Genomic DNA, 54,617 nt, shown 5'->3' on the forward strand with positions numbered 1-54,617 from the left:
CGCATCGGTCGAGGCGACGGCGGCGCCGAGCAGGAAGGATTCCAGCCAGGTGAGGTCGAGCAGGTAATAGGCGGCGGCGCCGAACAGGCCGGTGGTCAGGATGACGCCGACGGTCGCCAGCGACAGCGCCGGCCCGGCTGCCTGGCGCAGCGCATTGAGCGGCGTGCCGAAACCGGAATCGAACAGGATGACGGCCAGCGCCAGTGAGCCGGCAAAATAGGCCAGCCTTGCGTTGTCGAATTCGATGCCGAGGCCGTCGGTTCCGGTCGCCAGACCGATGCAGAGGAAGAGAAGCAGGAGGGGAGCGCCGAAGCGAAAGGCGATCAGGCTCGAAAACGCGGCGGCAACGACAAGGGCGGTGCCGACCAGCGTTACAAGATAGATCGCATGCTCCATCCGGAATTGCCCCTCAAATCCGCCTCCCTCCCCGCTTTACGGCAGAGTGGGGCGAAGACATGACCAGTGCAAGGCGGCAGCGTGGTTTTTTGCTCCTATGGGGCTGATTTCCGGAGCTTTTGCCGCTTGGGGCGCCAGCCCGGCCCGCAAACGAAAAACGCCCGGCCGAAGCCGGGCGTCTGGTCTGGAAAGATCGAAGTCCGCCGCGATCAGGCGATGGTCTTGCCGAAGGCGACCGCGGTGTCGCCCATGCGGTTGGAGAAGCCCCATTCATTGTCGTACCAGGAGAGCACCGACACGAAGTTGCCGTCCATGACCTTGGTCTGGTCGAGGGCGACGATCGAGGAATGCGGATCGTGGTTGAAGTCGATCGAGACATTCGGGTGATGGGTAACGGCGAGCACGCCCTTCAGCTTGCCCTTGGAGGCGGCGCTCACCGCTTCGTTGATCTCCTGCGCGGTGGTCGAGCGCTTGGCGATGAACTTGAAGTCGACGACCGAGACGTTCGGGGTCGGCACGCGGATCGAGATGCCGTCGAGCTTGCCCTTGAGGTCGGGCAGCACCAGGCCGATCGCCTTGGCTGCACCGGTCGAGGTCGGGATCTGCGACAGCGCCGCCGCGCGGGCGCGGTAGAGGTCCTTGTGCATGGTGTCCAGCGTCGGCTGGTCGCCGGTGTAGGAGTGGATCGTCGTCATCATGCCCTTCTCGATGCCGACGGTCTCGTGCAGCACGGCGGCGAGCGGCGCCAGGCAGTTGGTGGTGCAGGACGCGTTCGAGATGACGATGTGGTCCTTGGTCAGCTTGTCGTGGTTGATGCCGTAGACGACGGTGAGGTCGGCGCCTTCGGCCGGCGCCGAGACGATGACACGCTTGGCGCCGGCGGTGAGATGCGCCGCCGCCTTGTCGCGGGCGGTGAAGATGCCGGTGCACTCGAGCGCGATGTCGACGCCGAGTTCCTTCCACGGCAGCTGGGTCGGGTCCTTGATGGCGGTGACCTTGAACTTCTCCGAGCCGACCGAGATCTGATCGCCGTCGACCGTCACTTCATGCGGGAAGCGGCCATGCACGCTGTCGTAGCGCAAGAGATGCGCATTGGTCTCGACCGGGCCGAGGTCGTTGACGGCGACGACGTCGATGTCCTTGCGGCCGGATTCATGGATGGCTCGCAGGATGTTGCGGCCGATACGGCCGAATCCGTTGATGGCAACTCTGACGGTCATGTTTCTCTCCCTGGGAGCTGGAAGGCGATTGGGTCCGCAGCTTCATAGCGGCGGACGGGCGAAGAATCCAGCCTTGGAAGGCTTGGATTTAAATCGATTAGGTTGGGCCAGCCCGCCAAGGCGGCCATGCTTGGTTTTGACGGGCTCGCTTGGCTCAACCCTTACTTGCCGTGCAGGCGGGCTTCCGCCGCTTTCGCCGCCGCTTCGGCGGTGATGCCGAAATGCGGATAGAGCTGCTCGATGGTGCCCGAGGCACCGAAGCCGGTCATGCCGACAAAGATGCCATCGCTGCCGATAATATGGTCCCAGCCCTGGCGGATGCCGGCTTCGATTGCGACCTTCACCTTCGCATTGCCGATCGTCTTCCTGCGGTAGTCGTCGCTCTGCTGGTCGAACAGTTCGAAGCAGGGCACCGAGACGACGCGGGTCGGGTGGCCGTGCTGCTGCAGCAACTCACGCGCGCCGAGCGCGACCTCGACCTCGGAGCCGGTGGCGAAGATGGTCACCGCCGCCTCGCCGTTCGCCGCGGCGAGCTCATAGGCGCCGGACGCGCTGAGGTTCTTCTCGCTGTGCTCGGTGCGAACGGTCGGCAGGTTCTGGCGGGTCAGCGCCAGCGTCGACGGCGTCTTTTCGGATTCGAGCGCCAGCTGCCAGCACTCCGCCGTCTCGACCGCGTCGGCCGGGCGAAAGACGTTGTGGTTGGGGATGGCGCGAAGCGCTGCCACATGCTCGACCGGCTGGTGCGTCGGACCGTCCTCGCCGAGGCCGATCGAGTCATGGGTCATGACGAAGATCGAGCGGATGCCCATCAGCGAGGCGAGGCGCATCGAGGGACGGGCATAGTCGGAGAAGCACAGGAACGTGCCGCCATAGGCGATCAGGCCGCCATGCAGCGTCAGGCCGTTGATCGCCGCCGCCATGCCATGCTCGCGGATGCCGTAGTGGACATAGCGCTGGCCATAGTCGTCAGGGGTGATGTTCTTGGTCTGGCTGGTCTTGGTGTTGTTGGAGCCGGTCAGGTCGGCCGAGCCGCCGATGGTTTCCGGCACCGCGCCGTTGATGACTTCCAGCGCCATTTCCGAGGACTTGCGGGTGGCGACCTTGGGCTTGTCGGCCGAGAGCTTCTTCTTGTAGTCGGCAATGACGCTGTCGAAGTTCGACGGCAGCTTGCCGGAGATGCGGCGCTCGAACTCGCCCTTCAGCGTGGCGTCCGCCTTGGCGAGACGGCCCTCCCAATCGGCGCGGGCCTTGGCGCCGGCCTGGCCGGCGGCGCGCCAGGCGTCGAGGATGTCGGCGGGAACCTCGAAGGGCGGCGAATCCCAGCCGAAGAATTTGCGCGCGCCGGCGATTTCCTCGGCGCCGAGCGGCGAGCCGTGCGCCTTGTTGGTGCCGGCCTTGGTCGGAGCGCCGAAACCGATGGTGGTCTTGCAGGCAATCATCGTCGGCTTGTCGGAATGGCGCGCCGCCTCGATGGCGTAGGCGATGGCTTCCGGATCGAAGCCGTCGATGTGGGTGGCGTTCCAGCCGGAGGCCTGGAAGCGGGCGACCTGGTCGGTGTTGTCGGCGAGCGACACCGGGCCGTCGATCGAGATGTTGTTGTTGTCCCACAGCACGATCAGCTTGTTGAGCTTGAGATGCCCGGCGAGCGCGATGGCCTCCTGGGAGACGCCCTCCATCAGGCAGCCGTCGCCGGCCAGCACATAGGTATAATGGTCGACGAGGTCCTTGCCGAAGGCGGCGTTCATGATGCGCTCGCCGAGCGCGAAGCCGACCGAGTTGGCGAGGCCCTGGCCGAGCGGGCCGGTCGTCGTCTCGATGCCGGCGGCATGGCCATATTCGGGGTGACCGGCGGTCTTCGATCCGAGCTGGCGGAAATTCATGATCTGGTCGAGGGTCATGTCCTCGTAGCCGGTCAGATAGAGCAGCGAATAGAGCAGCATCGAGCCGTGGCCGGCCGACAGGATGAAACGGTCGCGGTCGGCCCAGTGCGGGGCCTTGGCGTCGAATTTCAGGAAGCGGGTGAACAGCACCGTGGCGATGTCGGCGCAGCCCATGGGCAGGCCCGGGTGGCCGGAATTCGCCTTCTCGACGGCGTCCATGGAAAGGAAACGGATCGCATTGGCCATCCGGTCATGTTGTTCACGCGAGGTCATGCTTCCTCCGGGGTGGGGGTTTGAGGCCCTGGGAAAGGCCTGGAAAGGGTGCGCGACACATAGCAGGCGCGGCCCTTGAGTCAACAAATCGGTGCGTTTTTGCCGGGCTTGTGATGGCCCCGGCAGACCTACATTAGCGTTAGCGGGGGACAGTCGCGAGAGCTTTATTGACGTTGCCTTCACACGGCGCCTAATGTTTCCTGGATAACGCGTTCTGAACGCGAACGATTCGGTGATGGGCAGGGTGCAGGACGAGCCATGACCGGGGAAACGACGCTCAAGGAAGTCATCGCCAGGCTGGGCAAAGCCATTGAAGGCCTGGAAAACGCCGTCGCGGCCAAGCTCGAGCACGAGCGCGACTATTCGGAGGCCGAGGCGGAGGTGCAGCGCATGAACGCCGACCGCTCAAGGCTGGCGCAGGAACTCGACAATTCCGAAGCGCGCGCCGAGCGGCTGGAAGACGCCAACAAGGAAGTATCGCGCCGGCTGGTGACCGCCATGGAAACCATCCGCGCGGTGTTGGACAGGTAGGCCAATGGCACAGGTCACGGTTTCCATCGACGGCAAGCAGTACCGCATGGCTTGCGACGAGGGCCAGGAAGAGCACCTGATCGACTTGGCCGAGCGCTTCGACCGCTATGTCGCGCATCTCAAGGACTCGTTCGGCGAGATCGGCGACCAGCGGCTGACGGTGATGGCCGGCATCATGGTCATGGACGAGCTTTCGGAGCTGCAGAAGCGCGTCAAGGGCATGGAAAGCGAAGTGCTGACGCTGCGCAAGACGCGCGACGACGCGCTGGCCAAGGCCGGCAAGAGCGACGGCGTGCTGACCGACGCGCTGGGCGCGCTGGCCCAGCGCATGGAAGACCTGGCGACGACGCTGGCGGTCAAGAAGGCCTGAGCCCCGAGGCGGCAGAAATTCCTGCCGGATTTGCCGAGAAAAGATGAAAATTTTTCATCGCCGACGCCATTCCCGGCGGCCTGCGCCGTATGAAGCCTGCCTTTGGAGTGGTAGAGATTGCGAGCGGTGCCGGCGCGGCATGCCGGCGGCAGTCAAAGGGTAGGGACATGTCATGAGTCTTCGGATCAACGATATCGCGCCGGATTTCACGGCCGAAACCACGCAAGGGACGATCAGCTTCCATCAATGGATCGGCGACGGCTGGGCGGTGCTGTTCAGCCACCCGAAGAACTTCACTCCGGTCTGCACGACCGAGCTCGGCACCATGGCCGGGCTGGAGGGTGAGTTCAAAAAGCGCAACGTCAAGATCATCGGCATTTCCGTCGACCCGGTCGCCAGCCACGACAAGTGGCAGGCCGACATCAAGACGGCGACCGGCCAGGAGGTGAAATACCCGCTGATCGGCGACAAGGACCTCGCGGTCGCCAAGCTCTACGAGATGCTGCCGGCCGGCGCCGGCGAGAGCTCGGAAGGCCGCACGCCGGCCGACAACGCCACGGTGCGTTCGGTCTATGTCATCGGGCCGGACAAGAAGATCAAGCTGGGGCTGACCTATCCGATGACCACGGGCCGCAACTTCGACGAGATCCTGCGCGTCATCGATTCCATCCAGCTGACGGCCAAGCACCAGGTGGCGACGCCGGCGAACTGGAAGCAGGGCGAGGATGTCATCATCACCGCCGCGGTTTCCAACGAGGACGCGATCAAGCGCTTCGGCGCCTTCGATACGATCCTGCCGTATCTGAGGAAGACCAAGCAGCCTTCGGCGTGAGCCCTTTTCCTTCTCCCCGTGAACGGGGAGAAGGTGCCCGAAGGGCGGATGAGGGGCGGCGCTGCGTTCGGCTGTGATTGCGCCGAAACCTTCGTAGGTCGTTCTGAAAGGAAAACCTCGCGGCGTGGGCGCTGCCCCTCATTGTCCTGCCGGACATTTCTCCCCGTATAGTGACGGGGAGAAAGGGCTGGACCGCCGCTTTGGCCAAACAAAAGGCGGCGCCGGAGCGCCGCCTTTTTTTATTTCTGCCTTGAGCCTATCACGCGGCCGGCTGCGCCTCGATGGTGCGCAGCGCCTGGGTCTGGCGCTTGGCCGCGGCCTTGACCGCGTCCTGCACCTTCTCGAAGGCGCGCACCTCGATCTGGCGCACGCGCTCGCGGCTGATGTCGAACTCGGCCGACAGCTCTTCCAGCGTCAGCGGCTCGTCGGCGAGGCGGCGCGCCTCGAAGATGCGCCGTTCGCGCTCGTTGAGCACGGAAAGGGCGCCCGACAGCATGGAGCGCCGGTTTTCCAGCTCGTCCTGCTCGATCAGCATCTCTTCCTGGCTTTCGTGGTCGTCGACCAGCCAGTCCTGCCATTCGCCGGACTCGCCCTCGCTGGCGCGGATCGGGGCATTGAGCGAAGCGTCGCCCGAGAGGCGGCGGTTCATCGACACCACTTCCGCCTCGGAGACGTTGAGGCGCGTGGCGATCTCGGCGATCTGCTCGGGCTTCAGGTCGCCATCGTCGAGCGCCTGGATCTTGCCCTTCACCTTGCGCAGATTGAAGAACAGGCGCTTCTGGTTGGCGGTGGTGCCCATCTTGACCAGGCTCCACGAGCGCAGGATGTACTCCTGGATCGAGGCCTTGATCCACCACATGGCATAGGTGGCGAGCCGGAAGCCGCGCTCCGGTTCGAATTTCTTGACGGCCTGCATCAGGCCGACATTGCCTTCCGAGATCACCTCGCCGATCGGCAGGCCGTAGCCGCGATAGCCCATGGCGATCTTGGCGACGAGCCGCAAATGGCTGGTGACGAGCTTGTGCGCGGCCGTGGTGTCCTCATGCTCGGCGTAACGCTTGGCGAGCATGTACTCTTCCTGCGGCTGAAGCATCGGAAAGCGACGGATTTCTTCCAGGTAGCGGCTGAGGCCGCCTTCGCCGGAAACGATACTGGGTAGTGACTGGGCCATGATAGCGCCCCCTCTCTATTGGAGTGATGCCCCCGAAACGCGGCGGGCATGTGACGCGAATGCCAATCGGCTCATCCGCGGCAACTGGTGTATATAGGAACAAAACCAGAAAAGACAGGCATTTGTTCAACACGAAACAGTGTGTCACGCTGAAGTGAACAACGCCAGTCAGGTTTTTTGATGGTTGGCTTGAAGCGTCTTGATGGCGGGCTCAGAGATTGCGAAAGCCGCCGACGAGTTCCTCCATGTCCCTCGGTATCGGTGCCTCGAACCTCATCGTTAGATGGGTAGCCGGGTGTCGGAATTCAAGCAGCCAGGCGTGCAGGGCTTGCCGCGGAAAGGCATTGACCGCGCCTTTCAGCGGTTCGGGCAACCGGTTTGCCTTGGTGCGGAAGGCCTGGCCGTAATCGGGATCGCCGACGACGGGATGCCCGATATGAGCCATGTGGACGCGGATCTGGTGGGTGCGGCCGGTCTCCAGCCGGCATTCTACCAGGCTTGCGGTGGCGAGGTCCTTCTGCCGCTCGCCGAAGCGCTCGATCACGCTAAAGTGCGTGACAGCGTGCCGGGCGTCGTCGCGGCCTAGCGGCACCACGGCGCGGCGCACGCGGTCGGCGGCGCGGCCGAGCGGCGCATCGACCGTGCCGGTCGGTCTCGACGGAATGCCCCAGACCAGCGCCAGATAGGCGCGTTCGAGGTCGCCGGTGCGGCCGTGATCGGCAAAGGCCTCCGACAGCGCCTTGTGGGCGCGGTCGGTCTTGGCGACGACCATGACGCCGCTGGTCTCCTTGTCGAGACGATGAACGATGCCGGGCCGCCTGACGCCGCCAATGCCGGACAGGCTGTCGCCGCAATGGTGGATGAGCGCATTGACCAGCGTTCCGGTCCAGTTGCCGGCGCCGGGGTGCACGACCAGTCCCGCCGGCTTGTTGATGACGATCAGCTCGTCGTCCTCATGGAGGATGTCGAGGGCGATCGCCTCGCCGCGGGGCTCGGCCGGCTCGGGCTCCGGCATCTCGACCGCTACCCGCTCGCCGGCGGACATCTTGCGCTTGGCCTCCTCGACGACCTTGCCGCCGATGCTGACCGCGCCCTGCCTGATCAGCATCTGCACGCGGCTGCGCGACATGTCAGGGCCGAGTTGGCCGACCAGCCATTGGTCGAGGCGCTGGCCGACGGCATCGGCCCCTGCCTGCAGCACGATCGGGGCTGCCTCTATGAATTGCTGGGTCTCTTCGCTATGAGCGCTCATCGAAAGAAGGTTCCGGAATTTTTGCCATGGTCAGGCCGATTGCCGACGAAGACGAAGAAAAGCCGCTCGATCCCGGGGTCGAAAGCGTGCGGAAGAAACTCTTGCGCTTCATGGCCATCAATCTCGGCCTTTTGTTGCTTGCCCTTATGGTGGTGATCGGAGCGCTTGTCTACAAAGCGCGCAACGCGCCGCCCGCCGGCGCCCCGGTTGCCAGCGATATCCAGGTGCCGGCCGGCGAACCGTTGAGCGCCGACATCGTGCTGCCCGTCGGCGCCAAGGTGGTCAGCCAGTCGCTGTCCGGCAACCGCATCTCGATCGATGCCGAGCTTGCCGACGGCAGCCGCGCCATCTTCGTCTACGACATTGCCGCGCGCCGCCTCGTTGGCCGTTTTGCCATTCGCAATAAATGACGGGCTTTGCCGACAACCGCCGGGTGGCCACGGTGGCGATCGTGGTCAGGGACTATGACGAGGCGATTGCCTGGTATGTCGAGCGGGCGGGCTTCGTGCTCACCGACGATGTCGACCTCGGCGGCGGCAAGCACTGGGTCACCGTTGCGCCGGCGAACGGAAACGGCGCGCGGCTGCTGCTGGCCGAAGCATCCGACGCCGAGCAGGCAAGCCGCATCGGCGACCCGACCGGCGGCCGGGTCTTCCTGTTCCTCGAAACCGACGACTTTGCCCGCGACCATCAGGCGATGCTCGCAAACGGCGTCGAGTTCCGCGAAGCGCCCCGCTTCGAGGCCTATGGCACGGTGGCGGTGTTCGCCGATCTCCACGGCAATCTCTGGGACCTGATCGAGCCGAAACGACAGGGCTGAGCTCGACAGTTTTGGAATGTCAGCGAACGCGCCGAAACCCCAGTTGCTTTTTCCCAGCCGCCAGCCTATGTAGCCGGTTCTTGAGCGCGCCCATCGTCTAGCGGTCAGGACACCGCCCTCTCACGGCGGGAACAGGGGTTCGATTCCCCTTGGGCGTACCAAGCTTTTCAACGGGATAGCCGCTCAGGTCCGTATATCGTCTAATAACGGTCGAATAAGCCATTCACGCGCTCGGCCCTTTAGGCCTACCAGATCACCAGCTTTACATTTTTGCAGGTGTTGCAGAGGTCTTTCTCGCGATGGAACCCGCTTAGGTGGTCGCCGGCCAGTTCACGCGTCTTATGGTTTGGGGCAAGAAGGCGATCAAGCATGGGACCCTATCGCGTGGCGATCTATCCGGGAGTCGCAGCGCCACTGAGCATCGTCATGAATCCGGCTATGATGGTCAAGATGAGGCCAAAGACAAAGATAAATCCTGCTATCACAATGACCTTCGACGCCCGCCGGCTCAAAGAAAGCGCGTTCGATTTTGTCGCGTCATTCGGTTTGCCCCACAGCATACGGCGCGCGGCGGTCCACGCCATCGCCATCGCTAGGCAGCACCCGATGATTGAGACCATGAAGCACAACCACGATGAGACCAGAATGTGCTTGTAGTAAACCGGGGCGCTCTCCGCCTTCACCAGCTTGTCAGAAAAGTTGACCGAGAATAACAATATGCCGCTGAGCAGCGCGATAAACTGCTCGCACATATCTTTGATTTCCTTGTATTGGTAGTGCAGGAACTCTTCGACCGGACTAGAGCCGGTGGTGCCACTCTCGCGCTCGGTCATACCGGGTCGCCTTTCATCGACACCTGAATTGCCAGCGGACGGCTAAGCACGGAAGCGTCGTTAGGCGAGCGCCAGAAATTTCTACACAGGAAACGCTCTTCTGCAGGCTCATGCCTTGAGAAGCCGCGAGGCGCCAAATCCCCGCGGCTCCGGCCGAAGTGTAGCCGACGAATTCGAACCCGCGCGATCATCAGCCGGACTGCGAGGCGAGGCCGAGGGACACGTCGTTACGATGCTCGCGCAGCCTGAAGCTCAGCACGAGCAGCGCGACGCCGAAGGCGATGGCGTAAGCGCCGATCCACCAGGTCAAGACCAACGCGCCGATCAGCGGCGCCACTACCAGCAATGCCCCGAAAATGACAGAGATGATCCCGCCTGCCACCAGCCACCAGCGGCCGTGATCCCGCCTAAGTTGGTAGGCGGCCGCCCACATCAGCCCGCCCGACACGACGGCCCAGGCGGCGATGACGAGCACGAAAGCAAGGAGCGTGATCGCCGGCCATAGGAACGCGATGACGCCCGCCGCGATGTCGGCGACGCCCTCCAGCAGGAGCAGGCCCCAACGTTCGTTTGCACGCGCCGCGCGCAGGGCGGCGGCGATTGCGAACGCGCCGTCCACCAGCATGTAGGCCGAGAAGAAGAGGACCAGCGAGAGCATAGTCGGCCCGGTGAGTAAAAGCGCGAAAAGGCCGAAGATGATGGCGACCACGCCGCGCAGCGCGATGAGCCACCAGTTGCGGGCGAGGACGGCGTTCATTGCTTCCTTCTGCGGGAGCGATGGCTCGCCCGGCGCGCGCGCCCTGACATCGGTATTGGTCACGATTTTCTCCTGTCTCCTGGCCCGGGGTGCCGCCGATCGTGACGGCCGTCCAGGCTGGCGGATCGCTCGCCGGTAAGGACTCGGTGGCTGCCTCCTCCAGGACGAGGAGCCAACCATCTGCGACTAGGCGGTCAGCTGTCGTAAGGCTCTGCTAAGCCGCCTTCCCGTGGCTCTGCTTACCGCGTTTGGACGTATTCTTCCGAGACTCGGCCGGCTTCACATCTCGCACAGCCTCAAACCTGACCTTCTGCTCGCCGCTATCCCAGCGGGCGAGCACGCGGTCGCCCTCGTGTACCTCGTCTGCGAGCATGGCCCGGGCAAGCTCAGTCTCCAGTTCCGAGCGGATTAGGCGCCGCAACTCCCGCGCCCCAAATTCTGGCCTGAACCCCGCGGCGGCGATCTGCTCCATCAGCGAATCGTCGAACTCAAGATCGACGCCCTGCCCGTGGGCGGTTCGCTTCACGCGCTCGAGCTGCAGATCGACGATGTTGCGGATCTGCTTCCGGTCGAGCGCATGGAAGACAATGATCTCATCAATGCGATTCAGGAATTCCGGCCGGAAGTGCATGCGCAGCACGTCCATCAGCTCGCGCCGCAGCTTGTCCGTCTCGTCGGAGGCCGCGCCTTGAACCCGCAAATGCCCCTGAATGATGTCGGCGCCGAGGTTACTGGTCGCAATGATGATGGTGTTGGTGAAGTCCACGACCCGGCCCTTCCCGTCCGTGAGACGGCCATCGTCGAATACTTGCAGCAGCACGTTGTAAACGTCGGAGTGCGCCTTCTCGATCTCGTCGAGCAGGACCACACTGTAGGGCCGCCGCCGCACGCGCTCTGTGAGCTGGCCGCCCTCCTCGTAGCCGACATAGCCAGGGGGAGCACCGATCAGCCGGGCGACGGTGTGACGCTCCATGTATTCTGACATGTCTAGGCGGACCAGGGCAGCCTCGTCTCCGTAAACGGCTTCCGCGAGCGCCTTGGCGAGCTCTGTCTTGCCAACGCCGGTCGGTCCGAGGAAAAGGAACGTGGCGGTCGGCCTCCGGCCCTCGCGGAGGCCCGCGCGGGCGAGCCGCACGGCATCGCTTACCGCCTTCACCGCTTCGTCCTGCCCGATGACGCGCTGGTGCAGGCGTTCCTCTAGCTTGATCAGGCGCTGGCGCTCTTCAGTCGTAAGCTCGGTAACGGGAATGCCGGTCAGCTTTGAGACGACTTCAGCGATATGTGCGCTCTGCACTTCCGCGCTGCCTGACCCAAGGTTCCGTCGCCACCGCTCTGTCGCCTGCCGCAACTCATTGTTCTTTGCGTCGTGCTGGGCTTGGAACTCGGAGGCGCGGTCGAATTGCTTGCGCGAGCTCGCATAATCCTGCTCGCGCTTTAGCTGCCGCGTCTCCGCTTCCAACTCCTGCACGTCGACGGGCCGGCCAGTCGCCGAAATTTTCACGCGCGCCGCCGCTTGGTCGATCAAGTCGATCGCCTTGTCGGGCAGGAACCGGCCGGTGATGTAGCGGTCGGAAAGCTCCGCCGCGGCGACCACCGCCTCGTCGGTGATCGTCACCTTGTGATGCGCCTCCAAGGTATCGCGCAGTCCTCGGAGAATCATGATCGTCTGCGCAACCGACGGCTCCGGCACGAACACCGGCTGGAAGCGCCGCTCAAGCGCCGCATCCTTTTCGATGTGTTTTTGGTATTCGTTCAGCGTCGTCGCGCCCACGAGGTTCAGTTCGCCGCGCGCCAGCGCCGGCTTGAAGACGTTTGCAATGTCCAATCCTCCTTCGCCGCCGCCCTGACCGGCGCCGACGATGGTGTGGATCTCGTCGATGAAGAGGATTTGCTTGTCCTTCTGGTTGGTGACTTCCTTCAGCACCTGCTGCACCCGCTCTTCGAACTCGCCACGATATTTGGAGCCGGCGACTAGCGAATTGATGCCAAGCTCGACGAGGCGTTTGTCGCGCAGGCTTTCAGGAACCTCCCCGGCTACGATGCGCTGTGCCAAGCCCTCGACGATCGCCGTCTTGCCGACGCCGGGCTCGCCAATTAATACCGGATTGTTCTTCTTGCGGCGGGCGAGCACCTCGATTGTCGTTTCGATCTCGCGTGCGCGTCCGATCACCGGATCAAGCTTGCCTTCGCGCGCTAGTTTGGTGAGATCACGCGAATATTTGTCGAGGTTCGGCGTGTTGGTCGGCGTTTCGACCTGTCCGGCCTCGGCGCCGCGGCCGACCACCTTTACCACCTGTTGGCGGATGGCCTGCGGGGTGAGCCCATAGCGCCGTAGAAGCTCGCCGGCGATGCCCTCCTCCTCCTCGGCCAGCCCGATCAGGAGATGCTCCGGGCCAACATAAGAATGGCCAAGCTCGTGTGAGGCAGTGAAGGCGTGGCCAAGGGCGCTCTTCATGCGCGGCGTGACGCCGATCTCGCCGCTCTCGTCCGGCTTTGTATCGCCGCGCGGGGCCGCTTCATCAAGCTCGCGGCGGAGGTCATCTAGGGAAACCTTGAACTGTCCGAGAATGGTGCGGACTACATCGCTTTCAGTCAACGCTAGGAGGAGGTGCTCCGTGTCAACCTCGCCGCGCCGATGCTCAGAGGCCTGGCGCGCCGCGGCCTGCAGAAGCTCCTTGGCGTGCTCGCTGAGCCGCTCCGCCGCTTCCCCGCTCCGCTGGGCCCGATCGAGCGATCGCGGTTGCCGTGCTCTCATTCAACCCGCGCTCACCAAAGGGTGACGCTCCAAGGAATTCATCGCCGAAGAATTCATCGAAGAGGCCGCCGCGTCTTCCGAACAGCGACTCCAAGGGCGAGCTTTGGCGCTGCTGCCGCGCCAAGCGACGATAATCCGTTTCACAAAGATCGAGCGTTCGCGTGTCGCCGTTCGCGGTCGTGATACGCGCCCGCACAGTTGCGGGGCGGGTCTTACAGATGTCGCAAAGCTTTGCCATATGAGCCTCCTAACGGTCGAGCTTCCCGTCCATCATGCGTGGCGGGTGGGACCGTGGACGCTCTGGCCAATGAACCGTCGGCCGGTGGAACGCAAAGGGTCGCAGTGAGCTCAACGCCGGGGTGGACAGTTGGTCGGGATTCTGGCGCTTAGTTAGGCAAACGCACGCGAGCAAGGTTGGTTGCGCGGTGCCTGAATATTCGCTTCCTGCATCTCGTGCGCACTGTGCGCCTTCGGTCCGCAAACTCCGCTTCAGGTCAAACTCGAACGGCTGGCTGGCCAACATCGGGCAAGCCCTTCAAAACGCGGTGGCCAGCGCGTCGCGGACCCTTCCCTTTGCCCTCGAAGCGAGAACCGATCGGTCTGTTGGCTTGTTTGACCTCGCGCCGGTGCCCAAAATCGCTGCTATCATTTCCAGAGGCAAAGGCTCAGAGGGTCAGGTGTATCGGCCACTGGCGGATCGCCCCTGTTAGGTGGCCGGGGCAATTTTCGCGATGCTGGGGAGGCAGCGGTGCAATGTCGAAAGTGAGCAGATGGTTTCGAGACAAAAAGATTTTCCTGGGCAGGCACCGATTGCCTGAACATGTCCGGGTCGGACGATACTCTCACAACCTAAGCAGCAATTCCTTCCTCTATTGCACGGAGAAATCGCCGGTGATTATTGGCGCTTTCTCCGCGATAGCGCCGGGCGTGCTGTTTGTTTGCCAGGCAGATCATCCGACCGAGACTGCATCCAATTTCGGTTTGCAGAATCAGGTCCTGATGACGAAAACGATAGACCAGTATCTTCAGACGAAGGGGCCGATAGTCGTTGGCAATGACGTCTGGATTGGAGCCCGCGCCATAATCCTGTCAGGGGTCACCATCGGGAACGGCGCCGTTGTTGCGGCGGGGAGTGTGGTAACCAAGGATGTTCCGCCCTATGCAATTGCAGCCGGCAACCCGGCCAGGCTGATTAGATACCGTTTCTCGGACGAAACCATCGACGCGATGCAACGAATTCGGTGGTGGGACTGGCCGCTGGAAAAGCTGAAGCAAGAAAAGGCAGCCTTCGATCTGCCGGCTGAGCGGTTTGTCGAGCGCTTTGGTTAGTTGGCAGTGTGGCCAAAGAACTGCCGGCGATACTTTTTCCACCTCCATTCAATGCGTTTCCACCAGAGAGGCCTCTGCTTGCCGCCCTCGATCGACGTCGTGAACCGGCCGTTGTGCGTGCCCTGTTCTACGATAGGGCGCTCGAACCACAGTATGTCCGTACCGGTGGCCTTGTCGCAGTCATTTACCGCAATATCGATTGGAAGATTAAGTTCGTTTCGGTCGAACCAGTTGCATCGCGCTTGCGCGGCGGAGCGAGTCAAGATGTAGGAATCCGTGCAGCGACTATGGTTCGCAGGATAGAGCGATCTGCCCTTTGTCAGCTTGGACCTTGGCGTGTAGTAGTTGCCGCCATTGCCCAGATAAACGACCGCCTGTCTGCCGGCCGCAAGCTCCTGAAGCGCGTCCTCGAGGCGTGCCACGAAGTTGCGAGCGAGAAACACGTCATCCTCAAACACCAGGCAATACGGCAAGTCGGTGTTGAGGAATTCTCTCCAGATGCCAATGTGCTTGCGCGCCAGGGACAGCTGCGCGGGTTTGAGAGCTGCCTGTCGATCCTCTGCGGAGAGATCGGCGATGTCGTGGTCCAGATACCAGTGAACCGGGACACCGCGACGAGCAAACTCGCTGCGAATGTGCAACTCCCGCTCCTCATATCCGGTTTTTACGTGACAGATGCGGCAAAAGATCTGGTTGGGAAACATCGATACCCCCGGGCATACGAAAACGGCGACTAACATTAGTGATTGCCCATCGACAAGTCACCGCGCTCGCACCCTTTCCAACGTGCACGATCGGCGTTTCTTATCTGGCGCGCGGAACCGCCTTCGCTTCTGGCGCGCAGGGCCCGATTGAATTAGCATCGTGTGATGGAACTTTGGCTATCGCTCGCCGCGGCGGTGCAAAAGGCCGGGCGTAGATCCGGCGGGTGCCGATGCCAGGGTTCCGGGGAGGGAGACCGATGCAGAAACTGCAGTCGCAGGGGTCCATCACATCACGCTGGTCGGCGCCGGGCGCCAGGTAACCAACGAGGAACGTAGTTTTCACGCGCCGGCGGCGTCAAAGGAAGCGGTGCGGTACCTGAAGATCAAGCGGCGTCGGCAACGCGCTACTCCCTACGACATGCATCCCGCCTTTTGCGGCAGCGTTCAGGATGAGGGAGGGGGAACCATGGACGAAACGGGCGTTCTGGATGCCGTGGTTGTGGGTGCCGGATGGGCCGGCCTCGGTGTCAGCTATATGCTTGCCCGATCCGATATGCGGCATTGCGTCCTTGAACGCAGGCAAATCGGGGAAACGTGGCGGACCCAGCGTTGGGACTCGTTCCACTTCAATCTTCCCAACATTTACAGCGTGATGCCCGGCGATCGTTACGGCGGCCTAGAGCCGGAAGGGTTTATGTCGCAGATGGAGTTCGTTGCGCTGCTCGAAGACTATGCGCAACGCAACAGACTTCCGGTTCGCACCGGCGTCTCGGTCACAAAACTGGAAGCAAGTAACGGGCTCTTTCGCGTCGTGACGCCCGAGCGGACGTGGCTGGCGAAAAACGTGGTTGTCGCCAGCGGCAGCTTGAACCGCCCGCGTCGGCCGCCTTCGGCGTCCGCGTTGACGGGCGGGCCAGTGCAGCTCGATGCCTCCGACTACCGTAAGGCCGGCGACCTACCCGTCGGAGCCGTCCTTGTCGTCGGCAGCGCACAGTCGGGCTGCCAGATCGCCGAAGATCTGATCCTGGCGGGCAGGGAGACTTATCTTGCGACGGGCCATATTGGCCGTCTGCCACGACGCTATCGCGGGCGCGACATTGTCGTGTGGATGGTGAAGAGCGGATTGTTTGACGTGCCCCGCAAGGATTTCGTCGATCCGTCCGGCCGCGTTGCCGCTCGGCCCATGCTTGGCGCGTTGCACACGATAAGCCTGCAGTCTCTCAGCGCGCAGGGCGTTGTGCTGCTGGGACGATTTGTCGGAGTGGATAACAGTCGCCTCATCTTCGCCAACGACGTTCTCGAAAACATTCGGTTTGGCGACGAGATTTCCGCGCAATTCAAAAACCGTATCGATGAATTTATCAAATGTAATGGTCTCAGCGCTCCTGCGCCCGTTGAGGATGAGGCGGAGGCGGTCGCTCCGCGTCTGCCCCAGCATCCCATTCTGTCGCTCGATCTCGTCGAGCGGAATATTTCAGCGATTGTCTGGTGTACGGGCTTTGACGGCGATTTCAGCTGGATCGATGTACCCGGTGTTCTCGACGAGCGACGCCAGCCGGTCCACGAAAATGGCATCGCCTCGGTTCCGGGCGTCTATTTTGCGGGGCTCGACTTCGCGTCCACGCGTAGGTCAGGCACCGTCATGGCGGTTGACGATGAGGCACGTCGGTTTGTCGCCCGGATACAGGCTCGGGCTGATCGAGCCGTGACTTGATACGGAATAGAGTAGGCATATTCCGTGATCGGTAAGCTCTGCGCTGTGCTGGCTGTGTCCGCACCGTAGTGGGATCGATCTCGGACTCTATGCCGCTTGGCGCCGTTGCGAGCTTCTGGCGCAGTGCTGCGGATTGAATTAGCATCGCGTCTTGGTTTTTGCGCCATAGGCGCAAGGCGCCGTCGCAGGAAGCATCAAGGCGCGGCGGATGCGGATCAGAACTCGCCCGATACAGAGGCGAAGGATCGCAGAGAGGGAGACCGATGCAGAAACTGCAGTCGCAGGGCGTCCATCACATCACGCTGGTCGGCGCCGGGCGCCAGACCTCGATCGATTTCTGGGAAGGCGTGCTCGGCATGCCCTTCGTCTTCGAGCAGCCCAATCTCGACAAGGCGAGCGAGAGCCATCTCTATTTCGATCCGGGCGACGGGCGGCTGATCACCGTCTTCACCGATGAGAGCCGCGCGGCGGTGGCCAGGCGCACGCCAACCGATACGGGCTGCGTCCACCACATCGCCTTTTCGGTGTCGCGCGTCACCTTCCTGCAGGCGGTCGCCCGGCTCGACGAGCGCGGCATCAAGCATAGCGGCGTCAAGGACCGCGGCTTCATGGATTCGATCTATTTCGAGGATCCGCTTGGCCTGCTGATCGAGCTCGCCTCGTATCGCTTCGAGCCGCCGACGGGCTTCACCCATGCCGACGTGCTGATGCAGGCGCACAAGATCCGTGTCGCGCGCGGCGATTACAACATCGCGGAAGTGCATCTCGCCGACGCGATCCAGACGCTGGTCGAATGGTCGCGCGCGACCTTGTCGGACGATCGGGGGCCGAAAAATCCATACGCACGAGACTGACAAGCCTGAGGGAGGAACAGATGGCGAAGGCAGCAACAAAGAGCACAGGCAAACCGGCAACCAAGCCGGCAACAAAGACCGCCAAGCCGGCGGCGAAAGCGGCTGCGAAGCCGGCAACAAAGGCAAAGGCAAAAGCAGCAGCCAAGCCAGCCGCGAGGGCGACGGCCAAGGCCGCGCCTAGGGCGAAACCGGCGAAGAAGCCGGGGCTGAAGCTCAGCATGCTGAAGCCGAGCGTCAACAACATGACCGTTCGGGTGTTCGCGCGCGCGGCCGGCTTCGACCATGCCGAGACCGACGCCTGGGGGCTTACGCGCTCGCCGGAATTCCTGGCGCGCAACCCGGCCCATCTGACGCCGATGATCGAGGACAAGGGCCTGCCGCGGGGCGTGCTGTGGGAAAGCTGCGCCATCATGCAGTATCTCGCCAACAAGCACGGGCTGGAGAAGTTCTACCCCAAGGCGCCGGCCAAGCGGGCCATGATCGACAGCGCCATGTTCTACCTGGTCGGCACGCTCTACCCTTACGTGGCACGCGCCACTTATCCGGCGCTCGGCTTCCCGCAATATGCCGGCGAGGTCGGCCACAGCGACGCCCATCCCGACAGGAAATCGGAGGCCCAGAAGGCTGCCGCCTCCGCAATCGCCGAGCCGCTGGAGGTCTTCCACAGCTTCTTCCGCAACGGCAAGCCGTTCATCGGCGGCAGCAACCCGTCGATCGCCGACATAAGGCTGGCAGCGACGCTCGAGTTCCTGGCGGTCATCGACTATGCGCTGCCGCAGTGGGCGAAGGACTATATGGCGGCGATGGAGAAGAAGCTCGGCAACGCCTATGCCGAGCCGGCCGGCGACGTGCGCGGCTACATTGCCTATGTGCGGTCGCAGGCCAAGGCGTGAGCGCCGCCAGGTAGCGTCGCTGAGCCTGGCGACCGGTCGGGGTTAGGGATTGGTTAACCAAAGACCTGTCTACTGGCCGCTGGTTCACCTCAGGCGCGCGACCACGGATGTACTGGCGCGGATGCCGAGGCGAAAGGAAAGGTCGGCCTTGCGCCGGCCTTTTGCTTTTCGCCGGCTGCCCGACCCTGGCGAAGGCGCCTGGCTATCCGTGCAAAACCTGTTGTCATCTTCGGCTTTGACCGTAGCATGAAGGTGGCGGCGGAGCGGGAGAGAGGAGGATCCCCGGCAATGAAAGGCACTGCACTCTCGGCATGCTTCGTCGCACTGCTGGCAGCCATGCCCTGTCAGTCGAATGCCGCCTCGCTCAACACCATGAACGATGTCGGAGCGGCGCTGCAGGCGTGCTGGACCCCGCCGGCCAATTCGGAGAACTCGTCGGTGACCTTGAGCTTCAGCTTCAGGCGGGACGGCACGCTGATCGGCCCACCCAAGCCGACGGCGATCAAGGTGAACGGCGACGCGAAGGCGAGGCAGGCCTATGTCGACGCCGCGACCGCGGCGCTGCAGCAGTGCCTGCCGCTGAGCTTCTCGCCGGCGCTGGCGCAGGGCATTGCCGGCAACATCTTCACGCTGCGGTTCAATTCGCCCAAGCAATAAAGACATATGGGCGCGGACGGCTGAAAGCTGGTCGGTCTGGGGATCAATGCCGCGCGCGCCTCGCATCGACATGGCGCTGCAATTCCGGTGCCTCGAAGACGTAGTCGCTCCAGGCCGACTCCGGAATCTGGCCCGCCAGATAGCATTCCAACAGCAGGTTCTGCTCTTGTGTCAGGGGTCTCGGCGCCCGCTCATGATCCAGTCCAAGTGAATGGATGAGGTTCCTGGTCAGGCCAGAGACGGTGAAGTGAATCGACATCCTCTGTCTCCTTTGCCCTAGAACGCCGATTGTGCGCCAAAGGTTTCACCGAGGCCATTCGACACTTTGAGCTAGGCCCCGCGTTGGCGGCTGAGGACGCCGTCGGATCGAGCCGCCGGCCTTCTTTCCGGCCAACTGACCTTGCCGCCGCTATTCGCAGACCACGCGGTAGCGCTTGCCGGGCTCGCTGACGTTCCGGCAGGCGAGCGGCTGCTTCGGCTCGGACGACAGCGAGGGAGGGCTCGCCACCTGCCCTGCCGGCGCTGGCGGGGGGCCGAGCCTGCGGCCAGCCAACCGCCTTGGCGCCTGCGGCGCCACCGGAAAGGGGCCTGCCTGCATTCGCGGCGGTCCGGCCTGCGGCTGCGGCGGGGGCCTGTCCCAGATACGCCTGACGTCGAGCGGCTTCGGGATCATCACGGTGCCATCGTCGCTGCGCGCGCAGCCGCCTGCCGCAAGCAGCGCCGGGCACAGGAAAAACAGCACGATCCGTCCGAACATTAGCAACACCCCAATATACGGTTTATAACGCGGCAGCGCCGCAGCCGACAACCTGCGCGATGCGGCCAGGCCGCGACAGTTCGCCCCCGGTCGCGGTTTGTTAAGGTTAGCGGATCGTTAATGCTTCTGAGGCACAGTCCGCCGACGAACCGCGACGGGGGTTCGGCTGGGGGTGGCATCAGCATGGCGGACGTGGACGGGACGGGGAACGGCGGCAAACGCGACCCCCTCGAAGCAGCGGTTGCGCGCGGCGACGATGCGCTCGCCGAAGACGGCGTACAGCATCTTGCCGATCTCGAGCGCACGATGGACGCCATGCATATGGGTGTCGTGCTCCTGGATGCCCAGCTCGACACGCTGATCATCAACAAGGCCTATCGCGACCTCTCCAGAATTCCCGACGGGGCAGTGAGCGTCGGCGCTCCGTTCAGCCGCCTGATGGAACTCAATCGCCGCAACGGCATCTATGGCGATATCGGCGAAAAGGAATGGCAGCGCTACCTCGCCAGCCGCTTCGCGGAGATTCGCGGCGGCTCAGTCGCGCCGCGCGAGTTTGTCGACGCCAACGGCAGGACAATGATGTTCTCGGTCACCGCGCTGTCCGGGGGCAAGCGGTTGTTGACCTACTACGAGGTCACCGACGTCAAGCGCCGCGATGCCGAGGTCGAGAGCGCCAACGCCAGGACCGCGGAGACCTTCGCCAATCTTCGCGCCATGGTCGACCAAATGCCGATCGGCGTCCTTGTCCTCGACGCGGACATGCGCGCGCAGGTGATCAACCGCGCCTTCCACGAGTTCTGGAAAATCGAGCCCAGCCGCGCCGGGATCGGCAGCGGCTTCCGCGAGCTGATGGAAGCGAGCCGCGGGATCGACCCCTACGGAGCCGACGACGAGGCATGGCAGCGCCTCATGGCCGAGCGCGAGGCCGAAATCAGGGCTGGCGTTGCCGGATCGCGGCAGCTGCCACTCAATGACGGCCGCACGCTGATTGCCTCGCTGGCGCCACTTGCCGGCGGCAAGCGGCTGATCTCCTATGTCGACGTCACCGACATGAAGGATCGCGAGGCGGAGGCCGAGGACGCGCGCAAGAACCTCGCCACCGTGCTGGAATCGCTGCCGGCCGGCGTCATCATCTACGATCGTGACGACAGGTTCGTCTTCGCCAACCGAAAACTGCAGGAGACGCTTCCGGCGCTGAAGCCGGTGTGGCAGCCCGGCCGAAGCTTCCGCGAGGCGCTGGCGCTCGGCCATTCGGTCGGCTATTTCCGCCAGAGCGGCGATCCTGAGATCGACAGCCTCTACGAGCGCGATCGCGACGGGTGGTTCGACGCGATGCTCGCCCACTACCGGCTGCCGAACTCATCCTATGAGCGGCGCAATCCGGACGGCCGCTGGTACCAGGTCTACGACATGCGGACCGAGGACGGCACCTTCATCGGCGTGCGCGTCGACATTTCCGACATCAAGAGCCGCGAGAAGGCGCTGCATGACTCTATGCGGCAGATCGATCTGTTCCGGCACGTCATGGACGAGCTGCCGGTGGCTGCCTTCATCAAGGCCGAGGATCTCCGCATCGAATTCGTCAACAAGGCCTGGTGCGCCATCACCGGCCTCGCCAAGGAGGACGTCATCGGCCGCAGCGACCGCCAGCTGTTCGGCGCCGAGGATGCCGAAAGCTACAGCCATGACGACACCGAAGTGGTCGTCGCCGGCAAGGTCCTGGAGGTCGAGGAGCCCGTCACCCATCGCGACGGCACCGTGCGGCAGCTGATGACGCGCAAGAGCCGCCTGGTTGCGACGGACGGGTCGGTACATCTGGTCGGCTCCAGCACCGACATCACCGACGTCAAGGCGCGCGAGCGGGCGCTGGAAGAGAGCATGCGCGAGAACGAGGTGTTCCGCAGCCTCATCGACAACGTGCCAGTGTCGATCTACGCCAAGCGTTCGGACCTCAGGCAGTTCTACGTCAACAAGGGCTGGTGCGACCTCACCGGCTTCGCCAAGGAAGATGCGATCGGCAGGACCGACGTCGAAATCTTCGGGCCGGACGGCGAGGCCTTCGTCGCTGGCGATCTCGCCGTGCTGCGCACCGGCGAGACGCAGGAGATCGAGGAGAGCGTGACGCTGCCCGACGGCAGCGTGCGGCACCAGTTCGCGCGCAAGGGGGCGATGATTGCCTCCGACGGCTCGCTCTATCTGATCGGATCGACCACCGACATCACCGAGCTCAAGCAGCGCGAGGCCGAGCTCAGCGAAGCGCGGCAGCGCGCCGTGCTCGCCGACCGCGCCAAATCGGAATTCCTGGCCAATATGAGCCATGAGATCCGCACGCCGATGAACGGCGTGCTCGGCATGGCCGAATTGCTCGCCAAGTCCGACCTCGACCCCAAGCAGAAGACGTTCACCGACATCATCGTGAAGTCGGGCAACGCGCTTTTGACCATCATCAACGACATCCTCGACTTCTCCAAGATCGATGCCGGCCAGCTGGTGCTCGATCCGGCGCCCTTCAACCTTGCCGAGGCCATCGAGGATGTGGCAACTCTGGTGTCGACTCGCGCCAAGGAGAAGGATCTCGAGCTCATCGTGCGCGTGCAGCCTGGCCTCGACAGCCAGTTCGTCGGCGATGTCGGGCGCATCAGGCAGATCGTCACCAACCTGCTCGGCAATGCGGTGAAGTTCACCGACGAAGGCCATGTGCTGGTCGACGTCACCGGCGAGCGCGTGCCGACGGGAACGAAGCTCACCATCTCGGTGACCGACACCGGCATTGGCATTCCGGAAGACAAGCTGAAGGCCGTGTTCGAGAAGTTCAACCAGGTCGATACGTCGTCGACGCGGCGGCACGAGGGCACTGGGCTCGGTCTTGCCATCACCTCGCGGCTGGTCGAGCTGATGAGCGGCGAGATCGGGGTCGAGAGCGATGAGGGCAAGGGCTCGACCTTCTGGTTCACGGTGACGCTGCCGCGGGCCATGCAACAGAGTGGGCAGCGGATCATGCCGGTCGACGTCACCGGAGCCCGGGTGCTGATCGTCGACGACAATGCCGTCAACCGCTCGATCCTGAGCGAGCAGATGGCGTCGTGGACGTTCGATTCCTGCGCGGCCGAGAGCGGCGCCGAGGGGTTGAAGGTGCTGATCGCCGCCGCCGCCTATGGCGTGCCGGTCGATTGTGTCGTGCTCGACTACCAGATGCCGGGCATGAGCGGCGCCGAGATGGCGCGTATCGTGCGCAACACCGACGGCCTTGCGCACACGCCGATCATCATGCTGACGTCCGTCGACCAGTCGCTCGCCAACACCAGCTACCGCGACCTCGGCATCGATGCGCAACTGATCAAGCCGGCGCGCTCCTCGGTGCTGCTGGAGACGCTGGTCGCCACCATACAGCGTCACCGCCACAGCACGGCGGTCAGCCATCCGCCGCAGGCGGCGAGCAGCAGTGCGGGGATAGCGCAGCCGGCGCCGGCCAGGGCCGCCTCGGCGGTGTCGGAACGGGCCCTGCTGCAGCCGCCGCCGGCGCGTGCGCGCGCCCGGCCGACCGGTGGCGAACGCGGGCTCGATATCCTCGTGGCCGAGGACAATGAAGTGAACCAGATGGTGTTCACCCAGATCCTCGGCGAGACCGGCTACGGCTTCGAGATCGTCGGCAACGGCCGCAAGGCGCTCGACGCCTACGGTCGGCTCAAACCGCGCATGATCCTGATGGACGTGTCGATGCCGGAGATGAACGGACTGGAGGCGACGGCCGCCATCCGCCGGCTGGAGGAGGAGAGCGGCATGCATGTGCCGATCGTCGGCGTCACCGCGCATGCGCTGAAGGGCGATCGCGAGCGCTGCCTGGAGGCCGGCATGGACGACTATCTGCCCAAGCCCATCAGCCCCAGGGCCCTGCTCGAAAAGCTGGAGCGCTGGATCGGCGCCGACGGCCAGGCGCAAAGAAACGCCGGTTAAACCTGTCGAGGCCGCTGCTTCGGAGCGAGTGCCATCGCAGCGCCCGGTTTGCGAAGCACGGCGGAAAACCGGGGCTGCCGTGGGGATATGGTGCGATCGCACCATATCGAACCGGGCATCGAGCCGAAACAATGGCGGCATCGGATTCGCTCCCCCGGTTACGGGCGGGAGCAGCGACCGCCGGCTAGAAACAGCGTCGACTCTACCCCAACGGACCTGTTTTCGGCGATGGCTCGGCCATGATACGCTCTGGCCAGGGGCAACGCGCTCTCGTCCGGCTTTTCTTTTCTCGGCGGCCGAGGCTCGTGCCGCCGAGGGCAGGGCGGGCCTCCAGAATCGCGCAAGTCCCTGATTCCCACGGCAAACCGCCGTTGCCTCGCCGAGGGCTGGCTGCCAGCCGTTTCCGGCGAGCCGGTCAGGCGTTACCGGGCTGACACGAAACTGTCATGCGACTGTAATAATCGGAAGCTATTGGCCTCACCGGGCGCCGATGGACAGCGGTGCCAAGAGTCCATCTTTCGAAGAGACCATCTTCCGAACAGGAGCAGGCCACATGAACAAATTTCTCCTCACGGCGTCGGCCGCCGCGCTTGCGCTGGCCGCGTCGTCCGGCTTCGCCGCCGCGCGCGACCAGATCCAGGTTGCCGGGTCGTCGACCGTGCTTCCCTATGCCAAGATCGTTGCCGAGCAGTTCGGCGAGACCTTCACCAAGTTCAAGACCCCGGTGGTCGAGTCCGGCGGCAGCGGCGCCGGCATCAAGGAATTCTGCAAGGGCGTCGGCGAAGACACCATCGACATCGCCAACTCCTCGCGCCCGATCAAGAAGGACGAGATCAAGTCCTGCGCCGACGCCGGCGTGAAGGATATCCAGGAAGTCCGCATCGGCTATGACGGCATCGTCTTCGCCACCGACATCAAGGGCCCGGACTGGGCGCTGGTTCCCGCCGACATCTACAAGGCGCTGGCCGCCAAGCTCGTCGTCGACGGCAAGCTGGTCGACAATCCGAACACCAAGTGGAGCCAGGTCAACCCGAAGCTGCCCGACTGGGACATCGCCGCCTACATCCCGGGTGAGAAGCACGGCACGCGCGAAGTGTTCGAGACCAAGCTTCTCGACGCCGGCTGCGACAAGGCTGCCATCAAGGCCACCGGCATCAGCGACGACAAGGAAATCGGCAAGACCTGCATCGCCATCCGCAAGGACGGCAAGGCTGTCGACATCGACGGCGACTACACCGAGACGCTCGCCCGCATCGACTCCAACAAGACCGGCGTCGGCGTGTTCGGCCTCGCCTTCTACGAGAACAATGCCGACAAGCTGAAGGTCGCCAGCGTGGAAGACGTCGTGCCTTCGACCGAGACCATCGCCAGCGGCAAGTATCCGGTTTCGCGCCCGCTGTTCTTCTACGTCAAGAAGGCGCATCTCGGCGTCGTTCCGGGCCTGAAGGAATATGTCGAATTCTTCCTCGACGACCAGATGATCGGCCCGGAAAGCCCGCTCGCCGAATACGGCCTGGTTTCGGCTCCCGACGCCGAGCGTCAGTCGCAGCGCGACGCCTTCGCCGCCGGAAAGACCATGTAATCAAGCTTAGCACCGGGGCGCGGGGTTACCCGCGCCCCGGCCTCTTCGCCCGCCGCAGTGGCGGTGGCGACCGGAGCATGATCCCGAAGTGGGACCGGACAAGATCATGCTCGAACGGGATTTCCCTGGGGTGGGTTCATGTCGTCCATGCTCGTACTTGCCATAGTCGCCGCCATCGGCGTGGTCGCATTCTTCATTGGCCGCCAACGGGCCGTGGCGCAGGACAATGGTTCGGTGAAGCCGCATTCGCGCGCCCATTATCACGGCTGGTGGGCCTTCCTGCTCGCCGTCCTGCCGGCCCTCCTGCTGCTTGCCGTCTGGAACATCGGTTCCTCCGTCTATCTCGAGCGCCACATCCACGCCGCCTTGCCCGAGCGCACCGCCGACAGCGCGGTCGCCAGCGAGGCGCTCGATGTCAGCCTGGTGAAGAGCCTCGCCAGGGGGCTGCGCCAGCTCGATGCAAACACCCAGCTTCCCGCCAGTTTCGCCGAATTGCAGCCGCTGCTCGCCGCCAAGGGCGTGGCGCTGGCGACGGACACCCAGGACTACATGATCCCGATCGCCGTCGAGGCGAATGCGGTGCAGGACCGGCTCGGCCTGATCGGCGCCGTCGTCACGCTCGTGCTGTCGATCGCCGGCGCCTTTTACGCGCTCCGGCAAGTCGCGCCGCGAGCGCGCGCCAGGAACAATGTCGAGCGGCTGATGCTGTGGGGGCTGCTGGCGGCCTCGACCATCGCCATCCTGACCACGGTCGGCATCGTGCTTTCGATGCTGTTCCAGACCATCCAGTTCTTCGACAGCGTTTCGCCGGCGAGCTTCTTCTTCGGCACCGTCTGGGATCCGCGCTTCGCCGCGGCCGGCTCGGGCGGCAGCCAGGGCCAGTTCGGCCTGATCCCGCTCCTGTCCGGCACGCTCTACATCGCCTTCGTCGCCCTGCTGGTGGCGGTTCCGGTCGGTTTGATGTCGGCCGTCTACATGGCCGAATACGCCTCGCCCAAGGTGCGCTCGGTGGTGAAGCCCGCGCTCGAGCTGCTGGCCGGCATCCCGACCATCGTCTACGGCATTTTCGCCGTCGTCACGCTGGGGCCGTTCCTGCGCGATCTCTCGGCGGTGCTGACGGGCGGTTCGCCCTTCATCCAGGGCCAGAGCATCTTCACCGCCGGCCTGGTCATGGGCGTCATGCTGATCCCGGTCGTATCCTCCCTGTCGGACGACATCATCACCGCGGTGCCGCGCGCCATGCGCGATGGCTCGCTCGGCCTCGGCGCGACGCGCTCGGAGACGATCAAGCGGGTGATCCTGCCGGCCGCGCTGCCCGGTATCGTCGGCGCCATCCTGCTGACCGCCTCGCGCGCCATCGGCGAAACCATGATCGTGGTGCTCGCGGCCGGCGTCGCCGCCAATCTCACCGCCAATCCGTTCGAGGCGATGACCACCATCACCGTCAAGATCGTCAACCAGCTGACCGGCGACCTCGAATTCAATTCGCCGCAGACGCTGGTCGCCTTCGCGCTCGGCATCACCCTGTTCGCGCTGACGCTGGTGATGAACATCGTCGCCCTCTACATCGTGCGCAAATACCGGGAGCAGTACGAATGACCGATATCCCGCTGGATACGATGGTCCGGGCCGCGGCTCCCGCGCGCCGCGACATCGGCCTCAAGGCCCGCTACGCCGCCGAACGCCGGTTCCGCATCTATGGCGTGCTGGCGATCTCGGTCGGCCTCGCCTTCCTCGCCATCATGCTGATCACCATCGTCTCGAAGGGCTACACCGCCTTCTGGCAGACGACCGTGACGCTGCCGATCAATTTCGACGAGAAGATCATCGATCCTTCCAACAAGCGCGCCACCGATCCGGACGTGCTGATCAAGGCGAACTATCCCAAGCTGGCCGACAAGGCGCTGATGGCCAAGCTCGGCATCGATCCCTCCAACAAGCCGATGGCGCTGAAGCTGAAGGGCTTCCTGTCGGAGGGCGCGCGCGTGCAATTGCGCGACATCGTCGTCGCCGATCCGTCGGTCATCGGCACCACGCGCAACGTCGACATCCTCGCCGCGGCCAATCTCGATTCCGCCTTCAAGGGCCAGATCGACCTCAACGTCGAGGAAGCGCGCCGCAAGGTCTCTGACCAGCAGATCGCCTGGATGAACCAGCTCAAGGCCGACGGCACCATGGCCGAGCATTTCAACAAGGGCCTGTTCACCTATGGCGCCTCCAGCCGTCCGGAAACGTCGGGCATGGGCGTGGCCATCATCGGCTCCTTCTACATGATGGTGATCGTGCTGCTTCTGGCGCTGCCGATCGGCGTAGCCGCCTCCATCTATCTGGAGGAATTCGCCAAGAAGAACCGCTTCACTGACCTGATCGAAGTCAACATCAACAATCTGGCGGCGGTGCCGTCGATCGTCTTCGGCCTGCTCGGCCTTGCCGTGTTCATCAACTTCCTCGGCATGCCGCGCTCGGCCGCCTTTGTCGGCGGCCTGGTGCTGACGCTGATGACGCTGCCGACGATCATCATCGCCACCCGCGCGGCGCTTGCCGCCGTGCCGCCGTCGATCCGCTCGGCGGCGCTCGGTCTCGGCGCCTCCAAGATGCAGATGGTGTTCCAGCACATCCTGCCGCTTGCCGCCCCCGGCATCCTCACCGGCACCATCATCGGCCTGGCGCGCGCGCTCGGCGAGACCGCGCCGCTGCTCCTGATCGGCATGGTCGCCTTCGTCGCCGACTATCCGAAGACGCCATTCGATCCGGCGACAGCGCTGCCGGTGCAGATCTACATGTGGGCCAACGAGGCAGAGCGCGCCTTCGTCGAGCGCATGTCGGGCGCGATCATCATCCTGCTCGTCTTCCTCATGGCCATGAACATCACGGCGATCGTGCTCAGGCGCCGCTTCGAACGGCGCTGGTAAAAGAAGGCATCTGGTATGAACATCATGACCGAACAGTCTCTTGAAAACGCAGTGGGCGACAAAATGAACGCCAAGTCGAACGAAGTGATCAAGATGCGCGGCGACAAGGTCGGCGTGTTCTATGGCGAGAAGCAGGCGCTGTTCGACGTCAATCTCGACGTCCGCCTCAACCAGGTGACGGCGCTGATCGGTCCTTCGGGCTGCGGCAAGTCGACCTTCCTGCGCTGCCTCAACCGCATGAACGACACCATCGATTCGGCGCGGGTGACCGGCAAGATCACGCTGGACCAGGAGGACATCTACGACAAGAGCATCGACGTCGTCGAGCTCAGGGCCCGGGTCGGCATGGTGTTCCAGAAGCCGAACCCGTTCCCGAAGTCGATCTACGAGAATGTCGCCTACGGCCCGCGCATCCATGGGCTGGCCAAGCGCAAGGCCGACATGGACCAGATCGTCGAATCCAGCCTGAAGAAGGCGGCGATCTGGAACGAGGTGAAGGACCGCCTGCACGAGCCCGGCACCGGCCTGTCCGGCGGCCAGCAGCAGCGCCTGTGCATCGCCCGCGCCATCGCCGTCTCGCCGGAGGTGATCCTGATGGACGAGCCGTGTTCGGCGCTCGACCCGATCGCAACCGCCCGCGTCGAGGAGCTGATCGACGAGCTGCGCCAGAACTACACGATCGTCATCGTCACCCATTCGATGCAGCAGGCGGCGCGCGTGTCGCAGCGCACGGCGATGTTCCACCTCGGCTACCTGGTCGAGGAGGGCGCCACCGACAAGATGTTCACCAACCCCGACGACAAGCGCACCCAGGACTACATCACCGGCCGGTTCGGCTGATTTCCAAGCACGAGGACAGGATCATGGGTGAACATCATACGGTTGCGTCTTTCGACGAGGATCTCGGCGCCATCAGCAAGCTGATCTCCGACATGGGCGATCTCGCCCGCTCGATGGTCGCCGGCTCGACGCGGGCGCTGCTCAATTCCGACAACGCCCTGGCGCAGCGCGTGGTGTCCGACGACGCCATCATGGACGCGCGCCAGCGCGAACTCGACGACCGCGCCATCACACTGATCGCCAAGCGGCAGCCGATGGCCAACGATCTGCGCGCCGTGGTCGGCTCGATCCGCATGGCGGGCGACCTCGAACGCATCGGCGACCTCGCCAAGAACATCGCCAAGCGCGTCGGCACCGTCGGTCTCAGCGTCACGCCGCGCGACCTTTCGCATTCCATCGACGGCATGGCGCAGCTGGTGCTGATCCAGGTGCAGGGGGTCATCGAGGAATATGCCGCCGCTGATGCCGCGGCGCTTGCCAAGCTCCGCAACGACGACGAGCGCATCGACGTTAAATACACCTCGGTGTTCCGCGAACTTTTGACCTACATGATGGAAGATCCGCGCAACATCACCGCTTGCACGCATCTGTTGTTCTGCGCCAAGAATCTGGAGCGCATCGGCGACCATGTCACCAACATCGCCGAGAACGCCTACTACGTGCTGACCGGCCAGCAACTGCCCGCCAATCGTCCGAAGCTGGACGAGACGGCGATGTCGGCGCCGGCCTGAGAAGAAGGGTGACGGGCCGATGATCGCGCCACGCATCATGGTGGTGGAGGACGAGGAGCCGCTGGGGGTGCTGCTCCGCTACAATCTTGAATCGGAAGGCTACCAGGTCGAGGTGGTGACACGCGGCGACGAGGCCGAAATCCGGCTGCAGGAAAACGTGCCCGACCTCCTGGTGCTCGACTGGATGGTGCCGGCGGTTTCCGGCATCGAGCTCTGCCGGCGCCTCAGGATGCGGCCGGAGACCGAGCGGCTGCCGATCATCATGCTGACGGCGCGCGGCGAGGAAAGCGACCGGGTGCGCGGCCTCTCCACCGGCGCCGACGACTATCTGGTCAAGCCGTTCTCGACGCCGGAGTTCATGGCGCGCGTCAAGGCGCTGCTGCGCCGCGCCAAGCCGGAAGTCCTGTCCAGCATGCTGAAGGTCGGCGACATCGTGCTCGATCGCGAGTCGCACCGGGTGTACCGCAAGAAGAGCGAAATCCGGCTCGGACCGACCGAGTTCCGCCTGCTCGAATTCATGATGCGGCATCCCGGCCGGGTGTTCTCGCGCAGCCAGCTGCTCGACAATGTCTGGGGCGAGACGATCTACATCGACGAGCGCACGGTCGACGTGCATGTCGGCCGCCTGCGCAAGGCGGTCAACAATGGCCGCATGCCTGACGTCATCCGCACCATCCGGGGCGCGGGCTACGCGATCAGGGAAGATTGACGCTCAGGCCACGTTCTTCCCGGTGGCGCCGCCTTTCACCTGCACGCCCGGCGCGAAAATCTCCTGGTCGACGAAGGTCAGTGCGCGCATGGCGCAGCCTTCGCGGATGAGCGGCAATTCGTTCGGCTCGGTGTCGAAGGAGATCGACTTCGAATGCTGGCCGCCGGCGGTCTGGGCGATCGCCTCGCGCAGCGCCGGCTCGATCAGATCGAAGGCGGCGGCGCTGACGCCGACCATGGCGACGGGAGCTGGATCGATCAGCGCGAACAGGCTGCCGAGGCCGAAGCCGAGCGCCTCGCCGGCCTTGCGGTAGGCCTGGCGCTCCGGGCCGTCGCCGGCGCGCGCCCTGGCGGCGAGCGAGCGCATGTCGGCGTCGCTGACATCGACCGGCTCGGCGTCCTCGCCCATCTGCTTGGCATTGCGCCAGATCGCATAGTTGCCGGCATAGGCCTCGACGCAGCCGCGCCGGCCGCAGCGGCAGAGCGCGCCGCCCGGCCGGTGGATCATGTGGCCGAATTCGCCGCCGGAGGAATGGGTGCCGGTGAACAGCTCTCCCTTCAGCACCAGCCCCATGCCGATGCCGTGCGAGAGCAGGATGGCAATGAAGTCGTCGCGGTACCGCTCGGGATCGCGCCACTGCAAGGCCACCGCCATCATGTTGCAGTCATTCTCCATCGTGGCCGGAACGCCAAATTCGGCTTCCAGAATGTCGGCGAAGGCGATGTCGGTCTGCGGCGTGATCGGCGACCACAACATGGCGCGGGCATGGGTGTCGGTGATGCCCTGGATGCCCATGGCGATGCGGGCGACGCCGCGGACGTCGAGGTCGGGATCCTCGAAACGGCGCCGGACGATGGCCACGCATTCGCCGATCAGCTCGTCGCGCGGCATGATCGCCGTGTCGAGGCGGCGCTGCTCCTCGGCAATGACCTGCCCGGCATAGTCGATGACGGCGACGGAAAGGAAGTTCAGCGACAGGACCACCGTCATCACCGCCGTGGCTTCCGGATTGAGGGCAAGCCCGACCTGCGGACGGCCGCGCTTCAGCGAAACAGCCTCGTTTGGCTTGCTCTCGGTCAGGATGCCTTCCTGGATCAGGTCGGACGAGATCGCCGAGATGGTCGAATGGCTGAGGCCGGTGGTGGCGGCGATCTCGGTCCGCGACGGCTGGCCGGCGCGGCGCACGGCCGAAATAACCATCGCCCGGTTGCGTCGGCGCAGATCGTCGTGGCGGATTCCAACCGACATGCTTTGCCTTCCTCCCGGTCGTCGCGGCCGTTTTTGATTTCGAAGGCCGTCGGCGACACCGTATGAATAGTGGCAGAAGCGGGCCAGCCTGTCATTTATTTATTCCGGAGCTCGAAAAAAATTCGCCGAGGCCTCAGAATCGATCAGAATCGTTGTTGACAGCGCTCCGGCGTTGGATCATATTTTTTTCGAGGCTCGAAAAAAAGCCTCTATGCCGGCCTCAGGGCCAGTCTGGGTCGCGCCGCAATGGCGCAGGGAGGATATAATGAAGAAATTCGCAACCGCCATGCTGGCGGGTGTCGCCTTGTCGTTGACGCTCGCGTCGGTCGCCGAGGCGAAGGACAAGGTGATCGGCGTTTCCTGGTCGAACTTCCAGGAAGAGCGCTGGAAGACCGATGAAGCGGCGATGAAGAAGGCCATCGAGGCGGCCGGCGACAAGTATATTTCCGCCGACGCGCAGTCCAATCCGGGCAAGCAGCTGACCGACGTCGAAAGCCTGATCTCGCAGGGCGCCAATGCCCTGATCGTGCTGGCGCAGGACGCTTCGGCCGTCGGGCCGGCGGTGCAAAAGGCGCTGGACGAAGGCATTCCGGTCGTCGGCTACGACCGGCTGATCGAGAACAAGGACGTCTTCTACCTGACCTTCGACAACAAGGAAGTCGGCCGCATGCAGGCCCGCGAAGTGTTCAAGGTCAAGCCGGAAGGCAACTATGTCTTCATCAAGGGCTCGGGCGCCGATCCGAACGCCGATTTCCTGTTCGCCGGCTCGATGGAAGTGCTGAAGGAAGCCATCGACGGCGGCAAGATCAAGAATGTCGGCGAGGCCTATACCGACGGCTGGCTGCCCGCCAACGCGCAGAAGAACATGGAGCAGTTCCTGACCGCCAACGACAACAAGGTCGATGCGGTGGTGGCGGCCAATGACGGCACCGCCGGCGGCGTCGTCGCCGCGCTGACGGCGCAGGGCCTCGCCGGGACCGTTCCGGTGTCGGGCCAGGACGGCGACCACGCCGCGCTGAACCGCATCGCGCTCGGCACCCAGACCGTGTCGGTGTGGAAGGACGCGCGCGAACTCGGCAAGAACGCCGCCGAGATCGCCTCGGCTCTCGCCGACGGCAAGAAGATGACCGACATTGCCGGCGTAAAGGACTTCACCACGCCGGGCGGCAACACCGTCAAGTCGCTGTTCCTGACGCCGGTCGCGATCACCAAGGACAACCTCAACGTCGTCATCGACGCGGGCTGGATCAAGAAGGACGAAGTCTGCGCCGGCGTTGCCGCGGGCGCCGTCGCTGCCTGCAACTGAGGCAGTTTGAAGACCAGGCGCCGCGGCCCATGAGCCGCGGCGTCCATCAAGCTTACGTTTCGCAACGGGCTGCCGGCTTCAAGTGAGCCGGGAAAGCCAATAGAATCATGTTCCGGCAACCGCGCCAGACGGCAAACCGGTGGGAGGAAATCATGACCGATACGACCTCAAGCACGGTCGCCGCGGACCGGGCACGCGCAGCCGAACTCAGCGCCGCCGGCCGCTTCCTCAAGGCAACCGAACTCGACACGCGCATGCTCGGCATGGTCGGCGCGCTGCTGGTCATCTGGATCGGCATCCACGTCCTGTCGGGCGGGCTTTTCCTGACGCCGCGCAACCTGTGGAACCTGTCGGTGCAGACGTCCTCGGTAGCCATCATGGCGACCGGGATGGTGCTGGTCATCGTCATGCGCAATATCGATCTTTCCGTCGGCTCCGTCGAAGGCGTGGTCGGCATGATCATGGGCGTGGCGCAGGCCGAATTCCTGATCCGGGTCATCGGTCTCGAGCTCGGAAATCCCTGGCTGTGGATCATCGCGCTCGCTGCCGGCGTGGTGCTTGGCCTGGCGATCGGCGCCTTCCAGGGCTTCATCATCGCCTATATGGAGGTGCCGGCTTTCATCGTCACGCTGGGCGGCCTGCTGGTCTGGCGCGGCATGGCCTGGATGATCACCAGCGGCCGCACGGTCGCGCCGCTCGACGCCACCTTCCAGTTGATGGGTGGCGGACCGCGCGGCTCGATCGGGGCCACGGCGAGCTGGGTCGTTGGCGTCGTCGCCTGCGCGGCGGTCGCCTTCGCGCTGCTCAACGGCCGCTCGCAGCGCAAGCGGTTCAATTTCCCGCTGCGTCCGGTATGGGCGGAAGTCTTCCTCGGCGTCGTCGCCTGCGCCGCCATCCTCGGCGCGGTCTCGGTCGCCAATTCCTATCCGTGGCCGGTCGGCATCGTGCGCCAGTACGCCCAGCAGAACGGCATCACCATTCCCGAAGGCGGTCTGTTCATCGCCCACGGCATCGCCATACCGGTGCTGATGGCGGTCGCGGTCGGCATCGTCATGACCTTCATCACCCGGCGAACCCGCTTCGGCCGCTATGTGTTCGCCATCGGCGGCAATCCGGAGGCGGCCTCGCTCGCCGGCATCAACACGCGCTGGGTGACGATGAAGGTGTTCATGATCATGGGCGTGCTGGCCTCGATCAGCGCCGCCATCTCGTCGGCGCGCCTCAACGCCGCGACCAACGCGCTGGGCACGCTGGACGAGCTCCTGGTCATCGCCGCCGCCGTCATCGGCGGCACGTCGCTCGCCGGCGGCTCGGGAACCGTGCTGGGGGCCATGCTCGGCGCGCTTCTGATGCAGTCGCTGCAGTCAGGCATGGTGCTGCTCGGCATCGACTCGCCGCTGCAGAGCATTGTCGTCGGCGCGGTTCTGGTCGTCGCCGTCTGGCTCGATACCGTCTACCGCAAGCGAGTCTGAGCAAGAACTTCAGGGAGGAGACGCGACCATGGAAAAGACAGCTCCCACCGGCACGCCGCTGATCGACATGCGCAACATCTCGATCGCCTTCGGCGGCATTCGCGCCGTCGACGATGCCTCGATCGATCTCTTTCCAGGCGAGGTGGTGGCGCTGCTCGGCCACAACGGCGCCGGCAAGTCGACGCTGATCAAGATCCTGTCCGGCGCCTACAAGCGCGACGCCGGCCAGATCTTCGTCAACGGCGAGGAGGCGCACATCTCCAATCCGCGCGACGCCAAGAAATACGGCATCGAGACGATCTACCAGACGCTGGCGCTCGCCGACAATGTCGACGCCGCCGCCAATCTCTTCCTCGGCCGCGAGCTGATGACCGGCTGGGGCACGCTCGACGATGTCGCCATGGAGGCCGAGGCGCGCAAGGTGATGGGCCGGCTCAATCCGCGCTTCCAGCGTTTCAAAGAGCCGGTGATCAAGCTCTCCGGCGGCCAGCGGCAGTCGGTGGCGATCGCGCGCGCCATCCTGTTCAACGCCCGCATCCTGATCATGGACGAGCCGACGGCCGCGCTCGGGCCGCAGGAGACGGCGCAGGTCGGCGAGCTGGTCAAGCAGCTCAAGGCCGAGGGCATCGGCATCTTCCTGATCAGCCACGACATCCACGACGTGTTCGAGCTTGCCGACCGGGTCTGCGTGATGAAGAACGGGCAGGTGGTCGGCACCGCGCGCACCAGCGACGTCACCCAGGACGAGGTGCTCGGCATGATCATCCTTGGCAAATGTCCGCCCGGCGCCATTCCCGGACCGGGGGCGCTGAAGATCGCCGCCTGAGGATTGGAAGCCGGCCAGAGCGGTTCAACGTTTCACGGAAACGCAGAACCGCTCTATCTCTTTGTTTTCACTCAATTCCGGACGGAAAACCGGTTCCCGCTTTTCCTGGAATTGCTCTAATGTCCGATACGTGATGTGCCAGGCGTCATGATGATTTGGCCGTGCCATTGTGTTGCCGCGGGGACTTGCTCATAAAGGTGCCCAACCGTTCAGGGGCCACTTCCTCAGTTGAAAAAGTTCTTCCCGATCCTCGCCTTCATCGCCGTCGCGCTGATCAGCCTGACGATGGCGGGGTTCGCCTATTTCGCCACGCAGGAAGCGGCGCGGATCAAGTTCGACGCGACCGCGGACGACGCGCTCAACCGGATCGAGAGCCGCATCGATCTCCACCTTTCGCTCCTGCGCTCGACCCAGGCGCTGTTCGACGCCCGCAACGGCGACATTTCACGCAATGAATTCAAGGCGTTCTTCAACGCGCTCGATGTCGACAACAATTTCGCCGGGCTGCGCGGCATCGGCTTCCTGCGGCTGGCCAAGGCCGGCGACGAGGCGGCGGTCGAGCGCGATATCCTGCGCGACCATGGCGTCGCGCATCAGGTCTACCCCGCGACGACGCAACCCTGGCGCACGCCGATCGTGATGTTCGAACCGATAGCTCCGTCCAACCAGGCCAGCATCGGCTACGACATGTTCACCGAGCCGGCGCGGCGGGTGGCGATCGAAAAGGCGATGGCCGACGACCAGCAGCATGCAAGCGGCCTGATCCAGCTCGGCCAGGGGACGGGCGCTACCCAGACCTTCCCTGGGTTCCTGGTCTTCGTGCGGCTCAATGTCGAAACCGCGCCCGAGGTCATCAACGCCAGCCGGTCGTCGACGGCGGGATTCCTCTATGCGGCCTTCCGCGCCCGGGACCTGTTCCAGACTGCGCTCAGCCGCGCCCCGCTGCTGCCGGTCAACACCGAGATCTATGACGGCAAGGTGGACGCCGGCAATCTTCTGTTCCGGTCGGAGACGCCGCCGTCCGAGACCCTCGGCGAGAGGCTGCTGGTGAGCCGCAAGCTCGTCGTCGCCGGTCGTCCCTGGACGGTGCTGTTTCGGCCGACAAGCGCTTTCTCGCTGCCGTCCTCGCGCGCCATTCCGGTGATGCTCGGCCTGTTCGGACTGTTGCTCGCCGGCGCCATAGCGCTGGTGGCGCGCTATCAGGAGCGTGCCTATGACGCGGTATCGCTGCTGCACGAGACGACGGAAAAGAGCCTGCTCGAGAAGGAGCTGATGCTGCAGGAGATGAAGCATCGCATCAAGAACTCGATCACCAGGGTGCTGGCGATCGCGCGCCAGACGGCTTCGCACGCCACCGACGTGAAGGAGTTCTCGTCGTCCTTCGCGGCGCGGCTGCAGGCGATGGCGGCGTCGCAGGACATGCTGACCCGCTCGCGCTGGCAGAAGGCCGATCTCGGCGATCTGCTGCGCATCGAGCTCGGCCAGGTGTTCGGCAAGGAGCTTCCCGCTGGCATATTGTCCGGACCGGAGGTGCTGCTCGACGAGACGACGACCCAGGCACTCGGCCTGACTTTCCATGAGCTGGCGACGAACGCGTTGAAATATGGCGAGGCCGGCAATTCCGTGGGGGCGCTCAAGGTCGACTGGTCGCTGCAGGGGCGCGGCCGCGACAGGCTGCTGGTGCTCAACTGGCGTGAAGCCGGACAGAAGCAGCTCGAAGCCCCGGCCAAGACCGGCTTCGGCACCAAGCTCATAGATCTCAACGTGACGCGCGAATTGCGTGGCACGATCAAGCGCGAGTTTCTCGCCGAGGGGCTGAAGGTGGAGATCAGAATCCCGCTGGCGACCTGAAAGGCGCTCCCCTCACCAGGAACCTTCAAGTGCAGGCGGCACAAACAAACGGAGACCGGACGAGCCGGCCTCCGTTCCTATTGCGCCTGGTCCGAAGCGATCAGCAGCGAGCCGTGTAGAGACGGCCGCGATTGTCGCGATACTGGCAATAGCCATTGCGCAGGTTGCGAACCAGCAGACCCGAGCCCGCGCCGACGGCCGCACCGATGAGCGCGCCCTTGGTGCCGCCAATCAGGCCACCGGCGACGGCGCCGACGCCGGCGCCAACGCCAACGTCCCGCTCGGTCGTGCTGCAGCCGCTGACCGCGACAACCGCAACCATGGCAATAATCATCTTCCGCATAGAGTCACCTCTCCTTTGTCCTCACTTTAGGAGGCTACAACCGCCATTTAACATGAAACAACGGCCTTTGCCCGCTCGATTTTATTGTTGACCAAGATAGGTTTTTTCGGGCCGCGCACTGTCGTTGGAGGCCAGGACGAGGCCGGAGACCTGCAGGGACGCGTCGAGTGTGCCGTCCGGACGCACGTTCCAGACGATCTGGTCGTAGTCGTCCTCCAATGCCGGGTCGACGGCGAGGCATTTGGCAACGACGTGGGGAGCCTGGCCCCGAACGTCGGTCAAGGCGAAGGGCCGTTCGGCGGTGCATTGCTCGGCGGTCTCGAAGACGCTGACAGGCACCGACAATTCACGGCATTCGGTCATGGAGTTGGAGCAGCCGATGACCAGCAGCAAGGCAGCAATATGTTCCATGGCGAGATTCCTCTCGCACAAGAACGGAGCAAAACCGGCAAAGTTCCTGCGGCAGCGGTGTCGCCCTCGAATAATTGGCGGGCGGGAGCGAGCAGATGGCGGGACGTCAGCTGAACTGCATCGCCAGCGTCAGCGCGATGGCCGCGAGCAGGATGACGGCAGCGGCCAGGCGAAGCAGGGGATGGGAGACGCTGGATGAGGCCGAGGCCGGAGCTTCGGCATCCTGGAACCCGCTCATCGAGACGCGAGCGGCCTGCTCCAGCCTGTTCATGTCGGCAACCGTCACGGACCCACCCTCCCTGTCGCGCTGCAACCGGCGAGGGCCTCAGGCCCTGGCAAGTTGCAGCGCCATCTGGGAAGAACAGCATCGGACTTTATGGTGAACAGCCGGTTAAGGGTCTTGCCGGCGCGCCCGTGGCGCGGCGCCGAGCAAGTCAGTCCGTGGCAAAATTGCCCTTGGGGATGACGAGGCGATATTCGAGGCGATCGCCGATGATTTCGAGCGTCGCCGTGCCGTTGAGCGATGCCGGCACGACACGTTCCAGGGCGACGCTGCCGAAACGCTTCTCGCTGCTACTGACGTCGCGGGCGCCGATGGCTTCGCACCATGTCAGCGACAAGGCCGGCTCGCCGCCGGCGTCGGTCGTCAGCCTCGCGGTCAACTCGACGCGCCCGTCCGGCCGCGACAGGGCGCCATAGCTCACTGAATTGACGGCAAGCTCATGCATGGCCAGGCCGATATGCAGGGCGGCGTTGGGATTGAGATAGGGGTTCTCGCCCTCGAGGCGCAGGCTGCGCTCCGGGTCGGCGGCGTAGCGGCCAACCTGGCCGGAGACGAGCTCGTGAAGGGCTGCGCCCCGCCAATTGGAGGAGGTGACCAGATCCTGCGAGGAGGCCAGCGACTGCAGCCGGCCGCGAAAGCGCGGCAGAAAATCACCCGATGCACCGGAATAGCGGCCGGTTTGGGTGGCGATGCTCTGGATGATGGCGAGCAGGTTCTTCGAGCGGTGGCTGACCTCGCGCAGCAGCGTCTTCAGCGTTTGCTCGCGTCGCCTCTGCTCGGTGGTCTCGACCATGGTGGTGACGATGCCCTGCACTTCGCCGCCCTCGCCGTGGTCGGCGTCGATCCAGACCTGGAACCAGCGCACGCCGTCTTCGCCCGGCACGCCAAGCTCGAGCCGCTCCGGCTTGCCGGAGGCGATGACGCCGCGTTTGGCGGCGCCGATGCGCTCGGCCTGGGCGGGCGGCAGTATGCCGTTGCTGTCGGCCGTGTCGGTGGCCCACGGCGCGCGCATGTTGCGCGCCCAGACCGTCTTCATCTCGCGGTCCTGATAGAGAACGGAAATGCCGGCATTGTGCAGCGCGTGAAGCAGCGCCCGGCCAAGCTGCATTCCGCTTTCGGCCGGATGCAGGGCGATGACCTCTTCGCCCTGTCTGCTGTCGCTCATGTTTGAGGCCTTGGAACGCATCGATCGCTTGCCACCGAGCTCAAGCTGAACGGCTTACTGCAAAATGGGTTCCCGAAAATGAGGATCCAGATGCGGTCCGCCGAGCGGCATCTCGTTGGAGGATACCGCCCGGCGGTGGCTGGAAACCGTTTGAGGGGTGCGGCTTCCAGTGTTCGGTCGAGCCTCGCCGTCACGCCCGTCTGAACAGTCCGGCGACCAGCGAGATGATCAGGAACGCGAGGAAGATGAAGAATAGTATCTGCGCGATGCCGGCGGAGGTGCCGGCGATGCCGCCGAAACCAAGCGCACCGGCGATGATCGCCACGACGAGAAAAACGAGCGCCCAGTAAAGCATGATCCGTCTCCTTCCTATGCTGCGGTAAAAACGTGGGTGGTTGGCGTTTGTTCCACCCTTTGCCGAAAAAGACGATCCCTGGAAGGGGGGTGAGACGCGAATTCCCAAGCCTCTCGGCGACGCCCGTCGCAGACGCGCCGAAAGCTTCATTCTCAAGTGGAATGGCGGATGGCCCAGGCGCGCGCGGCGCTCCTGGATTACGCCGCGGCCTTGGCCTGCCGATCGAAGAACAGCGCCTGGCTGATCAGCGCCTTGACCATGTCCGGGTTGAACGGTTTGGTGACCAGGAAGGCCGGTTCCGGCCGCTCGCCGGTCAGCAGACGCTCCGGAAAAGCGGTGATGAAGATCACCGGCACCGGCGTCGAGGATAGGATCTCGTTCACGGCCTCGATGCCTGAGCTGCCGTCGGCGAGCTGGATGTCGGCCAGCACCATCTTCGGCCTGGTCTTGCCGAAAATCGTCACCGCCTCGGCATGGGTGCGCGCGGTGCCGACGACGCGATGGCCGAGGCTCTCGACCATCTGCTCGATGTCCATGGCGATGAGCGGCTCGTCCTCGATGATCAGGACGTCGGTCGCCACCTGGCGGGAAATCTCGTTGCTCGCCTGGGCGAGCAGGTCGGAGAATTCCTGTTCGTCGGCATCCAGGACCTCGGCCGCCTCGTCTTCGCTGAAGCCTTCGACCGCAACCAGCAGGAAGGCCTGGCGGGGGCGAGGGGCGATCGCGTTCAGATTGGCGGCCGCGCGCTGCTCCCATGCCGATTGCGCATGTTCCTGCGGAACGCGAATGGCAATCGAGGTGAAGAGCCGCGCGAAAACCTTGTACAGCGCGATGCGGTCGTTCGATGCCTGGGGGAAGATATCGACATCGGCGATGATGGCTTCGAGCATCGCGGCGACCAGCGCATCGCCGCTCTCCTGCGATCCGGAAACCGCGCGCGAGAAGCGGCGCAGGAACGGAAGGTGCGGCGTGATGGTGGCGGACAGGCTCATGTTGGACGTCTCCCTCAGATGACGCAATTGCATCAGGTGGCTATTGCATAGGTGGCTGGCCAAGCTGATTGCAAGCCCCGAGGAGCCAAACGCCGGCTTGCCGAAAAAGTTCCGGTTGCGATGGAACTAATATAAGGGGACGACGTTTGAGATCGGGATGGGCAACCAGATGAGGGGGCCGCTTTGCGTTGTATGTTAGGGGCGGCCAGGGTGCTGGAAATAAAGGGCGAAATGAAGGACATGACGAAAGACACTTCGGCCGGCGCCGCGGGACGGCGTCGGGTTGTTTCCGGCGACCCCTTGGGGCCAAACTCGGAAATCGGCCGCAAACTCAAGCAATATTACGATGAATTGGTCTCCGACCACGTGCCGGACCGCTTCGCCCAACTGCTCAGCGAGCTTGAGCAGGCCGAGCCCGCGCGGAAAAAGGACTGAGGCATGGCGGCCGTCTCGCAGAGCTTCAAGACCGACCTGCTCGGCTCGATCCCGAGTCTGCGCGCCTTTGCCGTGTCGCTGACGCAGAACGCCGACAAGGCCGACGACCTGGTGCAGGAAACGCTGGTCAAGGCCTGGGACAAGCATGAGAGCTTCCAGCCGGGCACCAATCTCAAGGCCTGGCTGTTCACCATCCTGCGCAACGAGTTCTACTCGCAGATGCGCAAGCGCGGCCGCGAGGTGCAGGACAGCGACGGCATCATGACGGCGAGGCTCGCCGTCCATCCGGCCCAGCACGGCCAACTCGACCTCAAGGACTTTCGCGGCGCACTCGAACAGTTGCCGGAGGATCAGCGCGAAGCCATCATCCTGATCGGTGCGTCGGGCTTTTCCTACGAGGAGGCGGCCGAAATCTGCGGCTGTGCCGTGGGCACGATCAAGAGCCGAGTCAGCCGCGCCCGCGCCAGGCTGCAGGAGATCCTGAAAATCTCGGGCGAAGACGAGTACGGCCCGGACGCGATCTCGGCGCAAGTGACGGGGTCGAACGCCGCCTGACTGTCCGGCCGCCTACCGCTCTATCCCTGTTTGACGAATTCCGGACTTAAAAACCGTGGCGTTGCTCGCTCAGGCGAGCGGTCCGCGGCCGCAGGCCGCCGCCACCGCTTCGACGAGGTCCTCGCCGGAGAAGGGTTTGCTGACCAGCCGGATCTCCGGAAAGGCCGTCTTCAATTCGTCCACCTCGGAGTGGCCGGAGGCGAAGATGAAGGGCAGGCCCGATTCGCGCAGCCGCGAGGCGAAGCCGAGGGTAGAGGTGCCGCTCAGCATCAGGTCGACGATGGCGGCATCGAATTGCGCGGCCACGTGCTCCGGCTCGATCTCCGCAAGGTCGCCGGCAACAACCACCTCGCCGGCGCCATAGTCGCGGCACAGCTGTTCGACGTCGGCGGCGATCAGGAATTCGTCCTCGAGGACGAGAATCCGCAATCCGTCAAGCAATGGCACCTAGCGAAGTCTCCTTGCGATAATGTCTTCCTGAAGAGGCAGTCATGGGCGCTATCGGGCGAGCTGTCATTTAAAAAGTTGTGTCGGAGCGCCGATGAAGTTTTGATGAGACAGGAAGGCGCGGTTCGGATAGGGCGCCGCGGCGCCGGAGCGCTTCGCCAAGTCCACTTTTTTGGCGAGGAACCTTGCCGTATGTTGGACGTTGAAAGCAAGCAAACGCAAGGAGTTAAGCTATGGCGACCGCCGCAGGAAAAAACGCGACAGACGGCCGGACGAGTCCGGACCTCGAAGCCGACATCAGGCAACTGAAGGCCGACATCGAAAAACTGACCAAGCAGTTGGCCAAGACCGGCGAGCACGGCTACGGAACGGCGCGGCGGGCGGCCACCGAGGGCGTCGAACAACTGCGCGCTCAGGGCGAGGCCGCCTTCGAAGGGTTGCGCGGGAATGCCAAGGATATCGAGGCGCAGATCGTTGCCAATGTGCGCGAAAAGCCGGTGACCTCGCTGGCGATCGCGGCGGGCGTCGGCTTCCTGTTCGCGCTTCTGGCGCGGCGCTAGTCCCACCCAATGGCAATGCTTGCATCGCTGATTTCGGCTCTCGCCTCCGGCGAGGCCTTGGCGGCCCTCGGCCGCGCGCGGACCGCGGCGGTCGTCTACATCATCGTCACGCTCGCAGCGATGTGCGGCGTCGGCTTTCTCATCGGCGCGGCCTACATCTGGATCGCCGGGCTTTATGGCCCGATGGCGGCCTCGCTGGGTTTCGGCGTCGGCTTCCTGGTGATCGCCGGATCGGTCCTCATCGTTTACCGGCTGTCGGCGGGCCTGCGCGCGCGGCGCCGGGCGCGACAGCGCAGTGCCGACATGAAGGCGCTCGGCATCACCGCCGCGCTCGCTGCCCTGCCCGTCCTGCTCAAGGGAAAGGGCGGGCTCGGCGCCGTTCTCGCCCCGGCGATCGCGCTCGCCGCCTACGCCATCTACCGCGAGAATGCCGGACCGGATCGTGACGCCGACGATGCGGACTAGAACGGAGCGCGAGCGTGAATCCGCTCCGACGCACCGTGCCCTGGGCTATTTCGGCAGGTCCTCGAGCGGTATCGATATTTCGGCAAAGACGCCTTCCGGGCGGAACTCGTGCTTCACCGCGCTGGAAATGATTTTGGCCAGGCTGCGGCGGATCAGGATCGAGCCGAAGCCGTGACGGTCCGGCGGCTCCACCTGCGGGCCGCCGGTTTCACGCCAGGTCAGCACCAGATGATGGGCACCCTTCCTGCCTTGCGTCTTCCAGCCGAGCTCGACCCTGCCGGTGGCGACCGACAGCGAGCCGTATTGCAGGGCATTGCTCGCCAGCTCATGCAGGATCAGGCCAAGTCCCACTGCCTGGTCGGGGGTCAGCAGCAGGTCTTCTCCGGTGATCGTCATGCGCGGCTGCGCGGCGCTGTCGAACGGCTTGGCTTCGATCTGCACCAGTTCGTGGATGCCGATGCCGCGCCATTCCCGGTCGGACAGGAGATTGTGGGCGGCGCCCAGCGCCTGCAGCCTGGCGCCGAAGGCTTCCAGGAATTCGCTCGGCTGGCGGGCGTGGCGAACGGTCTGCGTGGCCAGCGCCTGCACCGTGGCCAGGGTGTTCTTGACGCGGTGGTTGAGCTCGCGCAGCAACAGGCGCTGGCGCTCGTCGCCGAGCTTGCGCTCGGTAATGTCGTAGTTGACGCCGAAGATCAGCGTCGGCTTGCCGTCACTGTCACGTTCGATGACGCGGCCGCGGGTGGCGATCCAGCGCGGCGGGTAGATGCCCTTCACCCGGTATTCGCCGAAATAGTCGTCGCTGCCGGTCAGCGCGTCGCGAAAGCGCGTCTCGGTCTGATAGACGTCGCGCGGATCGATGGCCGCCAGTATGTCGCGCGCCTTCAGCCGGTTCGAGCGCGGCAGGTCGAAAAGTTCGGACAGCAGGACGTCGCATTCGATGATGTCGGTGCGGATGTCCCATGCCCAGCTGGCGAGCGAGGCGGCGTCGAGGGCGATGGCGCGACGCTTTTCCTCCTGTGCCAGGGCCTCCTTTGCGATAGCGCCGCTGCGGGTGGCGTCCTTCAGCGTGAACAGGCTGGCGGCGAGTTCGGCCAGTGCCTTCAACTGGCCGAGCTGGTCTGCGGACGGAAAGGCGTGCGGCTTGCGGTCCAGCACGCAGAGCGTGCCGATACGGGCGCCCGCCACGACCATCGGCACGCCGGCATAGAACTGGATCCGATGCTTGCCGCTGACTGCGGGACTGGCGGCGAAGCGCGGGTCCAGGGTCGCGTCGGTCACCACCATCGGCTCGTCGCCGGCGGCGATGGCATGTGCGCTGAAGGGCATTCCCGCGGTGGTTTCGGTTTCGTCGAGGCCAAGGCTCGACTTGAACCACTGGCGCTCGGCGTCGACCAGGGTGATCAGCGCGATCGGCGCCTGGAGCACAGTGGCGGCAAGAGCTGTGATGCGGTCGAAATCAGGATCGGGCGCCGTATCAAGCAGACCGTGAAGCACGGCAAGTCGATCCTGCGCCTTCACGGCGCCAAGGACGTCGGCCGGCAGTCCCGGCGTTTTGCGAACCCTGCTATCCACCAAGCCCCCAAATGCAGCGTCCCGCAGCCAGCGGCCGCCGCGCCGACAAATGCCTACGCCCCAGGCTCCGGAACCTTCGCGGCGAGGAACCGTTACCCGACCATATTCTGCCAGACGCGCCGGCCGGTGCCAAACGATACGGAGGCCGACCATGACCAAGATCATCCCCGAGGAGAAAGCCCGTCAGGGACGCTGGGGCGTCAACGTGCTCAAGATCCTCGTCGCAGGCCTGCTTCTGGCATTCGTCGCTTGGGGGGTCGCGGAGATTTACGGCGAAGTGATCAAGGCTCCGACCACCGAACAGGGGCCGAAGGGCTAGCGGTCGCGCCGATGTCGTTTCGCTATGCATCACGCCGCCTCCGCCCGTGCGATGCGAGACGGGACCAGCACCTTTAGCGCTCCGGGGTGAATTGCGATCTCGGTCTCGCGTTCGAGCTTGACCAGCTCACCATCCATGACGGCGCGGTATTTGCTGCTCGCGGCATGGATTTTCAGTCTCGCACTCTCCGCCTGATGGATTTCGACATGGGCGCTGTCGCGCCATTTGCCGCGCGCCATGTCGAAGAAGACCCTGACCAGTTCGCCGCGCCTGCGCGCCACCGAGATGTAGATGCCGAGCACGCCGCCGGCGGGATTGTCGGCATAGGGCAGGTGACCTTCGCCGAACAGGTTGTTGGTGACGCCGATGCCGGTGGCTCGGGTCACGATTTCCGCCTCGCCGATGGTAAGCGTCGCCTTCAAGGCCGGCGGGTTTTTGATCGTCGCCCAGGCGGCACGCGCCGAGGCCCGCATCTTGCCGAGGCGTGAGCCAAATTCCATGCCCTCGCGAAGTTGCACCATCTTGGCGTGCAGGCCGATGGAGAATTGGTGCACGAAAGGCCGGCCATTGGCGCTCGCCATATCGACTTCTATCACCTCGCCATCGGCAAAGGATTTCAGCGCCGCATCCAAGGTCTGCGGAACGCCGAGCCCGCGGGCGAAGAGATTCATCGTGCCCGCCGGCAGGATGGCCAGTGCCGTCTTGCGGTTCATCAGCAGGCCGGCCGCGGTCGAAATGGTGCCGTCGCCGCCGCCGGCCAGTACGACGTCGATGCCGCGCCGCTGGACCGCCTTCTGCAAGGCCGCCGCAATGTCCTTGCCGGCAACGACATCGACGTCGATGGAATGGCCGGCCGCCTCCAGCGTCTGGCGCAGCCGGTCACAGAAGCCGGAAAGATCGGTGGTCCGCAACGTGCCGCCGTCCCGGTTCAGCACCGCCGCAAATCGCATGCCCCACTCCATTTCGCTCACCGAGCCGCAGGGCTCAGCCGCAGGCTGAAACGGAATGCCCGGAGAAAGGTTCCAGGGTCCGCCGAAACACGACAGCCAGGCCAGCAATTTCATGGGCTTGTCCGGAGCGGGAAGCGCCTTTTTCGGAACAACGATCTGGTCACGACGTTGTGAATCTGTAGAAGCGCCGCGGCCGCTCTTCCAGCGACCCTGCGGTGTGCCCGAAAATCATGCACGAGGAGGAAGCATTATGATCCGCACCCTTTTTGCGACCACCGCGCTCGCCACGCTGATAGCAACCGGCGTCCAGGCGCAAACCGCAACGACGCCCGCGCCGGCCACGCAGAACGAAGCGCCGGCCGTTCCCGTGATGCGCGCCGAAGGCAGCCTCGCCACCAACATCATTGGCGAATCCGTCTATAACGGCACCGCCGACGATGCCCAGGATATCGGCAAGGTCAGCGATGTCGTCTTTGACGAGACCGGCAAGGCAAAATCCGCCATCATCGGCGTGGGCGGTTTCCTTGGCATAGGAGCAAAGGACGTCGCCTTCGACTATGACAAGCTGCAATGGGTCGAGAAGAACGGAGACCGCTGGCTTGTCGCGGAGACCACCAAGGAAGCCCTGACGGCGCTGCCGGACTTCGACAGGAAGCCCTATGATCCGGCACCGGCCGCCCAGACCGACACGACAGCGCAGGCGCCGGCGACCACGACGGAAGGCACCGGTGCGCAGAAGCCTGTCGACATGAATGCCGCTTCGGCTGAGCCGGTGAAGAAGGCAGATGGCAACCTCGCCACCAACATCATCGGCGAGTCCGTCTACAACGGCACCGCCGACGACGCGCAGAACATCGGCGACGTCAACGACATCGTGCTCACCAAGGACGGCAAGGCCGAGGCGCTCGTCATCGGTGTTGGCGGCTTCCTCGGCATAGGCGAGAAGAACGTCGCCTTCGACTTCGCCAAGGCCAAGTGGGCCGAAAAGAACGGTGATCGCTGGCTGGTCGCCGAGACCACGAAGGAAGAGCTGCAGGCGCAGCCGGACTTCAACCGCAAGGCCTATGATCCGGCGCCGGCAACCACCGCGTCGGCCGAGGTGCCAAAGGCCGCCGCTCCAACCGCAACCGCTCCGGCGCCGGCCGAAAAGACGGCCGAGGCCCCGGCAGCGCCGGCAACCCCTGAAGCCAAGACCACCGACCCGACGCAGACCGCGGCGATCGACAAGTCGACGCTGACGGAGATGCCGGTCGGCGAGATCCGGGGTGACGACCTGAAAGGGACGACCGTCTACGGCGCCAACGATGTCCAGGTCGGCGAGATCGGTGACGTCGTGCTGACGCCCGAGAACAAGCCGGACGCGGTGATCGTCGATGTCGGCGGCTTCCTCGGCATCGGCGAAAAGGAAGTCGCTGTCGGCATGGACAACCTCAAATTCATGACCGACAAGGACGGCAAGAAATATCTCTACACCACCTTCACCAAGGAACAGCTTGAAGCGCAGGCGGCCTACGACAAGGGCAGCTACGCCGAGAAGCGTGACCAGCAGAGGATGAAGGTGCAGTAGGCAATAGGAGTTGGGTGGCAGTAGGCAGTAGGCAGTAGGCAGTAGGGAAATGAGCTTTCTACTGCCTACTGCCTACTCACATATCCAGCCACGCCATTCTCCGTCAGCTCCGCCAGCGCCAGCGACTGGTCGAGATGCTCCGCCCGCCAGGCCAGCAGCCTTTCGGCAAACTGCAGCCGCACCGCGAGATAGGCGGGATCGTTGGCGACGTTGGTCAGCTCCCCGGGATCCTTCTTCAGATCAAACAGCAGGGGCGACAGGCCGCCGCCGAAATGCACATATTTGAAGTCTTGCGAACGGATGACGGCGAGGTTGCACTGGCGCGAGCCGATGCCGAAGTGGCGCTCGGCCTCGCCATCGGCCACCGAGCGGAAATCGAATTCCCAATGCGCTGCGTCGCGCCAATCGCGCGGCGCAGCGCCTTCCAGGAACGGTTTCAGTGAGCGGCCGTCGAGATGCGGTGGCGGATCCTCGCCGAGGAGATCGAGCAGGGTCGGCAGGATATCGACGGCCTCGCTGAAGCAATCGACGCTGCCGCCGGCCGCATGGCCCAGGCGCGGGTCGCGGATGATCAGCGGGATGTGGTAACTGCCGTCGAAGAAGCCGCCCTTGCCGAGCATGAAATGGTCGCCCATCATCTCGGCGTGGTCGGAGGTCAGCACGATCACGGTCTCGTCCCAGGCTCCCGCCGCCTTGAGCGCCTGCCAAAGGCGTCCGAGTTGCGCGTCGACCTCGGAGATCATGCCGTAATAAATGGCGCGGATGGCGCGGATATTGTCCTCACCCCAGTCGCGCACCTTGCCTTCGGCGCCGGGGCGGAAGTTCTGCCTCATCCGGCGGTCGAGATCGTAAGCGAGGTACGGGTGGCTTTCCGCCTCGGCCTGCCAGTACCCGGCGCGACTGAAAGCGGGGCCGTCGGCCGGATCATACATGGCGTTGTAGGGCTCAGGCACGATGAAGGGCGGGTGCGGGCTGATGAAGGAGAGATGCGCGAACCAGGGCGCGCCACGCTCCTGCTCGCCCAGCCAGCGGATGAACTCGCCGGCCAGGAAAGCCGTCGGCGTCTGGTCCTGCGAGTAAATTGGTGGCGCATTGGTCACGGGGTCGCTCGGTTCGCCAACCGGGCGGTGGACGTCAGGATGGCCGGCACTGGAGTCGATGCCCTGGGCGCTCAGCCAGGACAGCCAAGGCTTCTGATGCTCGGGCAGGAATTGGCGCACGGTGAAGCCGGGCAGGACCCCCTCATAGGTTCTCAGCCTGGGGTCGCCGGGCGCAAGCAGGCGCGGGTCGAGCGAGACATCAGTATAGCCGAAGAGCGTCGGGTCGTAGCCGAGGGCCCGGGCCGAAAGCGCGATGTTGCCGTGGCGGGCATCGAGCGGCGTGCCGTTGCGGCAGACGCGGTTGTTCATCTGGTAGAGCCCGGTGTAGAGGCAGGCGCGCGCCGGCGAACAAGGGGCTGCCCCGCCAAAGTGGCGCCGAAACAGCACGCCTTCGGCGGCAAGTGCATCGGCATTCGGTGTTTTCAGCACCGGATGGCCGGCCGCCGACAGGCAATCGCCGCGCCACTGGTCGCATGTGATCAGGAGAATGTTGGGGCGTTCGCTCATGCTGGCCAAGCGTTTGTCTCCTCATCCGGCATGCCGCTTATGGAGCCGAATTCAGGCCGTCGCGCAAGGCCGCGCATCTCTGTTGATTGGTGAACAAATGATGCGATATCGTTCACTTTTACAGCACAGTCCATTCTGTGTTTGCCTCCTTTGCCGCGGCCGTGCCTATCCTCATATTGGCGTGGACAGCGGCGAGGGCCGCACCAGCAAAAGGGAAGGAGCAGAAAAATGCTCGACCAGATCAAGGGCCTGCATCACGTCACCTCGATGGCCAGCGATGCGCGCCGGAACAATGAATTCTTCACCAAAAAGCTCGGCCTGCGCCGGGTCAAGAAGACCGTCAATTTCGACGCGCCCGACGTCTATCATCTCTACTATGCGGACGAGGTCGGCACGCCGGGTTCGGTGATGACCTATTTCCCGTTCCCCAATATCGGCAAGGGCCGGCATGGGGTGGGCGAGGTCGGCACGACGGTCTATTCGGTGCCGGAAGGCACGCTCGGCTATTGGGAGAAGCGCCTTGCCGATGAAGGCGTCGCGGGCCTGTCGCGCGAAGAGACGTTCGGCGAGAAGCGGCTCGCCTTCGCCGGCCCCGACGGCGACGGCTTCGCGCTCGTCGAAGACAAGGCCGACGGCCGCGCACCCTGGGCGAAGGGCGGCGTTCCCGCCGACGAGGCGATCCGCGGCTTCCACTCGGTGCAGCTTCGCCTGAGGGATGGCGGCGCCACCGAGGAGCTGTTGAAGTTCATGGGCTATCAGGAGGTCGACAAGTCCGGCAACGTCCGCCGGCTTGCGGTCAAGAACGGCAATGGCGCCGACATAGTCGACATCGAATCGCTGCCGGGCGCGGCGTTTGCCAATCTCGGCGCCGGCTCGGTCCACCATGTCGCCTTCGCGGTCGAGAACCGCGCCAGGCAACTGGAAGTGCGCAAGGCGCTGATGGACACCGGCTACCAGGTGACGCCGGTGATCGACCGCGACTATTTCTGGGCGATCTATTTCCGCACGCCGGGCGGGGTACTGTTCGAGGTGGCCACCAACGAGCCAGGCTTCGACCGCGACGAGGACACCGCGCATCTCGGCGAGGCCCTGAAGCTGCCGACGCAGCACCAGCATTTGCGGCCCTATCTCGAACAGCACCTGCAGAAACTGGAAGACTGAGCCATGAGCAAGGATACCTACACTCACAAGCTGCTGCCCGGTTCGCCGGGCAGTCCGCTGCTTTTCGTCTTTCATGGAACCGGGGGCGACGAGAACCAGCTGGTATCGCTGGGACGCGAGCTGGTGCCTTCGGCAAGCATCGTGTCGCCGCGCGGCGATGTGTCGGAGCAGGGTGCCGCCCGCTTCTTCCGCCGCACCGGCGAGGGGGTCTACGACATGGAAGACCTGGCGCGGGCGACCGGCAAGATGGCTGCCTTCATCAAGGCGCATGTCGAGGCGGCAAAGCCCTCGACGGTGCTTGGGCTCGGCTATTCCAACGGCGCCAACATCCTGGCGTCGGTGGCATTCGCGGAACCCGGCCTGTTCGACGCGGCGGTGCTGATGCATCCGCTGATCCCGTTCGAGCCGCAGGTGAAAGGCAGCCTCGCCGGCCGTCATGTGCTGATTACGGCCGGCAGGCGCGATCCGATCTGCCCGCCCAATTTGACTTCGCGGCTGGAGGCCTATTTGCGCGCCGACGGCGCCGCTGTCACTGTGGAATGGCACGATGGCGGGCACGAAGTGCGGCCGAATGAAATCGAGGCGGCGCGGCAGCTCTTTGCCGGCCTGCCGGTTGAAGGAGCGTAGCAATGGCTGATCAATTGCCCGAGGTCGAACTGGAGGATCGCGGCTCCAAGGGCCGCTATGTCCTGCGTGGGCCCGGCGGCGCCGAGGCCGAGATGACCTTCACCAAAATCGGCGAGCATCAGCTGATCATCGATCACACCGAGGTGCCTGACGCGTTTCGCGGCCAGGGCGCGGGGCTTCGCCTCGTCACCCGCGCCGTCGAGGACGCGCGCGCGGCCGGCAAGACGATCATCCCGCTCTGCCCGTTCGCCAACGCCCAGTTCCGCCGCCATCCGGAATGGGCCGACGTGCTGAAGCGGTAGCAAGTTCCCCCTTCTCCCACAACGGGAGAAGGAGAACACGCCTCAGCCACAAATGCGAACACGCCACTGGCATTTGCGCGATTTAGCCATCTTGCCTAAGTAGAGGTATCGTCCGCGGACGCACTCGCCGTCCGCGGCCCGCCACCTCAAGCCAATGGCCTCCTGATGACCGCAACCGACCTCATCCCCGTCTTTGACGGCCACAACGACACGCTGCTCAGGCTCTACCAGTCGAAGGAAGCGGATGTCGAAAAGCTGTTCATCGACGGCACGCCGGGCGGCCATATCGATCTGCCACGGGCGAAGAAGGGCGGCTTTGCCGGTGGCATGTTCGCGATCTTCCCGCCGCCGATCGAGAAGACCAAGCGCAGCGCCGTGCCGCCGGCGCCGAGCGACAACGAGCCGCTGCCGCCGGAGCTGCCGCGCGCCGAGGCGATCACCTCGACCATCGGCATGGCCTCGATCCTGTTTAGGCTGGAACGCGCCGGCGCACTGACCGTCTGCCGCAGCGCCGGCGACGTGCGCGAGGCGATGGCGAAGGGCTCGATCGCGGCGGTGTTCCACATCGAAGGCGTCGAGGCGATAGACCCCGAGCTTGCCATGCTCGATGTGCTGCACGCCGCCGGCCTGCGCTCGCTGGGCATCGTCTGGAGCCGGCCGAATGCCTTCGGCAACGGCGTGCCGTTCCGCTTCCCGTCATCGCCCGACACCGGGCCCGGCCTCACCGATGCCGGCAAGGCTCTGGTCAAGGCCTGCAATCAGCTCAGGATCATGATCGACCTCTCGCATCTCAATGAGAAGGGCTTTCGCGATGTCGCGGGCTTGAGCGATGCGCCGCTGGTCGCGACCCACTCCAACGTGCACGCGATCTGCGGCCATTCGCGCAACCTGACCGACTGGCAGCTCGGCGCGATCCGCGAGACCGGCGGCATGGTCGGCCTGAACTTCGCCACCGGCTTTCTGCGCGAGGACGGCAAGATGAATGCCGACACCGGCCTCGACATCATGGTCCGCCACATCGATTCGCTGCTGCAGGCGCTCGGCGAGGATGGCGTCGGGCTCGGCTCCGATTTCGACGGCGCGATGATCCCGGCCGTCATCGGCGATGTCGCCGGCCTGCCCAAGCTTATCGACGCGCTGGCCGCGCGCGGTTTTGGGCGAGCGCTGATCGAGAAGATCGCCTATCGCAACTGGTTGAGGGTGCTGGAAAAGACGATAGGGTGATGCGGGCCGACTTCACTACTTTGTAAACGCCGATGGTGCGCCATGCTTACCTATGTCTACTTCGGCACCAACGACTTGAAACGCGCCACGACGTTCTATGACGCGGCTTTGGCGCCCCTCGGCATGCAACGTTGCATCACCGGCGATCCGGACTGGGATCGCGCGTCGGCGGGTTGGGGCACGTACGAGGAAGGCGGTTTGCGGGAGCTCGCGTTCTGGGTCGGAACGCCGTTCGACAAGCAGGCAGCGACAACAGGCAACGGCAGCATGGTCGCTTTCAGAGCGCGATCATGGAAGGAAGTGGATGATTTCCATGCTGCAGCCCTTGCCAATGGCGGGAGTTGCGAAGGTGCGCCCGGCCTGCGATTGCACTACAGCCGGGACTTCTACGCAGCTTACGTGCGCGATCCGGACGGCAACAAGCTCGCGGCTGTGAGCCGTGGCGTGCAAGCGTAGCGAAGCGCATAGCGCGCCCTCTTCGAAGCCGATGCGCTTCAGCCAGTCCTTGCCGACGCTGCGGTCGCGGATGATCGGCAGCGGATTTTCCGAATCGAGCCGGGCGCAGATGCGGTAGACTTCGAGCGTCTCGGCATTCATCTCGCCGCGCTTGAAGAAGAACATCGCCGCCGCATAGCGGGTGCGGCCGGACCACGGTTCGCCGAGCGGCGTGTTGACCAGCTGCCACTGATCGGCGGCTTCCGCCTCCGCATCCAGATTCTCCGCTTCGCTTGCCATGTCAGAAATCCGCGGGCGGGCTGGCGGTGCGGCGGTCGAGCTTGATGAAGGGCCTTTGCACCACCTTCGCCTTCTTCATCAGCTTCTGGTACTGCAGCTCGCGCATGGCGTAGATCTCGACCCAGAGGTCGTCCACGATCGTATCGCCATAGGGCCGTTGCAAAGACGCAATGGCGATGTTGCGCTTGGCCATCGGCGACCACATGGCGGCGCTGACCAGCCCGACCTCCTGGCTTTTGCGATAGTAGACGATGGCATGCTCGGCCGGGATGTTGCCCTCGATCTCAAGCCCGACCAGCACGTGGCGCAGCTTCTTCTTCGTCCGCGCTTCGAAAATGGCACGTCGGCCGTTGAAGTGCCCCTTCTCGGGATCGACCAGGAAGCCGAGGCCGATCTCGTCCGGCATGCGCAGGCGGTCGGCGCGGATGGCATGCTCGGAGGTGGTGAAGTCGGCATTGGCGACGATCAGGCCGGCTTCGAGACGAGCGCGATTCAGCGCCGTGTAGCCGATGGCGCGGATGCCCCGCAGCTCGCCTGCCATCATCAGCCGGTCCCAGAGGCTGAGCGCCTTGTCCGCCGGCACGAACAGCTCGTAGCCGAGATCGCCGGTGAAGCCGGTGCGCGAGATCGTCACGGTGGCGCCGTCATGCGCGAATTCGGCGAGGTCGAAAACCTTCAGCCTTTCGACGCCGGCGAAGCCGGCGTCGCGGAGGATGGCGAAGGAGGTCGGGCCTTGCAGCGCAAGCCCGGCGACCGCTTCGGTCTCTTCTTCGATGCTCACTTCATAGCCGATCGCGCTGTCCAGCAGCCAGGGCAGATGCCGCTCCTGCGAGCAGAGGCGGAAGCGCGTCGGCGACAGCCGGAACAGGGTGCCGTCGTCGAGCACGAAGCCGTCATCGTCGCACCAGGCGGTGTAGTGGACGCGGCCGGGCTGCAGCCTGGTCACGTCGCGCAGCGTGACGCGGTCGAGATAGGCTTCGGCGCCCGGCCCCTCGATGCGGTACTTCGTCATCGGCGAGATGTCGAAGAGGGCCGCCTGGCTGCGGATGGCGAAATATTCGAGTTCCTCGTCCCACAATGAGTGCGGGGCGCGATAGCCGGCCCAGCTGTACC

Annotated in this window: 54 protein-coding genes, 1 tRNA gene and 2 pseudogenes (2 of these 57 running past the window's edge); 33 read left to right on the top strand and 24 right to left on the bottom strand. The window is 64.4% G+C overall.

What is annotated here, in order from left to right; translation table 11 throughout:
* From EN857_RS28920 to tkt, 3 genes are all read right to left on the bottom strand, one after another.
* Positions 1-396: the 5' portion of a potassium/proton antiporter gene (locus EN857_RS28920; protein WP_128346083.1), read on the bottom strand. Its footprint begins 1,494 nt before the window's first position; only the first 396 of its 1,890 coding nucleotides appear in the window; it begins with the start codon at positions 394-396; the stop codon falls past the left edge of the window.
* 209 nt (positions 397-605) lie between these two features.
* Positions 606-1,616 (bottom strand): type I glyceraldehyde-3-phosphate dehydrogenase, encoded by a 1,011-nt coding sequence (gene gap / locus EN857_RS28925; protein ID WP_128346082.1) that lies wholly within the window; start codon positions 1,614-1,616, stop codon positions 606-608.
* A gap of 161 nt (positions 1,617-1,777) precedes the next feature.
* Positions 1,778-3,769: a transketolase gene (gene tkt, locus EN857_RS28930; protein ID WP_127393552.1), complete on the bottom strand. Its 1,992-nt coding sequence runs from the start codon at positions 3,767-3,769 to the stop codon at positions 1,778-1,780.
* A 258-nt stretch (positions 3,770-4,027) separates the two neighbouring features.
* Here tkt and EN857_RS28935 point away from each other — a divergent pair, with 258 nt between their 5' ends.
* From EN857_RS28935 to EN857_RS28945, 3 genes are all read left to right on the top strand, one after another.
* Positions 4,028-4,300 (top strand): DUF4164 domain-containing protein, encoded by a 273-nt coding sequence (locus tag EN857_RS28935; protein WP_006200774.1) that lies wholly within the window; start codon positions 4,028-4,030, stop codon positions 4,298-4,300.
* A 4-nt stretch (positions 4,301-4,304) separates the two neighbouring features.
* On the top strand, positions 4,305-4,670 hold the full coding sequence (locus EN857_RS28940) for a cell division protein ZapA (RefSeq protein WP_127282781.1): 366 nt from the start codon (positions 4,305-4,307) through the stop codon (positions 4,668-4,670).
* A gap of 172 nt (positions 4,671-4,842) precedes the next feature.
* Positions 4,843-5,502: a peroxiredoxin gene (locus EN857_RS28945; RefSeq protein ID WP_127393553.1), complete on the top strand. Its 660-nt coding sequence runs from the start codon at positions 4,843-4,845 to the stop codon at positions 5,500-5,502.
* A 259-nt stretch (positions 5,503-5,761) separates the two neighbouring features.
* Here EN857_RS28945 and rpoH read toward each other — a convergent pair whose 3' ends face one another.
* Entirely contained in the window at positions 5,762-6,673 is a 912-nt protein-coding gene (gene rpoH / locus EN857_RS28950) for an RNA polymerase sigma factor RpoH (RefSeq protein WP_127282783.1), read from the bottom strand.
* A 211-nt stretch (positions 6,674-6,884) separates the two neighbouring features.
* Positions 6,885-7,925: an RluA family pseudouridine synthase gene (locus tag EN857_RS28955; protein ID WP_127391075.1), complete on the bottom strand. Its 1,041-nt coding sequence runs from the start codon at positions 7,923-7,925 to the stop codon at positions 6,885-6,887.
* Positions 7,926-7,951: 26 nt separating this feature from the next.
* On the opposite strand from EN857_RS28955, the gene EN857_RS28960 reads away from it, so the two are divergent.
* The 3 genes from EN857_RS28960 (at position 7,952) to EN857_RS28970 (ending at position 8,906) form a co-directional block, all read left to right on the top strand.
* On the top strand, positions 7,952-8,335 hold the full coding sequence (locus EN857_RS28960) for a fimbrial protein (protein ID WP_127391074.1): 384 nt from the start codon (positions 7,952-7,954) through the stop codon (positions 8,333-8,335).
* Entirely contained in the window at positions 8,332-8,745 is a 414-nt protein-coding gene (locus EN857_RS28965; protein ID WP_135859440.1) for a VOC family protein, read from the top strand. The genes EN857_RS28960 and EN857_RS28965 overlap by 4 nt, the downstream gene beginning before the upstream one ends.
* Positions 8,746-8,831: 86 nt before the next feature.
* A tRNA-Glu gene (locus EN857_RS28970) sits at positions 8,832-8,906 on the top strand.
* 231 nt (positions 8,907-9,137) lie between these two features.
* Here the strand turns inward: EN857_RS28970 and EN857_RS28975 are convergent.
* From EN857_RS28975 to EN857_RS28985, 3 genes and pseudogenes are all read right to left on the bottom strand, one after another.
* A complete protein-coding gene (locus tag EN857_RS28975) occupies positions 9,138-9,578 on the bottom strand; it encodes a hypothetical protein (protein ID WP_127391072.1) in 441 nt (146 codons plus the stop codon).
* A 190-nt stretch (positions 9,579-9,768) separates the two neighbouring features.
* On the bottom strand, positions 9,769-10,335 hold the full coding sequence (locus tag EN857_RS28980; protein ID WP_127391078.1) for an HdeD family acid-resistance protein: 567 nt from the start codon (positions 10,333-10,335) through the stop codon (positions 9,769-9,771).
* Positions 10,336-10,549: 214 nt separating this feature from the next.
* Positions 10,550-13,328, bottom strand: a pseudogene (locus EN857_RS28985) (ATP-dependent Clp protease ATP-binding subunit).
* A 515-nt stretch (positions 13,329-13,843) separates the two neighbouring features.
* On the opposite strand from EN857_RS28985, the gene EN857_RS35265 reads away from it, so the two are divergent.
* A complete protein-coding gene (locus EN857_RS35265) occupies positions 13,844-14,419 on the top strand; it encodes a CatB-related O-acetyltransferase (RefSeq protein WP_210213982.1) in 576 nt (191 codons plus the stop codon).
* Here the strand turns inward: EN857_RS35265 and EN857_RS28995 are convergent.
* Entirely contained in the window at positions 14,416-15,123 is a 708-nt protein-coding gene (locus EN857_RS28995) for a glycosyltransferase family 25 protein (RefSeq protein ID WP_245493288.1), read from the bottom strand. The two genes, EN857_RS35265 and EN857_RS28995, sit on opposite strands and share 4 nt — an antisense overlap.
* Before the next feature lie 466 nt (positions 15,124-15,589).
* On the opposite strand from EN857_RS28995, the gene EN857_RS29000 reads away from it, so the two are divergent.
* From EN857_RS29000 to EN857_RS29015, 4 genes are all read left to right on the top strand, one after another.
* Positions 15,590-16,837: an NAD(P)/FAD-dependent oxidoreductase gene (locus EN857_RS29000; protein ID WP_127391070.1), complete on the top strand. Its 1,248-nt coding sequence runs from the start codon at positions 15,590-15,592 to the stop codon at positions 16,835-16,837.
* Positions 16,838-17,100: 263 nt separating this feature from the next.
* Entirely contained in the window at positions 17,101-17,691 is a 591-nt protein-coding gene (locus EN857_RS29005) for a VOC family protein (protein ID WP_127391069.1), read from the top strand.
* A 20-nt stretch (positions 17,692-17,711) separates the two neighbouring features.
* Positions 17,712-18,584, top strand: coding sequence for a glutathione S-transferase family protein (locus EN857_RS29010; RefSeq protein ID WP_127391068.1), 873 nt, complete (start codon positions 17,712-17,714; stop codon positions 18,582-18,584).
* Between the two features lie 336 nt (positions 18,585-18,920).
* On the top strand, positions 18,921-19,241 hold the full coding sequence (locus EN857_RS29015) for a hypothetical protein (protein ID WP_245493289.1): 321 nt from the start codon (positions 18,921-18,923) through the stop codon (positions 19,239-19,241).
* Positions 19,242-19,284: 43 nt separating this feature from the next.
* On the opposite strand, the gene EN857_RS29020 is transcribed toward EN857_RS29015, so the two are convergent.
* Both EN857_RS29020 and EN857_RS29025 read right to left on the bottom strand, forming a co-directional pair.
* Positions 19,285-19,500, bottom strand: coding sequence for a hypothetical protein (locus EN857_RS29020; protein WP_127282790.1), 216 nt, complete (start codon positions 19,498-19,500; stop codon positions 19,285-19,287).
* A gap of 150 nt (positions 19,501-19,650) precedes the next feature.
* Positions 19,651-19,998, bottom strand: coding sequence for a hypothetical protein (locus EN857_RS29025; RefSeq protein ID WP_127391067.1), 348 nt, complete (start codon positions 19,996-19,998; stop codon positions 19,651-19,653).
* A 183-nt stretch (positions 19,999-20,181) separates the two neighbouring features.
* Between EN857_RS29025 and EN857_RS29030 the strand changes: the two genes are divergently transcribed.
* The 7 genes from EN857_RS29030 to phoB all read left to right on the top strand — a co-directional run bounded on the left by EN857_RS29030 (position 20,182) and on the right by phoB (position 30,726).
* Positions 20,182-23,952, top strand: coding sequence for a response regulator (locus EN857_RS29030; RefSeq protein WP_135859441.1), 3,771 nt, complete (start codon positions 20,182-20,184; stop codon positions 23,950-23,952).
* Between the two features lie 553 nt (positions 23,953-24,505).
* Positions 24,506-25,534: a substrate-binding domain-containing protein gene (locus EN857_RS29035; protein ID WP_127282793.1), complete on the top strand. Its 1,029-nt coding sequence runs from the start codon at positions 24,506-24,508 to the stop codon at positions 25,532-25,534.
* A 138-nt stretch (positions 25,535-25,672) separates the two neighbouring features.
* Positions 25,673-27,133 carry a phosphate ABC transporter permease subunit PstC gene (pstC, locus tag EN857_RS29040; RefSeq protein WP_127391065.1) on the top strand — a complete coding sequence of 487 codons (1,461 nt, stop codon included), beginning with the start codon at positions 25,673-25,675 and terminating at the stop codon, positions 27,131-27,133.
* The gene (pstA, locus tag EN857_RS29045; RefSeq protein ID WP_127391064.1) at positions 27,130-28,446 is read left to right on the top strand and encodes a phosphate ABC transporter permease PstA; all 1,317 of its coding nucleotides are present in this window, start codon (positions 27,130-27,132) and stop codon (positions 28,444-28,446) included. Before pstC ends, pstA begins: the two co-directional genes overlap by 4 nt.
* A gap of 15 nt (positions 28,447-28,461) precedes the next feature.
* The gene (gene pstB / locus EN857_RS29050; RefSeq protein WP_127282796.1) at positions 28,462-29,286 is read left to right on the top strand and encodes a phosphate ABC transporter ATP-binding protein PstB; all 825 of its coding nucleotides are present in this window, start codon (positions 28,462-28,464) and stop codon (positions 29,284-29,286) included.
* A gap of 23 nt (positions 29,287-29,309) precedes the next feature.
* Positions 29,310-30,017, top strand: coding sequence for a phosphate signaling complex protein PhoU (gene phoU / locus EN857_RS29055; protein WP_127282797.1), 708 nt, complete (start codon positions 29,310-29,312; stop codon positions 30,015-30,017).
* Between the two features lie 19 nt (positions 30,018-30,036).
* Positions 30,037-30,726 (top strand): phosphate regulon transcriptional regulator PhoB, encoded by a 690-nt coding sequence (gene phoB, locus EN857_RS29060; RefSeq protein WP_006203872.1) that lies wholly within the window; start codon positions 30,037-30,039, stop codon positions 30,724-30,726.
* Between the two features lie 3 nt (positions 30,727-30,729).
* Here the strand turns inward: phoB and EN857_RS29065 are convergent, their stop codons facing one another.
* A complete protein-coding gene (locus EN857_RS29065) occupies positions 30,730-31,974 on the bottom strand; it encodes an ROK family protein (RefSeq protein WP_127282798.1) in 1,245 nt (414 codons plus the stop codon).
* A 265-nt stretch (positions 31,975-32,239) separates the two neighbouring features.
* Between EN857_RS29065 and xylF the strand changes: the two genes are divergently transcribed.
* The 4 genes from xylF to EN857_RS29085 all read left to right on the top strand — a co-directional run bounded on the left by xylF (position 32,240) and on the right by EN857_RS29085 (position 37,429).
* Positions 32,240-33,280, top strand: a complete 1,041-nt coding sequence (gene xylF / locus EN857_RS29070; protein ID WP_127310418.1) for a D-xylose ABC transporter substrate-binding protein — start codon at positions 32,240-32,242, stop codon at positions 33,278-33,280.
* A 152-nt stretch (positions 33,281-33,432) separates the two neighbouring features.
* On the top strand, positions 33,433-34,752 hold the full coding sequence (locus EN857_RS29075) for a sugar ABC transporter permease (protein WP_127391063.1): 1,320 nt from the start codon (positions 33,433-33,435) through the stop codon (positions 34,750-34,752).
* Positions 34,753-34,780: 28 nt separating this feature from the next.
* The gene (locus tag EN857_RS29080; RefSeq protein ID WP_127391062.1) at positions 34,781-35,578 is read left to right on the top strand and encodes an ATP-binding cassette domain-containing protein; all 798 of its coding nucleotides are present in this window, start codon (positions 34,781-34,783) and stop codon (positions 35,576-35,578) included.
* A 228-nt stretch (positions 35,579-35,806) separates the two neighbouring features.
* Positions 35,807-37,429, top strand: a complete 1,623-nt coding sequence (locus EN857_RS29085) for a CHASE domain-containing protein (protein ID WP_128346113.1) — start codon at positions 35,807-35,809, stop codon at positions 37,427-37,429.
* Positions 37,430-37,529: 100 nt separating this feature from the next.
* Here EN857_RS29085 and EN857_RS29090 read toward each other — a convergent pair whose 3' ends face one another.
* The 6 genes from EN857_RS29090 to EN857_RS29115 all read right to left on the bottom strand — a co-directional run bounded on the left by EN857_RS29090 (position 37,530) and on the right by EN857_RS29115 (position 40,978).
* Positions 37,530-37,772, bottom strand: coding sequence for a YMGG-like glycine zipper-containing protein (locus EN857_RS29090; protein WP_127392029.1), 243 nt, complete (start codon positions 37,770-37,772; stop codon positions 37,530-37,532).
* Positions 37,773-37,853: 81 nt separating this feature from the next.
* Positions 37,854-38,183, bottom strand: a complete 330-nt coding sequence (locus EN857_RS29095) for a hypothetical protein (RefSeq protein WP_127392028.1) — start codon at positions 38,181-38,183, stop codon at positions 37,854-37,856.
* A 106-nt stretch (positions 38,184-38,289) separates the two neighbouring features.
* Positions 38,290-38,469, bottom strand: a complete 180-nt coding sequence (locus EN857_RS29100; protein ID WP_127392027.1) for a hypothetical protein — start codon at positions 38,467-38,469, stop codon at positions 38,290-38,292.
* Positions 38,470-38,617: 148 nt separating this feature from the next.
* On the bottom strand, positions 38,618-39,652 hold the full coding sequence (locus EN857_RS29105; RefSeq protein ID WP_127392026.1) for a sensor histidine kinase: 1,035 nt from the start codon (positions 39,650-39,652) through the stop codon (positions 38,618-38,620).
* Positions 39,653-39,821: 169 nt separating this feature from the next.
* A complete protein-coding gene (locus EN857_RS29110; RefSeq protein WP_127287283.1) occupies positions 39,822-39,986 on the bottom strand; it encodes a DUF1328 domain-containing protein in 165 nt (54 codons plus the stop codon).
* 197 nt (positions 39,987-40,183) lie between these two features.
* Positions 40,184-40,978 (bottom strand): response regulator, encoded by a 795-nt coding sequence (locus EN857_RS29115; RefSeq protein ID WP_135859442.1) that lies wholly within the window; start codon positions 40,976-40,978, stop codon positions 40,184-40,186.
* 231 nt (positions 40,979-41,209) lie between these two features.
* On the opposite strand from EN857_RS29115, the gene EN857_RS29120 reads away from it, so the two are divergent.
* Both EN857_RS29120 and EN857_RS29125 read left to right on the top strand, forming a co-directional pair.
* The gene (locus EN857_RS29120; RefSeq protein ID WP_187331438.1) at positions 41,210-41,413 is read left to right on the top strand and encodes a NepR family anti-sigma factor; all 204 of its coding nucleotides are present in this window, start codon (positions 41,210-41,212) and stop codon (positions 41,411-41,413) included.
* Between the two features lie 3 nt (positions 41,414-41,416).
* Positions 41,417-41,968, top strand: a complete 552-nt coding sequence (locus EN857_RS29125) for an RNA polymerase sigma factor (protein ID WP_126057999.1) — start codon at positions 41,417-41,419, stop codon at positions 41,966-41,968.
* 69 nt (positions 41,969-42,037) lie between these two features.
* Here EN857_RS29125 and EN857_RS29130 read toward each other — a convergent pair whose 3' ends face one another.
* Positions 42,038-42,409: a response regulator gene (locus tag EN857_RS29130; protein ID WP_127286212.1), complete on the bottom strand. Its 372-nt coding sequence runs from the start codon at positions 42,407-42,409 to the stop codon at positions 42,038-42,040.
* Positions 42,410-42,648: 239 nt separating this feature from the next.
* Between EN857_RS29130 and EN857_RS29135 the strand changes: the two genes are divergently transcribed.
* The gene (locus EN857_RS29135; protein WP_127392025.1) at positions 42,649-42,975 is read left to right on the top strand and encodes a DUF883 family protein; all 327 of its coding nucleotides are present in this window, start codon (positions 42,649-42,651) and stop codon (positions 42,973-42,975) included.
* Positions 42,976-42,984: 9 nt separating this feature from the next.
* The gene (locus tag EN857_RS29140) at positions 42,985-43,440 is read left to right on the top strand and encodes a hypothetical protein (RefSeq protein WP_127392024.1); all 456 of its coding nucleotides are present in this window, start codon (positions 42,985-42,987) and stop codon (positions 43,438-43,440) included.
* Positions 43,441-43,485: 45 nt separating this feature from the next.
* Here EN857_RS29140 and EN857_RS29145 read toward each other — a convergent pair whose 3' ends face one another.
* Positions 43,486-45,012, bottom strand: a complete 1,527-nt coding sequence (locus EN857_RS29145) for an HWE histidine kinase domain-containing protein (protein ID WP_187331437.1) — start codon at positions 45,010-45,012, stop codon at positions 43,486-43,488.
* 151 nt (positions 45,013-45,163) lie between these two features.
* Here EN857_RS29145 and EN857_RS34945 point away from each other — a divergent pair, with 151 nt between their 5' ends.
* Positions 45,164-45,331 carry a hypothetical protein gene (locus tag EN857_RS34945; protein WP_187331436.1) on the top strand — a complete coding sequence of 56 codons (168 nt, stop codon included), beginning with the start codon at positions 45,164-45,166 and terminating at the stop codon, positions 45,329-45,331.
* A 29-nt stretch (positions 45,332-45,360) separates the two neighbouring features.
* Here the strand turns inward: EN857_RS34945 and EN857_RS29150 are convergent, their stop codons facing one another.
* Positions 45,361-46,281 (bottom strand): diacylglycerol kinase family protein, encoded by a 921-nt coding sequence (locus EN857_RS29150; RefSeq protein ID WP_127392031.1) that lies wholly within the window; start codon positions 46,279-46,281, stop codon positions 45,361-45,363.
* A gap of 250 nt (positions 46,282-46,531) precedes the next feature.
* Between EN857_RS29150 and EN857_RS29155 the strand changes: the two genes are divergently transcribed.
* Entirely contained in the window at positions 46,532-47,848 is a 1,317-nt protein-coding gene (locus EN857_RS29155; RefSeq protein ID WP_127392022.1) for a PRC-barrel domain-containing protein, read from the top strand.
* Positions 47,849-47,913: 65 nt separating this feature from the next.
* On the opposite strand, the gene EN857_RS29160 is transcribed toward EN857_RS29155, so the two are convergent.
* A complete protein-coding gene (locus EN857_RS29160; RefSeq protein WP_127392030.1) occupies positions 47,914-49,455 on the bottom strand; it encodes an alkaline phosphatase family protein in 1,542 nt (513 codons plus the stop codon).
* A 228-nt stretch (positions 49,456-49,683) separates the two neighbouring features.
* On the opposite strand from EN857_RS29160, the gene EN857_RS29165 reads away from it, so the two are divergent.
* The 5 genes from EN857_RS29165 to EN857_RS29185 all read left to right on the top strand — a co-directional run bounded on the left by EN857_RS29165 (position 49,684) and on the right by EN857_RS29185 (position 53,225).
* Entirely contained in the window at positions 49,684-50,616 is a 933-nt protein-coding gene (locus EN857_RS29165; protein WP_127392021.1) for a VOC family protein, read from the top strand.
* A 3-nt stretch (positions 50,617-50,619) separates the two neighbouring features.
* On the top strand, positions 50,620-51,243 hold the full coding sequence (locus tag EN857_RS29170) for an alpha/beta hydrolase (RefSeq protein ID WP_135859443.1): 624 nt from the start codon (positions 50,620-50,622) through the stop codon (positions 51,241-51,243).
* A gap of 2 nt (positions 51,244-51,245) precedes the next feature.
* Positions 51,246-51,545 (top strand): GNAT family N-acetyltransferase, encoded by a 300-nt coding sequence (locus EN857_RS29175; RefSeq protein ID WP_127309889.1) that lies wholly within the window; start codon positions 51,246-51,248, stop codon positions 51,543-51,545.
* A gap of 165 nt (positions 51,546-51,710) precedes the next feature.
* A complete protein-coding gene (locus EN857_RS29180) occupies positions 51,711-52,769 on the top strand; it encodes a dipeptidase (RefSeq protein WP_127285285.1) in 1,059 nt (352 codons plus the stop codon).
* Between the two features lie 42 nt (positions 52,770-52,811).
* The gene (locus tag EN857_RS29185) at positions 52,812-53,225 is read left to right on the top strand and encodes a VOC family protein (protein ID WP_127285284.1); all 414 of its coding nucleotides are present in this window, start codon (positions 52,812-52,814) and stop codon (positions 53,223-53,225) included.
* A 21-nt stretch (positions 53,226-53,246) separates the two neighbouring features.
* Here EN857_RS29185 and EN857_RS29190 read toward each other — a convergent pair.
* Together EN857_RS29190 and EN857_RS29195 are read right to left on the bottom strand one after the other, a co-directional pair.
* Positions 53,247-53,504 (bottom strand): annotated as a pseudogene (locus EN857_RS29190) (hypothetical protein); the annotation flags it as partial.
* A 1-nt stretch (position 53,505) separates the two neighbouring features.
* On the bottom strand, positions 53,506-54,617 hold the 3' portion of the coding sequence (locus EN857_RS29195) for an aminomethyltransferase family protein (protein WP_127394135.1). The gene runs 148 nt beyond the window's last position; the window shows 1,112 of its 1,260 coding nt (coding positions 149-1,260); its start codon lies beyond the right edge, outside the window — the gene reads right to left on this strand; it ends in the stop codon at positions 53,506-53,508.

The organism is Mesorhizobium sp. M4B.F.Ca.ET.214.01.1.1, assembly GCF_004791545.1.
Classification (GTDB): Bacteria; Pseudomonadota; Alphaproteobacteria; order Rhizobiales; family Rhizobiaceae; genus Mesorhizobium; species Mesorhizobium abyssinicae.

What these genes read in the sequence shown, in the direction of transcription:
- EN857_RS29170 (WP_135859443.1), top strand. Translation starts at nt 50,620, where the DNA reads ATGAGCAAGGATACCTACACTCACAAGCTGCTGCCCGGTTCGCCGGGC.
- EN857_RS28945 (WP_127393553.1), top strand. Translation starts at nt 4,843, where the DNA reads ATGAGTCTTCGGATCAACGATATCGCGCCGGATTTCACGGCCGAAACC.
- EN857_RS29030 (WP_135859441.1), top strand. Translation starts at nt 20,182, where the DNA reads ATGGCGGACGTGGACGGGACGGGGAACGGCGGCAAACGCGACCCCCTC.
- EN857_RS28935 (WP_006200774.1), top strand. Translation starts at nt 4,028, where the DNA reads ATGACCGGGGAAACGACGCTCAAGGAAGTCATCGCCAGGCTGGGCAAA.
- EN857_RS29110 (WP_127287283.1), bottom strand. Translation starts at nt 39,986, where the DNA reads ATGCTTTACTGGGCGCTCGTTTTTCTCGTCGTGGCGATCATCGCCGGT.
- EN857_RS29025 (WP_127391067.1), bottom strand. Translation starts at nt 19,998, where the DNA reads ATGTTCGGACGGATCGTGCTGTTTTTCCTGTGCCCGGCGCTGCTTGCG.
- EN857_RS29035 (WP_127282793.1), top strand. Translation starts at nt 24,506, where the DNA reads ATGAACAAATTTCTCCTCACGGCGTCGGCCGCCGCGCTTGCGCTGGCC.
- EN857_RS29095 (WP_127392028.1), bottom strand. Translation starts at nt 38,183, where the DNA reads ATGGAACATATTGCTGCCTTGCTGCTGGTCATCGGCTGCTCCAACTCC.
- EN857_RS29020 (WP_127282790.1), bottom strand. Translation starts at nt 19,500, where the DNA reads ATGTCGATTCACTTCACCGTCTCTGGCCTGACCAGGAACCTCATCCAT.
- EN857_RS29090 (WP_127392029.1), bottom strand. Translation starts at nt 37,772, where the DNA reads ATGCGGAAGATGATTATTGCCATGGTTGCGGTTGTCGCGGTCAGCGGC.
- pstB (WP_127282796.1), top strand. Translation starts at nt 28,462, where the DNA reads ATGAACATCATGACCGAACAGTCTCTTGAAAACGCAGTGGGCGACAAA.
- xylF (WP_127310418.1), top strand. Translation starts at nt 32,240, where the DNA reads ATGAAGAAATTCGCAACCGCCATGCTGGCGGGTGTCGCCTTGTCGTTG.
- EN857_RS28940 (WP_127282781.1), top strand. Translation starts at nt 4,305, where the DNA reads ATGGCACAGGTCACGGTTTCCATCGACGGCAAGCAGTACCGCATGGCT.
- EN857_RS29160 (WP_127392030.1), bottom strand. Translation starts at nt 49,455, where the DNA reads ATGAGCGAACGCCCCAACATTCTCCTGATCACATGCGACCAGTGGCGC.
- EN857_RS29000 (WP_127391070.1), top strand. Translation starts at nt 15,590, where the DNA reads ATGGACGAAACGGGCGTTCTGGATGCCGTGGTTGTGGGTGCCGGATGG.
- gap (WP_128346082.1), bottom strand. Translation starts at nt 1,616, where the DNA reads ATGACCGTCAGAGTTGCCATCAACGGATTCGGCCGTATCGGCCGCAAC.
- phoU (WP_127282797.1), top strand. Translation starts at nt 29,310, where the DNA reads ATGGGTGAACATCATACGGTTGCGTCTTTCGACGAGGATCTCGGCGCC.
- EN857_RS29175 (WP_127309889.1), top strand. Translation starts at nt 51,246, where the DNA reads ATGGCTGATCAATTGCCCGAGGTCGAACTGGAGGATCGCGGCTCCAAG.
- tkt (WP_127393552.1), bottom strand. Translation starts at nt 3,769, where the DNA reads ATGACCTCGCGTGAACAACATGACCGGATGGCCAATGCGATCCGTTTC.
- EN857_RS29125 (WP_126057999.1), top strand. Translation starts at nt 41,417, where the DNA reads ATGGCGGCCGTCTCGCAGAGCTTCAAGACCGACCTGCTCGGCTCGATC.
- EN857_RS29065 (WP_127282798.1), bottom strand. Translation starts at nt 31,974, where the DNA reads ATGTCGGTTGGAATCCGCCACGACGATCTGCGCCGACGCAACCGGGCG.
- EN857_RS29075 (WP_127391063.1), top strand. Translation starts at nt 33,433, where the DNA reads ATGACCGATACGACCTCAAGCACGGTCGCCGCGGACCGGGCACGCGCA.
- EN857_RS29150 (WP_127392031.1), bottom strand. Translation starts at nt 46,281, where the DNA reads ATGCGATTTGCGGCGGTGCTGAACCGGGACGGCGGCACGTTGCGGACC.
- EN857_RS35265 (WP_210213982.1), top strand. Translation starts at nt 13,844, where the DNA reads ATGTCGAAAGTGAGCAGATGGTTTCGAGACAAAAAGATTTTCCTGGGC.
- EN857_RS29180 (WP_127285285.1), top strand. Translation starts at nt 51,711, where the DNA reads ATGACCGCAACCGACCTCATCCCCGTCTTTGACGGCCACAACGACACG.
- EN857_RS28955 (WP_127391075.1), bottom strand. Translation starts at nt 7,925, where the DNA reads ATGAGCGCTCATAGCGAAGAGACCCAGCAATTCATAGAGGCAGCCCCG.
- EN857_RS29005 (WP_127391069.1), top strand. Translation starts at nt 17,101, where the DNA reads ATGCAGAAACTGCAGTCGCAGGGCGTCCATCACATCACGCTGGTCGGC.
- EN857_RS28975 (WP_127391072.1), bottom strand. Translation starts at nt 9,578, where the DNA reads ATGACCGAGCGCGAGAGTGGCACCACCGGCTCTAGTCCGGTCGAAGAG.
- EN857_RS28995 (WP_245493288.1), bottom strand. Translation starts at nt 15,123, where the DNA reads ATGTTTCCCAACCAGATCTTTTGCCGCATCTGTCACGTAAAAACCGGA.
- EN857_RS29010 (WP_127391068.1), top strand. Translation starts at nt 17,712, where the DNA reads ATGGCGAAGGCAGCAACAAAGAGCACAGGCAAACCGGCAACCAAGCCG.
- EN857_RS29165 (WP_127392021.1), top strand. Translation starts at nt 49,684, where the DNA reads ATGCTCGACCAGATCAAGGGCCTGCATCACGTCACCTCGATGGCCAGC.
- EN857_RS34945 (WP_187331436.1), top strand. Translation starts at nt 45,164, where the DNA reads ATGACCAAGATCATCCCCGAGGAGAAAGCCCGTCAGGGACGCTGGGGC.
- EN857_RS29105 (WP_127392026.1), bottom strand. Translation starts at nt 39,652, where the DNA reads ATGCGTTCCAAGGCCTCAAACATGAGCGACAGCAGACAGGGCGAAGAG.
- EN857_RS28965 (WP_135859440.1), top strand. Translation starts at nt 8,332, where the DNA reads ATGACGGGCTTTGCCGACAACCGCCGGGTGGCCACGGTGGCGATCGTG.
- pstC (WP_127391065.1), top strand. Translation starts at nt 25,673, where the DNA reads ATGTCGTCCATGCTCGTACTTGCCATAGTCGCCGCCATCGGCGTGGTC.
- EN857_RS29185 (WP_127285284.1), top strand. Translation starts at nt 52,812, where the DNA reads ATGCTTACCTATGTCTACTTCGGCACCAACGACTTGAAACGCGCCACG.
- EN857_RS29120 (WP_187331438.1), top strand. Translation starts at nt 41,210, where the DNA reads ATGAAGGACATGACGAAAGACACTTCGGCCGGCGCCGCGGGACGGCGT.
- EN857_RS29115 (WP_135859442.1), bottom strand. Translation starts at nt 40,978, where the DNA reads ATGAGCCTGTCCGCCACCATCACGCCGCACCTTCCGTTCCTGCGCCGC.
- pstA (WP_127391064.1), top strand. Translation starts at nt 27,130, where the DNA reads ATGACCGATATCCCGCTGGATACGATGGTCCGGGCCGCGGCTCCCGCG.
- phoB (WP_006203872.1), top strand. Translation starts at nt 30,037, where the DNA reads ATGATCGCGCCACGCATCATGGTGGTGGAGGACGAGGAGCCGCTGGGG.
- EN857_RS29015 (WP_245493289.1), top strand. Translation starts at nt 18,921, where the DNA reads ATGCCCTGTCAGTCGAATGCCGCCTCGCTCAACACCATGAACGATGTC.
- EN857_RS29140 (WP_127392024.1), top strand. Translation starts at nt 42,985, where the DNA reads ATGGCAATGCTTGCATCGCTGATTTCGGCTCTCGCCTCCGGCGAGGCC.
- rpoH (WP_127282783.1), bottom strand. Translation starts at nt 6,673, where the DNA reads ATGGCCCAGTCACTACCCAGTATCGTTTCCGGCGAAGGCGGCCTCAGC.
- EN857_RS28960 (WP_127391074.1), top strand. Translation starts at nt 7,952, where the DNA reads ATGGTCAGGCCGATTGCCGACGAAGACGAAGAAAAGCCGCTCGATCCC.
- EN857_RS29135 (WP_127392025.1), top strand. Translation starts at nt 42,649, where the DNA reads ATGGCGACCGCCGCAGGAAAAAACGCGACAGACGGCCGGACGAGTCCG.
- EN857_RS29080 (WP_127391062.1), top strand. Translation starts at nt 34,781, where the DNA reads ATGGAAAAGACAGCTCCCACCGGCACGCCGCTGATCGACATGCGCAAC.
- EN857_RS29155 (WP_127392022.1), top strand. Translation starts at nt 46,532, where the DNA reads ATGATCCGCACCCTTTTTGCGACCACCGCGCTCGCCACGCTGATAGCA.
- EN857_RS28980 (WP_127391078.1), bottom strand. Translation starts at nt 10,335, where the DNA reads ATGAACGCCGTCCTCGCCCGCAACTGGTGGCTCATCGCGCTGCGCGGC.